The following is a 57,671-nucleotide window of genomic DNA, read 5'->3' as shown; positions in this document are numbered from 1 at the left end:
AGCGAGTGGCGAGTTGTTCGTCGCCACGCACCTGCCCTTCCCTTCGGTCGGTCGCGTGGCGGTCGACGGCGAGGCCTTCCGCTGGATTGCGGCGTTCTGGGACTATTGATCGACCTTGCGTACCAGGCCTGCGCCTCGCCCCTGTTCCGCCGCATTGACCGGCGGGCAGGCGCGAGGCGCAGACTTTTTTTTGCGCGGATATAGACGCCGGGGTCAGCGCGCCACTGTTACCGCGCCGACCGCGTGGAGCGCCGCTTACATGCGGTGATGTTCGAGCAAGAAGTCCACGAACAGGCGCACTCGCGCCGGCATTGCCGGGCCACCGACGAACACCGCATGAATCGGTTCCCGATCGCCGGGGTTCCAGGCTTCCAGCAGCGGTATCAGTTCGCCGCGTTGCAGATCTTCGCTGACAGTGAATTCACCGATCCGCGCAATCCCGGCGCCAACCCGCGCCAGTTGTGCCAGAGCTTCACCACTGCTGCATTCGATGTTGCCGCTGACCTTCAGGGAAAACTCCCTGCCGTCGCGGGTAAACGGCCAGTTGGGTTCGGCACGACGGAAATTGAACCGCAGGCAGTTGTGCCGGAGCAGGTCTTCCGGTTCCTGAGGGCTGCCGTGACGCTGCAGATACGCCGGCGAGGCCACCACCACCTGGCCGGTGTCGCCGATCCGCCGGGCGGTCAGCGGGCTGTCGGGCAAATGGCCGAAGCGTATGGCGATGTCCGCCTGGCCGCCGAGAATGTCGACCACCTCGTCGCCGAGGGTGAGGTCGACGACGATGTTCGGGTAACGCGCGCTGAAGGCGGCGACCAAGGGAACGATGGCCAGCCGCCCATGGCCAAGGGCGGCACTGACCCGCAATCGCCCCCGGGGTACGCCCTGATCGGCGATGGCTTCTTCGACCTCGTCCATGTCCGCCAGGATCCGCCGGGCACCGCGCAGGAACGCTTCGCCCTCGGCGGTGAACGTGATCGCCCGGGTGGTGCGCAACAGCAGGCGGGTGCCAAGACGCTGCTCGGTGCGCGCGATGATCCGGCTGACTGCCGAGGGTGTCAGGCCCAGGGCACGCGCAGCGGCTGACAGGCTGCCTTCCTGCGCCACGGTGACGAACACGCTCATCTCACCCGACCTGCCGTTGAAATCCACTTGTGCCTCCCGCGCAAAGCTGATTACCAAAAATGCTATCTACCGGATCAAAAGCCTGGATCGTAGCATCTGCGGCATAGATAAGGAGCTTTCCATGCGTATCAATCCACCCCTTGTTGCACTCGCCGTCGGTGCCTTTGGCATCGGCGTAACAGAGTTCGCCCCCATGGGCATGTTGCCGGGTATCGCTGCCGACCTCGGTGTTTCCATTCCCGCCGCCGGTTTGCTGGTCAGTGCCTATGCGCTGGGCGTATTGCTCGGCGCGCCGCTGATGACCCTGACTACCGGCCGGATCCCCCGGCGCTACCTGCTGATCGGGCTCATGGCGATTTTCACCCTGGGCAACCTGATGTCGGCGCTGGCCACCGATTACTCCAGCCTCATGGTCGCCCGGGTGGTGACCTCGCTGAACCATGGCGCGTTCTTCGGCGTCGGCTCCATCGTCGCCGCCAGCGTGGTCGCCCCGGAAAAACGTGCCGGAGCGGTAGCCGCGATGTTCATGGGCCTGACCCTGGCGACCATCGGCGGTGTACCGCTGGCCGCCTGGTTTGGCGAACTGTTCGGCTGGCGCACCGCGTTCTGGGGAATTACCGCTCTCGGCTTCATCACCATGGCTGCGTTGTGGTTCGCCCTGCCCAACCTGCCGGCACCGAAAGGTGTGGGTGTGCTGGCGGAAATCCGCGTCCTCGGGCGCGGTCCGGTGCTGGGCGCACTGGCGCTGACCGTCGTCGGCTCGAGTGCGATGTTCACCGTTTTCACCTACATCGCGCCGATCCTCAGCAGCGAAACCCATGCATCCACCGCGTACATCACCGCCATGCTGGTGCTGTACGGCGTCGGGTTGACGCTGGGCAACATGTGGGGCGGCAAGGCTGCTGACCGCTCGATCGATCGCACCCTGATCGCCTCGCTCAGCGTGCTGATCGTGGTCCTGCTGGCGTTCACCGTACTGATGCGTTGGCCGCTGCCGGCCGCCGTGGCCATCCTGATCTGGGGGATCGCCAGCTTCGCCCTGGTGCCGCCGCTGCAGATGCGCGTCATGGAAGCGGCCAAGGACGCGCCCAATCTCGCCTCGGCGGTGAACATCGGCGCATTCAACTTCGGCAACGCGATTGGCGCGGCGCTCGGTGGCGCGGTGATCAACAGCGGCCTGGGTTACCCGGCGATTTCCCTGGCCGGGGCGGCCATGGCCGGCCTCGGGCTGCTGATGGTGCTGGCTTTTGCCTGGCGCTCCAGAACGATTGCCGCGCCAGCGGTGTGACCATCAGCAACCCCCGACCCGGTTATTTCAACGGGTCGGACACCACCAGCGTCTTCGGCTCCAGGTAGGCGCTCATCCCCCACTTACCCATTTCCCGGCCAAGGCCGGATTGCTTGAATCCGCCGAAAGGCGCCCGTGGCTCATGGGCCAGCGTGTTGATCAGCACGCGTCCCGCCTCGATCTGACGGGCGATCTTCACACAGCGCTCGGGGCTTTTGCCCAACACCAGGGCGCTCAGGCCATAGTCCGTATCGTTGGCAATGCTGATCGCGTCGGCGTCATCCTCATACGGAATGATCGTCAGCACGGGGCCGAAAATTTCTTCCCGCGCGATGCGCATGCCGTTGTGCGCATCCGTGAAGAGCGTGGGTTTGACGAACCATCCGCCGTCAAGGCCCGCCGGACGACCTTCACCACCGGCCAGCAACCGCGCGCCCTCTTCCTGACCGATACGAATGTAGCGCTGCACTCGCTCCCATTGTTTCTGGCTGACCATCGGGCCGATGTCGGTTGCCGCGTCATGCGGATCCCCCGATTGAATCTGTGACACATGCGCCTTCGCTACCCTCTCGAATTCCCCCAGTCGCGTGCGCGGCACAAGGATACGTGTACCGGCGATGCACGCCTGGCCACTGTTGAGAAATCCGGCTTGCAACACCATCGGCATCACCGCGTGGAAATCCGCATCGTCGAGCACCACGGTGGGCGACTTGCCGCCCAGTTCCAGCGTCACCCGTTTCAGGGTGGCGGCAGCGGTTCTGACCAGATGCTGGCCGACAGCGGATGAACCGGTGAAGGAGATTTTCGCCACGTCGGGATGACGGGCGATTTCCTCTCCCACCACATCGCCGCGCCCGTTGACCAGATTGAACACCCCTGGCGGCAGATCCGCCTCGTGCAACGCTTGCAACACCACCTGCGTCTGCAACGCGCTCATCTCGCTGGGTTTGATCACCGCTGTGCAGCCTGTCGCCAACGCGGTTGCGAGTTTGTTGCAAATGAAGCCGGCATTGCTGTTCCACGGCGTGATCAGACCGCTGACGCCCACAGGCGTCAGAATGACCCTGGCCATGCCGGCCTGTTCCTCGAAATCGAAGGCCTGCAGCGCATCGATTGCCTGGGCAATCACTTCAGCCGGATAGGTGGCCATCCAGCGTCCACGACTCGAAGGTGCGCCGTATTCAACAAGGACGGCTTGCAGCAGCTCCTCCTCCCGGGCCACCACGGCCCGGTGCATGCGTTGCAGCGCGGCAACGCGTTCCTCCCGTGTGGTACGCGACCAGGCCGGAAACGCCGCCTTCGCCGCTGCGATGGCCCGTCGTGCGTCGAGTGCGTCGCCCAGGCGCACCTGACCGATGACCTCCTCGGTGCTGGGGTTATGCAGGTCGAACCATTCCTGGCCGTGCGGGACGACGAACTCGCCGTTGATGTAGATGTGTTCAATGCGGTGCATGATCATTCCTCGCTCAAGGGGCTCGCCTGAATCGAGCCGCGGTGAAGCGAAGTCTAAGAACGCCGGACTGTTCCGATAAGCTATGCTTCGGCGGATGAAACATCCGTATTTTCAGGACAATCAATGCACAGAACCGGAATGACCGAACTGGAAGTGGTGCTGGCCGTAGCGCGGCGCAGCAGCTTTCGTGGCGCGGCGCAGGAGTTGGGCATGTCCACCACCGCCGTGAGCAGCGCGGTGGCTGGCCTGGAAGCGCGCCTGAAGGTGCGCCTGTTCAACCGCTCCACGCGCAGCGTGGCCCTCACCGACGTCGGCCAACGCTATGTCGAGCGCATTGCCCCGGCTCTGGCGCAAATCATCAGTGCCGGCGAAGAGGCCAGCGTCGGCCCCGACCAACCCAGCGGCACACTGCGCATCAACGCCCCGCATGGCGCGGCCTACCTGCTGCTGGAGCCGCTGTTCGAGCAGTACGCGCAGCGCTATCCCGAGATGCGCATCGACATCGTCAGCGAATCCGGCATGGTCGACATCGTCGCTGCAGGGTTCGACGCCGGGATCCGCCTGGCAGAGTCCGTGCCGCAGGACATGATTGCCGTGGCGCTGTCGGACGACATCCGCATGCTCGTGGTGGCCACGCCCGACTATCTCGAGCGGCATGGCGTGCCCCTGCACCCGTCGGACTTGCTCAACCATCAAAGCATCGGCATGCGCATGGCCCACGGTGGTCTCTACGCCTGGGAGCTGGAGCGCGACGGCGAGAAATTGCAGATGGAGCTACCCGTGCGCTTTGCGTTCAACGAGATGCTGGCGATCAAAAAAGCCATGCTGCTGGGCCTTGGCATCGGCTTCATTTCCGAGTGGTTCATCGAGGCAGAACTGGCCAGCGGCGCCCTCGTGCCAGTGCTGCAGCCCTGGTGCCCGGCGTTTGGCGGCTTGCGGCTCTATTACTCGGGGCACCGCTTCGTGCCGGCGCGATTGCGCGCGTTGATTGAACTGGTGCGTGAGTTGCGACCTCATCAGGTTTGACCCTGTGTCGGCGCTACGCCGTTACCGCGCCAGCGCCGGGCTCAACGTTGGCGTACGCCAGGGGATATCGGCCCAGGCACCGCTGCCGGGCGCCAGCAACTGGCGCAAGTGCTGTTCGTCGAACGCTTCGCCCAGCGAGTCGACGCGAAACGCCGCAACCCACTGCTCGCGCCCCAGCGCGTAGGCGCTGCCGAACGCTTCCCAGCTGTCGAAACAGTCCTGTGCGCGCTGCGCATTGAGCAGCAGCACCCGCCAGGCAAGATCGGGCTCGAGCCAACGCATCAGCCATGCACAGCGCACCAGGAACGCCACGCGCGCGCAGGCAAAGGCCATGGCCGCACGCGGCTCATCCTCGGCCGTCAGTGCCTGCAGGTCGAGACCGAACCATTGCTGTTCGAGCGTGGCGCTGAAGTGCGCCCGCACCGCCTCGTCATTGCTGTGGCTGCGTATGCCGGCCTGATGCAGCAGCGCGGCGCGCAAGATCGTCTGCGCCTCCTCGGTGAAGTGATCGCACGTCGGCGAGTAGAACCCGTCGACTTCCATCGCATCGGCCATGGGCTTGGCCAGCAACAGCGACCAGTGCTTGCGCTGGCTGAATACGGGTGCGGCGCCACGTGGGCGAAATGTGCGCCATAGCAACCAGGCGCAAACCAGTGTCGCGATAAGCAAAAACATACCGTTCTCCTTACCTTGCCCGGGCCTGCCAGGCCTGGATTTCCTCGGCCTGGGGCGAAGACATGTCAGGCCACGGCACGCCTTCGGTCAGGTACAGCGGGTCATTCGGCTGACGTTCGATGCGCTTGTTGAACACATGGCGGGTGGCGTATTTGACCGACACCGCTTGCGGGGCGATGTGCCGAAACTGCTGCGGCTGCCGCCCGGCCACCAGCCATTCGACCATGGCCGACGGCGCCTCGAGGCGCTCGTACAGCTGCGGATAACGGGCGACCAGGCGCGTCTGCGCAGTCGGATCGCTGACCTCTTCGATGCGCAGCCAACCCGCTTCGGTGCGCACGATGCCGATGGCGATGCAGTCGGCAGGCGTCTGCTGATCGGTGCCCAAGGCATTCAGGCATTGCAGCAGGTCCTGGTAATAGCGTTCGACCGGCGGCCGGTTCTGCTTGCCCTTGACCTGTTCGACGGTCAACGTGCCATCGTCCTGGACGATCAGGCTGATGGTGATGTGGGGCTGCCCCTGGCCATCGCGAAAACTGAACACGCGCAGGCTGCCCAGCTCCACCGCCTCGGCGTAGCGCTCGCCATAGCCGCCGGTCAACGCGCGTCGATCGGCGAACTGGCCCAGGCAGTGGCGCATCACATAGCTTTCAAAAGCCATTTCCGCGCGCAGCAAAGGACTCTCCGGGCGCAGCTCCTGCAATACGTGTTCGGCAGTGGTCACCCGCGTGAGCAAGGCCTCGGGCTGGCTCTGGCGCCAGCCCTGCTCGACCCGCGCGGCCATCTGCGCGTGTTCCTTTTGCCACAGTGCCAGCGCCTGCGGGCAGTTGATACGGTCGAGTTTGCCAGCCAGCGCCGTGCCCTGGCGCGACGTCAGGAACTCCACCAGCAACGCCTCCTGGGCCAGCAACGGTGCCTGCTGCGGATCGACCCAGACTAATGGTGCAGGCGCCTGCTGCGGTGCTTTTTCAGCGTCACTCAAATGCCTGGCCACCCACGACGGCGGCTCGGCACCGAGTACCTCGACGGCCTGCTCCAGGGTCAGGATGCGCCGCGCCGGCTCGAAGTTGCCGACCAGATGCCGGTAGAAATGGTTGAGCAACCATTTGTTCACCTCTGGCGCATCGCCGCGGGCCTTGCTGCGCTCGGCGATGCCGCGCTTGAGTTGATCGGCATTGAGTGCATTGCGCGGGGCGTAGCCGCTCTGGCGCAGCGGCGCGGTCACTTCCATATCTGCCACCAGGCCTTGCCGGCCGGTTTCGCCGGCGCCTGCAGCGCGGCGATGCTCTGGCGGAAGAGTTCATTGTTGCCCTGGTCAACGGCGTTGTTCGGATCACTGCGCTCAATGGCACGCTGGTAATAGGCCACGGCCTCTTCATTGCGCCCGAGGCCCTTGAGCACATCGCCGGCGCAGCCGAGCAGCGACGGTTCCTGACGTTCGTCGACGTACGGCGCGTAACGCAACCAGAGGCTGGTGGCCGCCTCCGGCAGGCTGTACGACAGGTACATGGCCACTTTCAGCCGGGCGAACAGCGGCGAGTACTCCAGCTCCTTGTCGCTGACGCCAGACTCTTGCTGCCATTTGAGAATGCGCTCCAGCCAGATCAGGATTTCGCGCTCGCGGTCCAGGCGATACAGGGCGCGGGCGACGTCCTCGAGGTATTCCTCCGGGTCGTGGCGGCCGTAGCCGTAGTCGGCTGCGTAGTGCCACAGCTGTTCGGCGGCTTCGGCGACACCCGGGTTGTCCCCGAGCAGAATGCGGTTGCGCAGAATGCCCTGATAATGTTCGGCGAACGAGCTGGCGGCGATGCCACGGGTGTGCAACTCCAGCGCCTGGGCATACAGACGCTGGTCGTTGTAGCAGCGGTAGTTGATCGCCAGGTTATTGCACAGCATCGAATACAGGTGCGCACAGGCATCGAAACGGTGCCCTCGACCGCTGGCGAAGCATTGCTCAAAACGCGCCTGACCGTGTTCGTAGGCCACCTTCTGCACTTCGCGCAGCAGCGACCAGGCCTGATCGGCTTCCTCCTCCGAGAGATCCTCGACTTTCGCTTCGACCACATCGTCGATGGCGTTGGCGAACTGGTAGTAGTACATGCCACTGGACATTGGCGGCAGGGGTTGGCGCAAGGCATCGATGATCCCGTGGACATCGGCATGGGCGTTGAACAGGCTGTAGAGGCTGCGGTGATCCTGCAGATTGCCGGCCACGATGGCTTCGCGTAGCATCGACAATTCGGTCTTGGCGTCGATGCGTTCGGCCTGACGTTCACGCACCGCCAGCAGGCGGGTGATCCACGGGTGGTTCGGCGCGCGGCGCCGGGCTTCCGCCAGGGCCTGGGCAAAGACGTTGTCGATCTGCTCAAGGTCCCCGCGCGCGGCATGCAGTGCATCGAGCAACGGGCCCAGGGACGGCGTCGATTCGTCACGCCACGGCAGGCCGGAAATGAACCGCTCCAGCACCGTCTGATCGTCACAGGCGCGCATCACGCACAACGGCCACCACGCCGACTGATCCTCGGCTTCGAGCAGGCGATCGTGCACCCAGTAGGCCGTGCCCGGCCACATGTCGCCGCGCGTCTCGTAGATTTCCATGAACGCCCGTTGCCCGGCTTCGTCGATCCGGTCGTGCTCCAGCAGCCAGGGCAAATGGTATTCAACGAAGTTGTCACCGCCGCAGGACTCCAGGCTCATACTCGCCACGTCACAGATGTTCAGGGCGCCGGCCAGGTCGCCCTGGGCCTGCAGCGCACGAGCGGCCAGACGTGCCAGGCGCACTTCCCATTCCCGACGTCGGGGCAGCGACAAATCAGCGATCAAGCGCACCACCGGTTGCTCGAACATCGCCAGGCGCAGCGGCACGATCTCGATCAGCGCATCGCCCAGCCACAGCCAGTCGTTGGCGTCGACATCCTGATCGTCAGCGGCCGTGCGCAACGCGGCAATCGCCGCCAGCGCGGCATCGCGAGCGTCGGCGTCCCGTTCATGGGTGGCCAGCACCCGGGCGCGGCGCCGGTGCTGGTCGGCATCGTCCCAGGCGCGCAAGGCATGCCGGCCGGGGTTGACCAGGGCCAGGGTGTGACGCACCTCGATGGCCTTGAGGGCGACGTCGAGGGTGGCGTGTTGCAGATCGTCAAAAATGCGATGGCGCCGGTGCGGCTCGAGGTCGAACGGCAGCGGCTCGGTGCTCAATTGCTGCAGGGCATCGAGCGCGGTCAGCAGGCCCTGCTCGTCCTTGAGGTAGTTGCTCAAGCGCAGCCGGTAAATCAGCAGGATGACCTTGAGTTCGTTGCGCGCCTGGTCAGGCGTCGCCTCGATCAGCGCCTGACCGTCGGCGGCCAGTACCGCCTTGGCCGCGTCAGCGTCACCGGCGTTGACCCACAGCGTGTGCAGCCGGTCGATCGAGTCCAGCGAGGTTGCCTGCAACGGTTGGGCGCGCAGTTGGCCGAGCAGGTAGTCGGCGCCGTGTTCCTGATGCTCGACCTCGAGACGATCCATGAATTGGTCCAGCTCGATACCGGACAGCACAGTGCTGTTTTGCGTCATTGTGAACTCCCTTTGCGAATGACTGTGCATCGCCCGATGCATCCTGCGTCGGCGCCCCTGAGCGGGCAGCGGCTACCCGCGTGCGTCGGCCCTGGCGGGGCAACGATGACGAATGGGGCCGGGCAATACAGTGAGGTGCGGCACGCTACCAGTTGGCGTTTGAAAAACCAAGCGCACGCTGAACCCGACCTCTCGATAGTTCATCATTGTGCGCTCGGTCTACCTGAAAGCGGCCATGGCGAACTGCCCGCCAGTGCGCCAACCAATCAATCCGGACTGACTGGCCTCTCACCCAACCGCTCGACCAATCGAACGAGATAGCCATCAGGATCCTGCACGATGAATTCGCGCTGCCCTGCTTCGACAAGGCCTGCCCGATACCAGGTGTCCTTGCACGCCCGGTAGAGGTCGACTCCCGCCTCACCGAGCCTTTGCATGATGGGCGCGACAGCCTGCACATCAATTTGCAGGTTGATGCCTCTGCCGAAGGGCTTGTGCAGGGGCGCGGTCAGCCATTGCCCTGCATTCGGATCAACCTGCTCGAGCATGACTTGCGCGCCCTCCAGGTCGAGGTAGGCGAATCCGTCCTCCGGCCGTTGATAGGCGACCTGGAATCCCAGGCAATGCACCCAGAAAGCCAGGCTGCCTGCCAGGTCGGTGACCATCAATTCCGGAACGAGCCTGTTACGTTCGAACATGTGCTGACATCCATTTCCAATGAAGTTGACCGGGCCGGCATCCTGGCATGCATCGCGATCTGCCGGTACCGGTCGAGCGCCGGTGTCACGCCCGGCGATATTTGTCTGATATCGCCCTTGTGTCGGCGATGTTGAGTGGCAGACTGTGGATCGGTATGTTGCTGAGCACGCGCAAGGCCGGCCAAATTAAACGATGAAGCAGGACGCCAGACGATGTCGATTCAGCGCCCCTCAAAACCCGGCAACGCCGACTGGGTCATCCGCAACGCTCAGCCCGGCAGCATCGAGCGTATCGAAGCGTGGTTCGGCAGCCACGGCTACGATCCGCACCGCCACGACACCTACTCGATCGGGCGGACGCTGGCAGGTGTGCAGAGTTTTCACTACAAGGGTTCGCTGCGCCACGGGATACCCGGCAACACGCTGGTGCTGCATCCTGACGAGCTCCATGATGGCATGGCAGGCACCGAGGCGGGATTTCGCTACCGCATGGCTTACGTCGATCCGGCACTGCTGCAGAATGTCCTGGGTGGCGAGCCCCTGCCCTTCATTGCCGGCGGGCTGAGCAACGATCCGCGCCTGTACCAGGCCAGCGAAGCGTTCGTTCAGGCAATCGATCATCCTCTGGACACCCTGGAAGAACAGGACGCCCTGTACGACCTGGCCATGGCGCTCCGAGCCGTCGCCGGCAAGCCGCGCGGGCGCAAGCGCCTGGATTACCGCGCGGCGGAACGCGCCCGGGCGTTCATCCTCGAACATCTGCACCTGGGCATCACCCTGGAGATGCTCGAACAAGCCAGCGGGCGTGAACGCTGGAGCCTGTCGCGCGACTTCCGCACTCTCTACGGCACCAGTCCCTACCGGTTCGTCACCCTGCGCCGGCTGGATCGCTTTCGCGGTCTGATTCTCGACGGATTCACCCTGGTGGATGCCGCCCTGGCTGCGGGTTTTCACGATCAAAGTCACATGACCCGGCACTTCACCCGCTGCTACGGCGTGCCCCCGTTGCGCTGGCTGGAACGCTTGCGCTCTGCACGCTGACTTGCAGGATCGTACAAGAACGTCGATCCACCGCTCGCTAGGCTGACGATTCCAACTTCCGAGGAACTGTCATGCAAAACGCCCATCTCCAACCCGCAGCCTACCCCATCAACCTCACACACAAGGCTTCGCTGATCGACCAGCAATGGAGCCCCCGGGTGGTCGCGGAAATGAACGACTACCAGTTCAAGGTCGTGCGCATCGAAGGCGAGTTCATCTGGCACTCGCACCCGGAAACCGACGAAGCCTTTCTTGTCCTCGAAGGCACCTTGCGCATCGACCTGCCGCAGGGCTGCGTGCACGTCAATCCGGGCGAGCTGTACGTGGTGCCACGCGGCGTGATGCACAGGACGGCGGCACAGGGTGAGGCGAAACTGATGATGATCGAGCCGCGGGGCATCCTGAATACCGGTCATGAAGACGACGCCCGCACGGCACAGAACGACGTGTGGATCTGACTTGATGCCCGCGTGCACATTGTCATTGCTTTGCACCGACTGTCGGTCTGTCTGCCAGCAGCCACGTCGACGCCGCAAAAAATTTGAACCGCGTTTGGCGGTGCTCGCCTAATGATTAGCTTGGGGGTAATCCCACAGGCGATGTGCCAATACCGGCATACTCCTAGAGGTGATCAACGTGGCTAAAGACGAGAAGAAAAGCAAAGGTGAGTCTTCAAAAGCCAGTAAGGAATTGAAAGACAAGAAGTCATCGCCAGAGAAGAAGTCAGCGGCAGCATCGAAGCTTTCGAAATCTTCCGACAAGAAGGAACAGAAGGACAAGAAAAAAGACGCCGAACCCAAGAAAGCTGCAAAAAAGGCCGATAGCAAGCCAGCCAAGGCCAAGAAATCAGATAAAGCAGAAAAGTCGTCGAAGAAAAAAGCGTGACATGTCCCCTCTGCTAGGGCTCCGCGCCCTAGCCTCTTCAATCGTTGTTCCCGAGCCATCGGCGGTACGAAAAGCAGCCGTTGTTCAACGGCTGCCTCCCTGGCCACACAGGCCGTTTGCCGAACTGTTCAGTGCGGGCTGGCAGTCGGGCGAACCACAATCTCACTGACATCGACATCGTCAGGCTGCTCGATGGCATAGGCCAGTGCTCGCGCGATGGCGTCTGGGCCAATCGCCACGCGCCGGAAGTTCCTCATGGCCTCTCGCGCCACTTCATCGGAAATGGAATCGGCCAACTCGGACTCGACCACGCCCGGGCAGACCACGGTGACTCGGATCTTGTCCGTTTCCTGGCGCAGACCATCGGAAATGGCCCTGACCGCGAATTTGGTCGCGCAATACACCGCCGCTGTCGGAGAGACCGCCAGACCGCCGATCGACGAAATATTGATGACCTGACCGTAGCCTTGCGCCTCCATGTCCGGCAGGACGGCGGCAATACCGTGCAGAACCCCGCGAACGTTGACGTCGAGCATTTGGTTCCACTCGTTGACCTTCAGCGAGCTCAGGGGAGACAGCGGCATCACCCCGGCGTTGTTGATGATCACGTCGATCTTGCCATGTTGCGCCTTGGCGAACGCCACGAATGCCTGCATCGACTGCAGATCCGTCACGTCCAGTGCGCAGGCACTGGCCGAGCCACCCTCGGCGTGGATCTCGCTCACGAGTTGTTCCAGGCGTTCGGTCCGCCGGGCGCCGAGTACCACATGGGCACCTCTGGCGGCGATCAGCCTCGCCGCCGCTTCGCCAATACCACTGCTTGCTCCGGTGATCAGTACAACTTTATTGTTGATGTTCGACATATCCGTATCTCCTGCGCCATGCATTGAATGTCAGCTCCGACCGCCGTTGGCGCGGTCGATGCTGCGGGGTACGTCGAAAAGGTTAAGGGCACTGGCCGGGTTGGCGCGTGCCGAAACCTGCGCAACACTTGCCTATTCGTGTCGGCGTGAACAACAGCGGCAGAACCGCGTCAGATGGCGCTGAGCGAGTGCGTCACCCGCGCACGTCGGTGAACAACGCGCTTCATCCGTGGGCAAGCGATCAAAGCTATGAGCCTCAACGAAGGGCCAAAGAGGATCAGGCAAGTCTGCGGCAGTATCGCCCTAACACCGCTGCGTTCAACGACGTAGTCTGAGCACACGCCAGGGAGACAGACACAGGCCATGGCGCTGAGCTGTGACCGCCAACCCCTGTGAGAGCCTTGAAATGGAAAAAACCGACGCTTTCATCCTGCAGAACACCGCCGTCTACCGTGATGAACTGGTCCGCCTGCTGACCCAACGGTTTACGGCCCCCGGCGTCTATGAGACCGCCATCGCCCCGCTGCATGTCATTCGTTTCGACACGCCCTCGGAGCTGATCCATACCGTCCACAAACCGGCACTTTGCCTGATCGTCCAAGGGCAGAAAGAAGTCGGCCTGGCTGAAGAGCATTACCTGTACGACCCGCTCAGTTACCTGGTGGTATCGGTCACCCTGCCGGTGTCGGGTCGTGTATTGATTGCCAGTCCGCAGGCGCCCTACCTGTGCATCCGGCTCGATTTCGAGCCCACGGAGATCGCCCAGGTCATCGCAGAAGCTCCACCAACGGGCGTTCCGGACGAGCCGGAACGCGGGCTGTTCCTCGAACAAGTCGATGTGCCGTTGCTGGAAACCATGCTGCGCCTGGTGCGGCTGCTGGAGACGCCGCGGGACATCGGCATGCTGGCGCCGCTCGTCCTGCGCGAGCTGTATTACCGCCTGCTGCGCGGTGTGCATGGGAGTCGCCTGTATGAGCTGGCCCTCGGTGACTCGCAGACTCGGCGGGTGACGCGGGCGATCGACTGGCTGAACAACCACTACACGCAACCCTTGCGCATCGAAGAACTTGCCCGCGTGGCCAATTTGGGCAGCTCGACCTTGCATCACCGCTTCAAGGCAGTGACGGCCATGAGCCCGCTGCAATATCAGAAGCAGCTGCGCCTGCAGGAAGCCCGCCGCTTGCTGCTCGGCGAAGGCCTGGATGTGGCGAGCGCCTGTTACCGAGTGGGCTACGAAAGCCCGTCGCAATTCAGTCGCGAATACAGCCGCCAGTTCGGCTGTCCGCCCTCCCGGGACACCACACGGGCTCGCCGTCCTGCGTGAGTCGCCTGGCTGTCCTCGCCGATCCCCACAGCGCTGCCGGCAACCCTGAACGACTCAAACGGGTCAATCCGCTCTGCCGAGGGGATAGCCGCTGCCACAACCTCAACGCGGCCCTTTGTTCTCGGAAAGACAATTGCCGCCATCGACCACCAGAAGCTCGCCGGTAATGTAGCTGGACTCCGGCGACGCAAGAAAAGCCACCGCCGCCGCGACCTCGTCAGGCCTGCCGGCACGCCCTACGGGCACATACTGTGCGGCGGTCATTTCCTCGGCGGTGCTGGACGCCGTCGCGATCCACCCGGGAGCCACGGCGTTCACGGTAATGCCGTAGGGCGCGACTTCCAGCGCCAGGCTCATGTTCATGCCCACCATCCCCGCTTTCGCCGCGGCATACGCGGCCTCGCCCGGGTTGCTGACGCGGGTGCCCGTGGTCGAGCTGATCTGCACGATGCGTCCGTAACGGCGCTGCTGCATGCCCGGCAACACCGCCCGGGTCAGCAAAAATGCACTGGTCAGATTACGGGCGATGGCGGTGTTCCACACCTCGACGCTCATATCAGCCAGGTCAGCGAACGATTCGCCTTCACCCTGAATCGCCATGCCGGCGTTGTTCACCAGCACGTCGATCCGCCCCCATAGCGCTTGCGCCCAGGCCACCAGTGCGTCGACCTCATCGGGTCGGGTGAGATCCGCAGCCCGCCCCTGCACCTCATAACCTGCCGCACGCAATTGCGCGACGCGATCAAGGATACGGGGACTGCTGCCGGTGATGACCAACTTTGCGCCCAGATCGCCAAGCTTGCGCGCAATGGCCAGGCCAATCCCCTGTGCGCTGCCCGCCCCACTGACCAATGCCACCTGACCACTCCAGTTCGTGTACATGCCACTGCTCCACGCGATTACCCAGAAAGTTCCGCTTGCGCGTTCAGAGTAGACGCCCAGCAACGATCGCGATAAAACCGACCGACCCCTGACCCCTGCGGTGCAGCTTTCGGCCCGGCAAATTCACCGGTTTGAACCGATACGGTGTGCCGAGCATCCTACCGATGAGCTGCAGCAGGCCTCGAATCAGGTTGTTCAAGCACACCGGGAGATCCATTTGCCTCAACACTCGCGACAGCCAACGCGCCGCACCGCGTTTATCGCGGACACCACCGCGCTGATTGTGTTTTTCACCACCACCGGCATCCTCAATGAACGGTTCATCGCCGGCATGTCCTGGGATCAGGTGCTGCATGCTCGCCTGCTCGGGGCGCTGCTGATGGTGCCCGTCGCGCGGCCCTACGGTGTATGGCGAGACTGGTTGATGCAGCGCGCCAGTGAGCGTCGGCTGTCGAAAATGCTCTGGGACAGCATCGCCCTGGTCAGTTTCCAGGTGCCCATCTATGCGGCGATCATTGCCTTCAGTGGCGCATCGGGTGCCGGCCTGCTGCGCGGCACGCTTGGCGCGGCCGTGATGATGCTCTGCCTCGGACGACCTTACGGTGCGTTTCTCAACGCGGTACGCAAGCTGTTTGGCTTGCCTGCCGGTGGCGCCAAGCCGATGTCGTTGAACAGCTGAAGACATGACACGTTCGGGAGTGAATCTTGATTTATCTGGATTTGATTCAATGGCCTGCAATGCTTGTGACCGTCCTTGCGGCATGGCTGATCGGGTCGCAACGACCAGGGCGCCGCATGATTGGCTTCGTATGCTTCGGCCTGAGCAACGTGCTTTGGGTGATATGGGGAGCCTATGCCGGGGCCAGTGCATTGATCGTTCTGCAGATTTGTCTGTTCCTGATGAACCTTCGTGGGCTCAGAAAAAACTTCGCCGGAAAAAAGAACAACAACATTCAGGACTGACGCTCCCGTCGAAATGGACCTGCCGCCGTCAACCGCCAGTCATCTGCATCTGCATCATTCTGAACTTACCTTCGCCCCTGCTCCTCTCCCACTTACCATCCAGCTGAAGTCAGGTAAGACGTCATGAGAGCACTCACCTATCACGGCGCACACAGCGTCAAAGTCGATACCGTTGCCGATCCGGTCATTGAGGACAGTGACGACATCATTCTGCGGGTCACCGCCACAGCCATTTGCGGATCCGACCTGCACCTGTATCGAGGCAAAATTCCGACGGTCGAACATGGCGATATCTTCGGCCATGAATTCATGGGCATCGTCGAGGAAACCGGTTCGGCGGTCACCGCCGTGCAACCCGGCGACCGCGTGGTGATCCCGTTTGTGATTGCCTGCGGCAGTTGTTTTTTCTGCGCGATGGATCTCTTCGCTGCCTGTGAAACAACCAATACCGGGCGTGGGGCAATCATCAATAAAAAGGCGATCCCACCGGGGGCTGCGCTCTTCGGCTTCAGTCATATGTACGGCGGTGTGCCTGGCGGGCAGGCAGAATACGTGCGTGTGCCGAAAGCCAACACCGGCCCCTTCAAGGTGCCAGGTACGCTGTCGGATGAAAAAGTGCTGTTCCTGTCTGACATTCTGCCAACGGCCTATCAGGCGGTTACCAACACCGGCATTGGCAACGGTTCCAGCATCGCGATCTATGGCGCAGGTCCCGTCGGCTTGTTGAGCGCAGCCTGTGCAAGGATGCTCGGCGCCGAACAGATATTCATGGTCGATCACCACCCTTATCGCCTGGCTTACGCGCAGAAAACCTATGGGGTGATTCCGATCAACTTCGATGAGGACGACGATCCTGCCGATACGATCATCAGGCAGACCAAAGGCATGCGCGGGGTCGATGGCGTCGTCGATGCGGTTGGCTTTGAAGCCAAGGGCAGCACCACGGAAACCGTACTCGCGACGCTCAAGCTCGAAGGCAGCAGTGGCAAGGCCTTGCGTCAGTGCATTGCGGCTGTCAGAAGAGGTGGCACCGTCAGTGTCCCGGGCGTGTACTCCGGGTTCATTCACGGCTTCCTGTTCGGCGACGCTTTCGACAAAGGGCTGACCTTCAAAATGGGCCAGACCCATGTGCACCGCTTTCTTCCCGAACTCCTCGGGCATATCGAGACGGGCCGCCTTGCACCGGAGGTCATCATCAGCCATCGGCTGTCACTGGAGCAGGCCGCGGAAGGCTACAAGATCTTTGACAAGAAAGAAGACGATTGCCGAAAAGTCATTCTGACCCCGGGTGACAGCCATATTGCGCTGCCAGAGAACGAGATTGACGCGCCTCTCCTGACCACATGACCCGCCGATCGGCGAACAGGACGGGAGGACTCGTTGCGCTATCGAGAACTCCCGTGGTTTTTCAGCCGCAAGCGTGAAAATGTAGATCGACTGTCCTGGCCATCAGCCATTCAGGCAACGGCATGAACCATCACGCTTGCCCCCGTCCTCAATCGCAACACCCGCAAATCAGATTTCACGCCTGGCGCAAAACGCTGAGTATCACGCAGCGCCAGGCGGCTGACGCGGCCGGCTATCAACCGCGCTTGGGCAATTTCCAGTTCGGCCGGATGAAGTGACAGGTGTAGCCGTTGGGGATGCGCTCCAGGTAATCCTGGTGCTCCGGTTCCGCCTCCCAGAACGGCCCCGCCGGTTCGATTTCGGTGACCACGCGGCCTGGCCACAGGCCGGAAGCGTCGACGTCCGCCGCGGTGTCCTCGGCGATATCGCGCTGTTCCTCGTTGAGGTAGTAGATCGCCGAACGATAGCTCGGGCCGCGGTCGTTGCCCTGGCGGTTGGGAGTGCTCGGGTCGTGGATCTGGAAGAAGAACTCGAGGATCTGCCGATAGCTGATCAGCGCCGGGTCGAAGACGATCTCGATGGCTTCGGCGTGATTGCCATGGTTGCGATAGGTCGCGTTCGGCACATCGCCGCCGGTGTAGCCGACCCGGGTGTGCAGCACGCCGGGATAGCGTCGCAGCAGGTCCTGCATGCCCCAGAAGCAGCCGCCGGCAAGAATGGCGGTTTCGGTTTGGTTGGTCATGGTCAGTCCTTCCCCTGAGAGTGGTTGGGTGGTGCGCCTGTTATGAGGGCGCGTTGGCCGATTCCAAGGTGGCCGCGGATAAATACCCTCGAACGGCTCGGCGCACAACCAGCCGCGTCGGCTCGAAGACGTGCGCAGCCGCCAGCAAAACCGTCTGGCCACTTTACTCTTTCACCCTTACCATACGCCCAACTCGTCTTGCCGCGGCCGACGCGGCAACTCGGCATGGGCTATCCCGCGCGCACGACTCGCCATCTATTGGATCAATCTCCTGTTCATCTGCAGCCGCAACCCGTGGCGCAGTCCCACGGCGGAAGCGATCCGGCGCCGGCGGCGCTGCCCTTTCAGCGCGCCGACGCACAGCCCACCTCATCAAACCGAGAGACAACATGAACCGTCAGAAAAAACTGCAGCAGCTGTTCAAGGAAAAAGCCAAGAAGGCCAGCGCCAAACTGGCGCCCAAGAAGCCGAAATACATCAGCAAGGCCGAACGCTTGAAGCTGGCTGCCGAGGCCGCTGCAGAAACCAGCGCGTCTTCCGAGAGCGAAGCGAAGTAGTCGGCGCACTTCCCCGCCATCTCAGCCCTCCCTTCACTCGCCGGCAGTGAGGTACGCGGGCTGGGTATCGTGCAACGGCTTGGCGAGCGCCAGTGCATGCCTGACCGCACGCAGCTCATCGCTGCTGAAGTGTCTTCGCCCCAGGCCGTAATCGGCCCCGCCGGGGCTCATGTGCAAAGAAAACAGCCCGGTAAATGAATCACCGTCCGGTTCGATCAGCAGCTCCAGATAGGTCTCGTAGCGCGTCGTGGCCGCCAGGTAGATGAGCCCTTCGACGGTTGCCTGGCCCGCCCAGACAATCTCATCCCAGGCCAGCAAACTGCCGTTCGGCGTTCCGATTGTCTGCAGGCGCCACGTGCCGCTGTCCGGCTGCGTTGCTTGCAGCGCCGGTATCAGGCGTTCGCGCGAGTGAATCTGCAAATCGTACTCAAGCTTCCCCCGATGAACAAAATTCGGGTCTCGGGCGCATGGCTGCGCCGCACGGCCGGCACTGACGACCGTCGCCGACAACAGATAACTCGCGGCAATTTCCGAAGGCTGTTCACTCCAGCCATTCAAATCCGATACGGTCGGGCACCAGAGGACACCGATAGCGTCGCCGACATGCAGTGCGTCCTGCTGGTCGAAAAACGCCAGCGTCGTACTGCCTGCAGCTGGCAACAGCGCGTCGAGCGCCAGCGTGGCTGCGCTGTGGTCGATGCCCGGGGCGTTGGGCCAGAAGCTCGGGGCGTAGATGTTCAAGGATCGTCTTCCCGTCATGGCACTGGTGATTGCGCGTAAGCGTCAGGCCGCAGAGGCTAACGCGCTGCCTGCGCTGCGAGCAACCCGGCGCCGCGTCGACCGCCGGCTCAGGAAAAAAAAGGGCGACCCAAAGGCCGCCCGAACGTACTGCACGAGAGTCCGTCAGAGCGTCAGCTGGCCGCGCTCCTCCTCGGTCAGCTGCTGCTTCGCCTGTTCATCCAGCACCCCTGCCCCCAGCACCTGCACCGGGCTGTCGGGGTTGTACCCCGGTGCCGGCGCACGGCTGGCGCCATCGCGTGTCGGTGCCAGTTGTTCGTTGCCGAAGCTCAGCACCTGCACGGTGAACACCGAAGCCTGGTTTTGCCGCGATGCGGCCTGCTGCTGGCGGGCAACGTCTTCGGCGGCCTGAGTCGCCGAGGATGCGGCGGAACTGGCCGAGGTGATCGCGCCGGTGTTGACCGCCGCCACCACCGGAACACCGGTCGCCTTGCCCTGCACCGAGATGTTGGCGGCGTTGACCACGGTCAGGGCGGCGATGTTGACGTTGCCCGAGACACGAATCCCCGCCTCGCCGGCATCGATGGTGCCCAGCGGCGCGATCAGGTCGATGTCACCCGGGGCCACCTCGGCAATCGGATTGAGCGTGGCGATACCGGCGCCGGTGCTCGGCACCGACGGCGACAGGGTGACGTTGCCCCAGGTGTCGTAGACGCGTTTGGGCGGGGTGTAGACCACGGTGGTTTTCGAACCGCGACCGGCGTTGATGTCGCCTTCGGCAGACCAGCCGAGAATCGAGCCGCCGAACGTGGTCATGATCCGGCTCTGTCCCAGCAGGATGCTGCCCTGCGAGTAGAGCTGAATGTTGCCCTGACCCTGGGTGATGATCCCCGCCGTCGACGGCGGTGCCGCACCCTCGATGCCGAACACCTGGCCACCGCCCGGGGTGAGCATCTGGATGTCGCCGCCGAACAGCGTCTTGACCCCGGCGCCACCGTAGAGCGTGATGTCACCGTCGTAACGGATCGGGTTGCCGGCCACATCGGTACTCGGGAACAGCGCCGCGATGGCGTTGCGACCGCGCAGGTAACTGCCTTTGCGCGGGCCGTCGGCGTCGTTGTATTCCAGGCCCGCGGCGCGCAGTTCGGCGAAGTACACCTGGCGGGCGAAAATCGCCTGCGCGCTGGCCGGCAGCGCGGCGAAGAACGCCGGCGCCTGTTCTTCGCTGCCGCTGAAGCCGTAGCCCAGGGTCAGCCAGCTGCGCAATTCGCCGAGGTAGGTCTTGGCCACTTTGCCCGGCTGCGCGCTCAGCGCCGTGTCGGCACTGGCGAGGTTCTGCGGATTCAGGTAACGGGCAATGAAGCGCGAGTAATCCGGCCCCTGCGCGCCCGCGCCGGCCTGCAGCACGATGCTCGCACCGGGCCGGTTGTCCCCCGCCGTGAGCGGACCCAGGCTGGTGATGGCGGCGCGATCCTCCATGAGCATGTTGCGCCCGGCGTTGATGTCGAGCAGGCCCGGGCCGGCGATGTCGAAGCTGCTGTAGAGGATGTCACGCCCGGCAGCCACACGAGAAACGTCGCGCGGGTCATTGTGAATGAACAGGTTGCCGGTCGAGGCGATCTGTTCGACGTTGCCGGCCATCTCGGTGGGCGCCGCCGTCGCCTGGCCGAGGTTGCTGCCCGACGCCACGATATCGCGCCCGGCCAGCATCCACACCGGCCCGGCCGCTTCGTACCAGGTGCGTTTGGATATGTTGAAGCTCAGGGTCTCGCCGCTGCGTACCCCCACCAGGTCGCCGCTCAAGGCATAGAAGCGCGCCGGCGCCTGCGGCGTGGTCGTGCCGGAGTAGCTGTCGGCGCCGAACGCGAACAACGGGTAGCGCACGTTCTTCGACGCGCCGATGCCATCGCGACCGTAATTGCTCATCACCGGCTGGCTGCTGACAGTGTTGGCAAAGCCGTTGTACGCCGGGGCGAACGGCGTGGCCAGGGCCGACAGGCTGGCACCGGACTGGTTGATCGCGTAACCACCGGCGTAGATCGAATCCCCCGCCAGCAGTTCCAGTTGCCCGGCGTTCGACGGCGCCAGCAGCAACGAGTAACCCTTGGCCGGAAACAACCCGCTGATCGCACCGTAGGCCGCCGATGGGCCGGCGTAGATCGAGCCCTGGGCGGCCACCGCGCGCAGGATCGACGGAAACACGTAACGGCCATCGGTCGGCGAGCTGTTGCTGCCCTCCACGGGCCGCATCGAACCTGTGACCAACTCCGCCATTTGCGTGCTCGGCGTCAGGTTGCCCCCCGCCGAGAACAGGTCGATGGCCGTGTGGTCGGTCCACAGCGAAAACGCGCTCAAGCCACCGCCGGCATATTCGACACCCGCCGCCGTGGTGAACGGTGTCGAGTTCTGCAGGCGCACCCGCCCTGGATCGGCCGCCCCGCCGAGCACCAGGTCACCGCGGGTATTGATGCGCATGCCCGAGTCGCCGGGAATCAGCACCAAGCCACCCGAGGCGCTACCCACGGTCGCGTTGAACAGATCATACGGACGCGTCTCGCGCGCATCCTGGAGGAACGCGGCCGAACCGTATTGCAGGTTGATGCCGCCCATGGCGCCACCGCTGACCTGAGCCGCACCGCGCAGGTTGATCAGCGCGCCTTGCAGGTCGTGGAGCGGCGCCAGCGTGCCGCTGCGCCCGGCCCGCGCGTTCAGCGAAGGGTTGAGCGAACCGCCGATACGGACGTCCATGTCGCCGCCACCGGTCAACTGCAAGCGGCCATCGCTGCCCACGCGTCCGGTGCTACCGACGGCCACCACCAGCCCTTGGCCACGCGGATACAGATTATCCGCGCCGCTGCCGCCCAGAGCCCGGAGCATGCCGCCATCGGCGCCAGCCTGCAGGCTGATGTTGCCACCGCCCAAGGTGCCGAAACCGGTGAAGCCGACCAGATAAGCGCCGGTATCGACGCTCTGATCCGGCAACGGTTGCGTGGCATAGCTGCCGAAGTTGATCCACCACGCGGTCGGCACCTCCGCGTTGCCGGTGCCCTGGCGCCACAGCCAGTTGCCGACGCCCACGCTCGGTACCTGCTCGCGGGTTTCCAAAGTATTCGACAACCCGCGACGACCCAGCACGTCCCCGGACACCGAGCCGCCGGCGCTGACGGTCAGGTTGCCGCCCCATTGCGGGTACCAGGCCTGGTAGAGGCTGTCGCTGCCACCGTTGACCAGTTTCTCGTAGTCCGTGTCGGCACTGCCCAGCACCGAACCGTCGTCGGACAGGCGTCCGCGCGGCTGGTTGAAGCGCGGATCGATGTCCTGCGACTGAGTGCCGGCGGTGTACACGCCGAACGGCGACGCCATGCTCACGTCGCCGGCCGCCAGCACATCGAGATCGGCGCTGCCGGTGCGCAGCACGCTGAACATCTGCGTGCGGGTTTTCACGGTGATGCCGGGCTTGTTCTCGACGCACAGCTCCGGGAACGAACCGCACCAGGCGAGCACATCGTCGTCGGTCATCGGCGAGTTGTCCGGCATGCCCATCCAGTTGCCTGGCGCCCACGTCCAGCGCGGCGCCGACACACAGGAGTTGGGCGCCCAATCGCACCATTCCTTGTATTCGTCGGGCACCGGGTCACCCGGCGTGAAGCCGCCGAGGTTGCCTTCGCCCCAGACCAGCGCCGGGGCTTTTTCGGTGACTTTCATGCCGTAGTGCGTATCGGCGAGCAGCAGATGTCCGTCGCTGGCCACCGGTTTCACCAAACGGGTGTCGGCGGCGTCCAGGTCCGCCCCGGCCACCACGCGCATCGACCACGAGGCACTGCCGGCCGGCAGCATACTGGCCACCGCCCAGTTGCGCCCCTGGCGGTCGCCGTCCAATGGCCGCAGTTCGATGAAAGCCGTACCGTCGGCCAGGACCACGTCGGTCATGGACGGAATCAGCGAACCGCGCAGCAACGCCAGCGCACCACTCAGGCGCACGCCTTTGATCGCCTGGGTATCGGCCTCGTAACTGCCCGGCAACGGCACGCCTTTGGGCCAGAGCAGCGCATTCATGGCGGTGTTGTCATTGAGGCGGATGCCCGCGCCCAGGCGACTGCCCGCCGGCAGGGTCAGGCTGTCGCGCAGCAATGTGCCGGCGGCATACAGCAGGTTGCCCGCCGCATCGTGGACCGCACCGGCCAGCACCGTTCCGGCGCTGAAGGTGTACGGCGCGGCGAGCGTGCCCTCAGTCGGCAGCAGCGTGCCGGCGGCCAGCACGGTCGCCTGTAACGGCACGTCATAGTTCAGCGCCACGCCCGGCGGAAACAGCGTGCCTTCGGCCAGCGTCACGCCAGCGCTTGGCACAATAACATCGCCGCCAAACGGCTGGATGCCCGGCAACAACTTCCAGCCGGCGTCATCCACCGTCGCGGGCGGCGGCGCAAACCCGTCGTTGAGGCTGCCGTAGAAATCGAGGTTGCCCCCGGCACGAATCACCAGGCTGCCGGCCTCGCCCGAGCCGTACACCGCGGTCTTCTGTGTGTGCGGGTTGAGGCTGGCGTAGCGGTAGCCCGACAGGTCGATATCGCCCTGCACAACCAGATCGCCGTCGGCGCTCTTGCTGACGATTTCCACCCCGGGACGCAAATGGAACGCGTCGCTATAGGCGCTGCTGCGCAGTCCGGCGAGTTTGCCTTGCAGCAGATTAGCGTTGCCGAGCGCGGCATCGATGAACGCGCTGCTGTCCCCGTGGAGGCTGTTCAGATAAGCCTGATCGATCACCTGGTACGGGCGACCGCTGGCCGCCGGATCGACACCGTCGGCTGCGTCGCTGTAGCGGCGCACGGCGTTGAGCCCGATCGACCGCGCGCCCTCGATGTCCAGGGCACCGCTCGCGTCGATGGCGATGTCGTCACTACCCAGGCGCGGTGCATTCAACTCGAGGGTGCCGCGCAAGCGCCCGTCATGCTGCCCCGGCAAGCTGCCGACCACCGCGTCAGTGCCATGCCGCAGGTCGATGCGCGTGCCCGCGGCCAGGGTCAACTGACCTTCGCCGGCGTTGAGTTCGACCATCGCCCGGTTCGGCGCATCGATGATTTGCCCGTAGCTGTCGACCCGCAAAACCCGGCCATGAGCGTCGAGCACGGCATTGCCGGCCAGGGTCAGGCCGGTTTTCGCCGCCAGACGGATGTTGCCGACGCGCTCGCCACTGGCGTCGATGCGCCCCGCGACCAGCAGGCTGCCGTTGTCCACGGAAACGTTGACTTCGCCGGCCTTGAGGCCGTCGCCGATCACCAGGTTGCCTTGCTTGAACTGGAAGCTGCGCGCGCCGAACACTTGCCCGTCGTTGAGGCGCTGGTTGAGGGCCGCGAACTGCTCGCTGAGATCGCCGCCCAGCTGCTGGGCGCGGATGTCGACACTGGCTGCCTTGTACGGCACCCACGTACCGCCGGCGTCGTAATGACCGCTGCTGGCGCCGAGAATCCGCCCCTGCAGATCGACCACGCCGGCGTCCGCCCCGAGGGCCACCGCACTGAGGCTGCCGGCCTGATTGTTCTGCGCCAACAGGTCAATCTGCGAACCCACGGCCTGGCGGATCGAGCCCTGGCTGCTGTGCAGCAGCACATCGCCGCCCCAGCTGTATTTGCTGACGTCGTTGAACGGCAGCACGCGTCCGGCCAGGTCGAGCATGGCTGCCGCGCCGAGGCTCAGCTCCTGTTCGGCCTTGACCAGCAGTTTGCCGCTGGCCAGCGCAATGCGGCTGTCGAGGGCGACATCCCGCGCCTCTAGCGTCAGCTGCGCGCCCAGGGCATCGGCCGCTGCCGTAGCGCCCGCACCGCTGAGGGTCAGGCGTTCGCCAGCCTTGAGCAGATTGACCGACGCCGCTTCGCCGGTGAGCAACGGCGTGCGCAGATTGAGGTTGCCGCCGCTGTAGGCGTAGCCGCTGACCGGATCGTAAGCGCCTTGGGCCTGATACACCGCCAGACTGCCCTTGTGGTTGGCGGTCATGCGCTCGCTGGCGCTGAGGTTGACGTTGGCGAACCCCAGGGTCAGCCGATCGTTTTCGCTGGTGCCGCTCGGTTGCGTGTAGGCGCCGTAGCCGAACTCGATGCGCTGCGCCTGAATGTCCAGGGTGCCGCGCCCGGTGCCGGCGCCGCCGGCGATCACTGCACCCGGCGCCTGGACAGCGCCGTTCCAGATCAGATTGGCGGTGCGCAGCGTCGCCACGTCGGTGCTCTCGCCGAGGCCATAAATGGCCGGGGTGGACAGCATGAAGTTCTGCAATTTGCTCTGGCCGCTGACCGGATCCAGCGTGTCGAGGGTCACGCTGCCGTAGAAGTTGAAGGCGTCGCGGGTGGTCAGGCCCAGGGTTTCCAGGGCCGGCGCGCCGAACTGGCTGTCACCGCGCAATAACCGGTCGAGCACCTGTTGGTTGAGAATCAGCCCGGTCGGCACCTTGTCGCCGGCCTGCGCCAGCGCCTCGGCGCTGCCGGCATTCACCGCGCCGACAGACAAGGACAACTGACGGGTACCAAAGCGCACGGTCTCGCCCAACGCGAACTGTTTGTCGGTGGCCGCGGTGATACTGCCCTTGGAATAGAGCAACGCCGGCTCGGCACACGACGGCGTTGCGCAGGTGCCGATGCGAATGCTGCCGGAGGACCGGCTGTTGTCGCCCAGTGCCGGCGCCAGCACGTTGTTCCAGCCGTTGGAGACGACCAGCAGGCTCGCCGCGCCCGGCTGGTAGACGAAGCCCTTGGTCGAGTCGTAGGGCGCGCTGCCGTACCCGAGGGTGTTGATGCCGGCGCCCGCTTCAACGGTGATCGCCCCGCTCGCCGAGTTGCTCCACAGCATGACTTCCGGTGCCGCCAGCAGAGCGCCCGCGCGCAAGGTGATATTGCTGGTCGCGCCCTTGAAGTCGACGATGTTGCCGGCCGACACGTAGTCCACGGTCGGCGTCGCGCCGATGACCAGGCGTCCGGCGCCCAGGCGATTGAGGCTATCGGCATACAGCGACACGCCGCTGAAGCCCTCCGTTCGCGCGCGGCCCGCGCCAAGGATCTCGAAACTCGCTCCGGCGCTGCCGTGCACCGTGGCCGAACCGCTGACGCCGCCAGTGGCGGCGCCGAACAACACCTGGCCATTGAAATCCAGGGCGATGTCACGGCGGCCGCCGTCGCTGAGCTGCAGGTTGAGCGACTTGGCATCCGCCGGCGCCTGTGCGAGGGGAACACCGCGCCGGGCCGCGTCACTGCGGATGAAATCGGCAAAGCTGCTCTCGTTGTATTGCGAGTAACGCCGCAGCACATCGGCCGCGGTCAGGATGACCTGGCTGGCCAGGCTGTCGCGCACTCCAGTGTTGGCCACCGACATCACCCCGGAAGCCGTCCAGGAGCCGTTGCGCAGGCGCAGCGCGGTGTCCACCACGCCGGGGGCGGCCTGACCGTTGACCTCGACGCGGAATGCCCCCGGCAGCAAGGCGAATGTCGACGGCAGCAAGGTGTAGGTGCCCGCCGCCAGGCCCGGCACACCGGCCCCGATAGTGATCTGCTGGCCGATCCGTGGGTCCACCGCGCCCGCCTCGGCGAGCATCGGCGCGTAGAGGCTCTGGCTGCCCGGCACGATGGCGTACACCGGGTTGCTCGCCAGGCCGGGCAGGCTGAACGTGCCGTCGGCGGCATTGCGTACCAGCGGGTTGTAGCGCGCGTCGGTCGAACCGCCGCGACCGGAGACAAACCCGGCACCGCGCAAGTCGCCACCGCCGGACAGGTCGATCAGCGCACCGTCCTGCACATCGACGTAGCGCGACAGCAAGGTCACCCCGGCGGTGTTGCCGCTGACGCCAATGAGCACCACCGATTTGCCGTTGTAGCGGTAGTCGATGCCGTCGGTGGTGCCGCCGTAAGGCATGACCAGCCCGGCGCCGCTGACCGACGTCACACTGCCGGGCAGCAAGTGCACTTCCTCGGTCTTGGTCAACACGTCATCGCCCAGGGTAATCAGGCCGAGTGGCGCGCGCAGCACACCGCCCTGCTCGATGTACCCGGCATACAGGTTCAACTGCCCGAAGACCGAGTACGGCAAGGCGTCCGGCGCACTGCCATGGCCGCTGATGCGCAGGGTCCGCGCAGGCGTGGTGACCAGGTCCGCGCGCCGGAAGCCGACGCGCACATCGGCGGTCACGCCACTGGCGGGGTAAATCTGCCGGGCCGCGAGCGTGAGATCGCCGGGCGTCCACAGTTGGGTTTTCGTACGGCTGTCGGTCGGCGCGAGAAAGCGCAGGTCGCCGCGACTGTCCAGCGTCACCTGATCGAAGCCGCGCCGGCTCGCGGTGGCCGCCGGGCCGCCCAGTTGCAGAATCGCCCCGCTGGCACCGAACGACAGGCTGTTGCCGACATCGAGCAAATCGGCAGTCGCCTGGAACTGGGCGGCAGCCAGCGGCACCGGCAATTGCGAGGCCGCCGTGTTCTGGATCAGCGGCCGGATCAGGCCGACGTTAGTGAAGTACTGGCCGATCCCCGACAAGCGCAGATACGGTGCCGCCAGATTGACACGCGCATTCTCCTGGCCCTGCTCGGCCACCGACAGGACGCCGGCGTACAGGCTCAGGCTCTGATCCACGCGCAGGTCGACATCGCCGTCGAACGACAGGAAGCCGTTGCTCATCAAGGCGAGGCTGCCGAAGCCGCCACTCATCAAACGCTCGGCGCTCAAGCGGCTTTGCCCGTAGGGCAACGGCGCGTTCTCGTCAGCCGGCTGGTACGTCTGGCTGATGATCATTTCCCGCGGCGCGCGCACGTCGTTGCTGGCCGTGTCGCGGTACAACGGCGAATCGAGAATGACCTCGAGTTTGCCGCCCGCCGCCCCGGCCCCGCCGGCTGCCGCGCGCAGGCTGCCGTCGATGTGCAGGCCGTTGTAGGAACTCAGGGTGATGCGCCCACCGTCGCTGGCCACGCGGGTCGGGCCCTGGCCGGCAACGTCCAGCGTCGCGGCGGCGCCGGAGGCTTCCAGCCGTGCGCCGTCACGCACGATCACAAACGCATCGGCTGCGGTCGCGGTGATCTTCTTCGCGTCGATTTCGCCACCGATGATCAGGCTACCGCCACGGGCGACTTGCCCGTAGACGCGCCCCAGCGCATCCACTGCCGTGTTGGCACGGCCGGCCACGTCCAGCACGGCGTGCTCGCCAATCAGGATCGAGCGCTGATGAGCGTTGGGCTCGGCGACCTGATCGGAACTGCTCGGATCAATGCCGGCGAATTGCTGCTGGCGGATGTCGATGGTGCCGCCCCAGGCGTCGAGTTGCCCCTCGAGTGTGATCTGCCCCGGGCCGCGCAGGTTGATGCGCTGCCCCGGATCGACACTGATTCGCGAGCCCTGGCCGAGCACCAGCGCGCTGCTGGCCGGCTCGATCAGATTGCGCAGGCTGGCGCCGGCCTGCAATGTCACGCTGGCGCCGGCGCGCTGGGTCAGGCGCCCCTGGGTCGGGTTCTCCTGGAACAACGTCGGTGTCCACACTTGCAGCGCCGCCTGCGGATCGGCACCGCTGGCCAGGCCCGCCGCCGCATCGGCGAACCGGTAGACCGGCATCGTCACGTCGACCGCCGTGTCCTCGGCCACGCTCAGGCCGTTCAAACCGATCAGGTTATAGGCCGAGAAGCCTTGGCCGAACAGCTGCGGCGACAGTTGCAAGGTGTTGCTCGCAGGTTTTTCCGCGGTCTGGCCGATGACGATCGCCGCGGCCTGTAGCAACAGGTTGCCGCCGCCGGTCACGCCATGTCCGCGCACCGCCCCGTCAAGGATCAATCGCGAATCGCCCGGGGCGGAAATGGCGCTCGATTCCAGCGTCACGTCCCCACCTTTGCCGCCACGGGTCTTGCCGTTGGCCATCAGCGCCGCGCCCGACGAAACATCGAGCAGGCTGCCGGCGGCGACCTGGATATCGCCGCTGCTGCGGATCGAGATCACGCCACCGTTGAGCCAGGCCAGGCTCGCCGTGTCGTCCGGGTTGGTGCGCAGGTTGCTCCACAGGCCGCGGGTGTCCAGGCGCACTCCTGCGTCGATCTGCACGCGCGTGTCCCTGCCGGGCTGCGCGGTGAGACGGGTGTCTTCGGCTTTATCGGTGTTGAGCTGATACAGCACGTTGCCCAGGTGCAGGCTGCCGCCCCGGGCCGTGAGGTCGGCGCCCACTTGCACCTGCGGCCCGTACAGAGTGATGTCACCGCCGGCGTCGACCCTCAGCGCGCTGTTGACGTCGATCTGCTCGCGAGCCGCGACTTTCAGCGCCCCCAGTTGCCAGCCGTTGAGCGTCTCGGCATCCAGCACCAGCGAGCCGCTGCGGGCGCTCGGGACGGCGTCCGTCAGCGCCACGGCATCGCCGGGCGCCACGTTGTGGTCGATCGACACCCGGTCCAGCAGCGGATTGAGGCCGTACAACAACCCCCCGGCCGCCGCCACGTAAGCCGGGTCGTAGCTGCCGACAATCAACTGCGCACGCCGTGCCTGCGCGGTCTGGCTCTGTTGGTAACCGTCGAGCGCGGCACGCGGCGCTTGCGTCTGGCGCTCGCCCTGGTACGCCTCGCCGAGCAACTGACCATCCAGCACGGCACTGCGGGTGCCGATCACCAGTTGCCCGGCATCGCGACCGACGCTGTAGCCCGACTCCTGGCGCGTGGTCGGCGCAATCAGCGGGTTGTAGTAGTAACGGGTCTGGCCCCAACGCTCACTGCTGTCCTCATAGCCCTTGTACAAACCGCTGTAGAGCAAATCCCCCGGCGCCTTCGAGAGCTCGTACAGGCGCCCGTCTGCGCCGCGCAGCCAGCTCTGGCGGATTTCGCCGCTCTGCACATCGAGCGTGCCGCCGGACAGATTGATCAGCGAGCCCTTTTCCGTGACCACGTCGGTGCCGGCAAAACCCACCGTGCCACCCTGGGCCATCCACTCGCCGACGCTGTGCCCCTGGGTGCCGAGATAGCCGCCGACTTCGAGCAACCCGCCCGCGGTGTACCAGCGATCCGTGGCGTAGCCGTTGGTGCCGGCCGGCACATAGACCAGGTCACGCACATCGACCCAGACGTCGTTGCTGTTGAGCGCAGCGTTGTCGCGGTTGCCCGCGGCATCGCGCTGCTCGTTGCCCTGGACGTTGATCTTGATGTTGTTCGACGCCATCGCGACCTTCACGCCGATGGCCCCGGACACGTCGATCAACGCGCCGTCGCGCACCACACTGCGGCGCTGCGCCGCCACCGCGACCTGGCCACCGGTGGCCAGGGTGATCGAACCGTTCTGGAACTCGACGCTGCCGCCACTCTGGATATCGATGCGCGACTGGTCGCTGCGAATCCGGTTGTTGGGGCCGACGCCGGTGAGGGCCGCCTGATGCTGGCTGTCGAGCGCGCTGAGGTCACTGCTGTCGAGCATGACCGCCGTCGCGCTGCCCTGCCCCAGCGTCACGCTGCCCTGGCTGTCGCTGACCGGGTTGAGCAGGTGGATCGTGCCGCGGGTCGCCACCGACGTGCTGGACAGCAACACGCCGTTTTGCACGACTTCGTGGCCGGTCAGGGTGATATCGCCCGTGGCGGCTTGAATCAGCCCGTTGTTGCTGACCTTGCCGGCGGTGCTGGCGGCTTTGAAACCCGGGGTGACTTCGTTGCCGAAAGTGGTGGAAAACGCATTGCCCTCGGTGCCCGCACCTTTGCGAATGTAAAAGCGATCCCCGGCGCCGAGTACGGTCTGGCCCTTGGCCGTGTTGATGCTGCCGTCGTTCTGCACCTCGCTGCCGAGCAACAAGGCATAGCCGCCGGCATCCGTGGAGGTCGCGGGCGCGGCGGTAGCGATGGCGGCGCCGCGCTCGACCAGCACCTTGCCGGCAGCGTCGGTGAAGGTCGGCTGACTGGCGCTGCTGTCGAAGTACAGGCCCCGGTCGCGGAACTGGATATCGGTGATGTTGGCGGCAGCCGCCACCAGGTTGCGCACGTTGACCTGACTGGTGCCACTGAACACGATGCCGTTGCGGTTGATCAGCATCACCGTGCCGTCAGCTTTGATCTGACCCTGGATCTGACTGGCTCGCGCACTCGGATCGTTGACCCGGTTGAGCACCGCCCAGTTCGCCTGCTGGGCGAATTCCACCGTAGTGTTGCGCCCGACGTTGAAGGTTTCCCAATTGAGGATCGCCTTGTCGGCAGTCTGCTCGATCTTCACCGTGGTCTTGCCATCGACCTGGGTCTGTTGCGGCCCCTTGGCGTTCTGCCAGCCCTGGGTGAGGCTGTTGTCGACCTTCAGGCCCCCTTCGCCGAGACCGTCCGGGACGAATTGCACGCTACCCAATGCCGCTGCGCGCCCGGCCGCCTGCGCCGCCTGTTGCGCGGCAATGGCGGCGACGGTGTTGTTCAAGGTCTGGATCGAGCGTTGCAACTGCTGGTTGGCCTTCTGCTGCTGCGCCAGCGGCGGTGTCATCCCCGGCAACCCGCCGACGCCTGGGCGCGTGGCTGCCGCTTGCTGGGCCGCGCCCTTGGCGGCAAACCAGCCCGAACTGAACGCGGTCGCCGCCTCGGCACTGCCCGCCACCAGACACAGGGCAATCGCCTGCGCCAACGGCTTGAGCAGCCAGAGCGCCGGCTCGACGCCCTCATGCTGAGGCTGGACACGGGTACCGCGACGGGATGGGCGAGCGAGCATCACTACGAGATCCTTTTGGTTTGCCACACGAATCCGCAGGTCCGTTTGCCCCTGCCGTTACGACATAGGCGGTTGGCGAAGGCTGCGACCGAACGGATGTCACACAAACTTCATGATTGAGGAGTATCCGCAGCAAAAAAAATGGCAGCAGCCCGAAGGCTGCTGCCATTTGTCTGCGCGTGAAGCCAGGCTTACAACGGACGACCGATGCCGTTGCAGGCGTTGGCGTTGTTGATGTCCAGGTTGTTGCCCGAAGTGTTGGTGATGAAGTTGGCGGTCACAGCGGCTTTCCAGTTGGTTGGCACTGGAGTGAAGCTGTGAGCCACGGTGGCAGCGTTGTTGCCTGGGTTGCTGTAGTGAGTGGTGAGGAAGTTACGCACATCGGTGGCCACGGCTGCATCCTTGTAGCACTGGCCGATGATGAGGTTGGTGTAGGCCACGATCGGGTAGCCGCTGGCTGGCTGGGCCACTACCGGTACCCATTGCGTCGGGTTGGACGGTACGGTTGGCAGCGGCGCAGTGCCCAGTGCCAGCGAAACGTTGGCGGTGGTTGGCTGCACGCCGTTGACGCGGGCAACGACAGCGTTGCTCGCCGCGTTGACACCGTCCGGACCGACGTAGCCGATGGAACCGTCTACAGCGTTGACCGCAGTGGCCACGTCAGCGGTGCCAGCGACGCCGACCCAGGTCGACGGCAGCGCAGAACCGGCTGGCAGGCGAGCGTTGGTGAAAGTCGAGTTGACCGCGAACTTGCTTGGGCAGATCGCGTTCAGGTGGCGGCTGAGAATTTCCGTGGTGCCGCTGGAAACGTTGCGGTAAACCACGCGGATCGGGGTGGCGTCGCTGTTGCCCAGCAGCGGGCCCCAGGTGGTGACGGTGCCCGACAGTGCGTCGCACAGTTGGGCGCTGGTCAGGTTCAGAGCGGTCTGACCGGATTTCTTGTACGGAATGGCAACCGAAGTGGCTACCGATGGCAGTTGGATCAGCGGGCCGTAGGCAGCACCGAAGTTGGTGTTGTAGGTGCTGATTTCCGCAGTGCTGAGGATCGAGTCGCTACCGGCGAAATGCACGGTGCCAGTGGTGCCGAATTGCGACGCGGTGTTGGTCAGGAAAGCGCTTTTGCCGACGCCGCTACCGGTGGCGGCGTAGCTGAAGTTGGCAGGCAGGATGCTGTTGGCAGAGCCTTTGTACAGAGCGGCAGGCAGAGTCGCGCCACCACCGGTTACGTTAGCGGCCATGGCCTGGGCGGAAGCCAGAGCGGCGACGGTCAGGGAAGCTGCGATCAGAGTGCGCTTGAACATGAAGAATCTCCTTTTCAACGTGGGTTGTGAACACGGGTTTCGGATCACTTGCATGACACGGGGAGGACTCACCGGGGCCCTCGCTGGCGTTGGCCTGGTTTAAGTCGCACTGAGAAATTCGCAGTTTCCGGTGACAGATAAAGGAAAAAACCTCGGGAGCTGCGGAGGGTTTTTCAGCGGGTCTTCTCGGGTGCTTGCGGGGAATGGCGAGGGGTCTGGATCGTGTGTTTGGCGGAAATTGGCTGCAGCCGTTGCGGGGTGGTTGCAGATGACAGAAAGGAGAACCCGAGGATGGTTCTTTTCAGGGTCGGGTGATCTGAAGTCCTGGAAAAAAATCTGGAATTTTTGTTGCCCAGACCGGCCCCTTCGCGAGCAGGCTCGCTCCCACAGTTGAAATGCGTTCCCCTGTGGGAGCGAGCCTGCTCGCGAAAGGGCAAGGCCAGACACCATCAAAGCACCGGACACACCACTACTGGACCAGCTGATTGATCTCGATGATCGGCAACAGCACCGCCATGACAATCACCAACACCACCCCACCCATCACCACGATCATCAGCGGCTCGAGCAACGCCGTCATGCCCATGGCGCGGCGCTCGATATCGCGGGACAGGGTTTGCGCCGCGCGTTCGAGCATCGGCGGCAGCGCGCCGGTTTTCTCGCCGCTGGCGATCAGGTGAATCAGCACCGGCGGGAACACATTCTCCACGCGCAACGCCGCCGCCAGGTTGACCCCTTCGCGGACCTTGGCCGTGGCCTCGTTGACACTCTGGCTCAAGCGCTCGTTGGACAAGGTCTGCCGCGCCGCCTCCAGCGCCCGCAACAGCGGCACCCCGGCACCGCCGAGAATCGCCAGCGTCGATGCAAACCGCGCGGTGTTCAGCCCCAGCACAAAGCGCCCGATCAGCGGCAACTTCAACACCCGACGATGCCAACTCAAACGCGCCGCCGGGTTGCGCAGGTACAGCCGCCAGCTCCAGAACGCACCGGCCATGACGCCCGCGCACAACCAGCCCCAGGCACGAATGAAATCACTGGCCGTGAGCATGGCCAGCGTCAGCCCCGGCAGATCCTGGCGCGCCTGGGAAAATGCGCTGACCACCTGCGGCACCACGTAGCTGAGCAGGAAAATCACAATGCCGATCGACACCAGGCCGACCACACCGGGATAGATGAACGCGGTGAGGATCTTGCCGCGCAGGTTGTTGCGCTCCTCGATGTAGTCCGCCAGGCGCTCCATGACCTGCGCCAGATCGCCGGACTCTTCACCCGCAGCAATCAGCGCCCGGTAGATCTCGGGAAAATCCCGCGGCCGCGCCGCCAGCGCCTCGGCCAGACGCATGCCGCTGCGCACATCGGCGCGCACGGCGCTGAGGGTGTGGGCGATGTGCTTTTTCTCGGCCTGCTCGACCGTGGCGCTCAGCGCGGCTTCCAGGGGCAGGCTGGCACCCAGCAGGCTCGCCAGTTGTCGTGTGGCCCAAGCCAGATCGTTGTCCGAAAGCCTGGCGCTGAACAGTCCACCGCCACCGTGCTGGGCGACGTTGCTTTCCTTCTCCACCGCCAACGCCGTCAAGCCCCGACCGCGCAACGCCGCGAACGCCGCGCCCTGGCTGTCCGCCTCCAGGTGCCCGGACTCGATCTTGCCGCTGGCATCGGCGGCTTCAAAACGATAGCGATTCATCAGGCGTCCCGTGTCACACGGAGAATTTCTTCAGGCGCGGTGGCGCCGCTGCGAATCCAGCGCTCGCCGTCCTCGCGCAGGCTGAACATGCCGGCCTTGGCCGCTGCCGCGCGCAGGGCCTGCTCCCCTGCCCCTTGATGAATCAGGGTGCGGATGGCGTCGTCGATACAGAACAGCTCATGGATGCCGGTACGACCGCTGTAGCCGGTGTGACTGCACGCCGCGCAGCCGACCGGGCGCCACGTCCCCGGCGCTGCCGGGTCCTCCTGCTTGCAGTGATTGCACAAGCGTCGCACCAGCCGTTGCGCCAGCACCCCGAGCATCGACGAGGCCAGCAGAAACGGTTCGACGCCCATGTCGATCAGGCGATTGACCGCCGACACCGCGTCGTTGGTGTGCAGCGTCGCCAACACCAAATGCCCGGTCAGCGACGCCTGCACGGCGATCTGCGCGGTTTCCAGGTCGCGGATCTCGCCGATCATGATGATGTCCGGGTCCTGGCGCAGGATCGCTCGCAATGCCAGGGCGAAGGTCATGTCGATCTTGGCGTTGACCTGGATCTGGCTGATCCCCGGCAGATCGTATTCCACCGGGTCTTCGACGGTGAGGATGTTGCTGGTGCTGGCGTCGAGCCGCGCCAGGGCAGCGTAGAGGCTAGTGGTCTTGCCGCTGCCGGTCGGCCCGGTGACCAGCACGATGCCGTGGGGCTGGCGAATCAGTTGATCGAGTTTGGCCAGTACCTGCGCGTCCATGCCCAGGGTTTCCAGGTGCAGGCGCCCGGCCTGTTTGTCGAGCAGACGCATCACCACGCGCTCGCCATGGCCGGTGGGCACCGTGGAAACGCGGATGTCGATCGGGCGCCCGGCCACGCGCAAGGCAATACGCCCGTCCTGCGGCAAGCGTTTTTCGGCAATGTCGAGCTGGGCCATGATCTTGATCCGCGACACCAGCGCGCCGTGCAGCGCTTTGCGCGGCGACACCACGTCACGCAGGGTGCCGTCGACCCGGTAGCGCACCACCGAGTGGGTCTCGAACGGCTCGATGTGGATGTCGCTGGCCTCATCGCGCGCGGCCTGGGTGAGCAAGGCGTTGATCATGCGGATCACTGGCGCGCCGTCCTGGGTGTCGAGCAGGTCAGTGATCTCGGGCATGTCCTGCATCAGACGGTCGAGGTCGACTTCGTTCTCCGCCGCGCCGACCACCGCCGCCGCGCTGCCGGTGTCGGCGTAGGCACTGGCGAGCAGGCCGTCGAGCTCGTCATCGCGCACGCGCTGCACCGGCGTCGCGCCGAACTGCCGGCGCACCTCGCTGATCGACCAGCCTGGCGTCGACGGGCACACCGTCAGCACGCCGTCGCAGAGCAAAATGCGCTGCGCCTTGGCCCAGGCGTACGGCAATGCGCTCATTGCAGCGGCACCGCTTTGATGGTCGCGCGCGGGCCGGACAGCGTGGCCGGCACACCTTGCGCCGCCGTCGGCAGCTGCGGCGCCTGCATGTCCGGCATGGCCCAGCTGCGTTCCGGCTGCAAGCCGCCCTGGGCGCGACGCATGAAGTCGTATCGGTTGAGGGTGATGCTGCGCCCCGCCTCGCTGTCGCGAATGATGTACGGGCGCAGGAACACCATCAGGTTGGTCTTGGTGATCGCCCGGCGCTCGTTGCGAAACAGCGCGCCGATCCCGGGAATGGTCGACAGCCACGGCACCGCGTCGTTGCTCTGGCTGTAGCCGTCCTGCAGCAGGCCACCGAGGACCATGATCTGCCCGTCATCGAGGAGGATGCTGGTGTCGATGGCCCGTTTGTTGGTGACGATGCCCGCCGACGTGGCGCTGGCCGAGGCGCGCTCGTCGATGCTGCTGACTTCCTGGTAGATGTCGAGCTTGACCGTGCCGCCCTCGGAAATCTGCGGGCGCACGTTGAGCTTGAGGCCGACCTCCTCGCGGGTCACGGTCTGGAACGGGTTGTTGCTGGTGCCACCACCGCCGGTGACGTAGCTGCCGCTGACAAAAGGAATGGTCTGGCCGACAAAAATGCTCGCCGCTTCGTTGTCCAGGGTCAGCAGGTTCGGCGTCGACAGCACGTTGGTGCCGCCCTTGCTCTTCAAGGCGCGGGCCAGCACTTTCAGGTCGAGGATCTTGCCGATGCCGGGGATGTCGACGGTGCCGTTGACGTAGCCCAGGTTCAGGCCTTGCGGCAACACATCGAGGCTGGTCTTGCCGTTGAGGTTGATCCCCGAGCCACCGAGGTTGGCACCGCCGATCACGCCTTTGCCGCCGAGATTGCCGGTCTGCCATTGCACGCCGAATTCGCTGGCATCGTCCTCGCCGACCTCGACGATCAGGCTTTCGATCACCACTTGCGCACGACGCTGGTCGAGCAGGTCGATGACTTCGCGCAGGTTGCGATACAGCGGCTCCGGCGCGGAAATCAGCAAGGTGTTGGTGGTGGCGTCGGCCTGGATGGTCACGCCGCCGGCACTGAACGCCACGTTCTGCTCGCTGCTCTGCGCGGTGGCGCTGCCGGTCGTGCCGCTGCTGCCCTGGGCGTAGCTGCCACCGCTGCTGCCGGTTGCAGGGGTCGCCGTGGCGCCGCCGGGCTGGCTGCCACTCTGGTCGGTTTGCCCGCCGCCGCTGCCGGTGCTGCTGCCCATGGCGCTGAGCACCGAACGCGCACTGTCGCTGCTGCCGCTGTCGCTTTCACCGGTGAGCAAACCGCGCAGGGCCTGGGCCAGTTTCGCCGCTTGCGCGTTGCGCAGGTACACCACGTGCAGGTTGCTCGGGTTGCTCTGTGCGTTGTCGAGTTTGTAGATCAGGTTGCGCGCCAGCTCGGTGCGCTCGGGGCTGCCGGCGCGGATGATGATGGTGTTGGAGCGCGGGTCGCCGATCACGGCGATTTTCTGTGTCGGGTCATTGCCTGGCGCGTCGAGCAGATCGGCAACCATCGGCGCGATGTCGGCGGCAATGCCGTTCTGGATCTGCACCACGTCGGTGTCGATGGCGCTCGGGGTGTCGATGCCTTCGATCAGCTGGGCGACGCGCGTGAGGTTTTCCGCGTAATCGGTGACAACGATGGTGTTGTTGCCGGGATAGGCGTTGATCGGGTTGTTCGGCGACACGATCGGGCGCAACACCGGAATCAGGTTGACCGCATTCTCGTATTGCAGGCGAAAGGTGCGCGTGAGCATGCCGTTGCCGGCCGGTTTGTCGGCGCTGTAGATCGGCCCGCCGAGCAATTTGGCGTCGGCCTCCGGCACCACCTGCGCCACGCCACCGACGTCGACCACGCTGAAGCCCTGCATGCGCAGCGCCGCCAGCAGCATGTCGTAGGCCTGGCGCGCCGGCACCTGGCCTTCGGAAACCAGCGTCAGCGTGCCCTTGACGCGCGGGTCGACCAGAAACTGCTGGCCGGTGGAACGCGACAACGCCCGCACCACCGCTTGAATGTCGGCGTCGACGAAATTCAGCGTCACCGGTTGCTCGCCCAGCGGATTGCTCGGCAGCGTGCTGCCGCGTGGCGCCCCGCCACTGCGCCCGCGCTCGCTGATGTTGTGCAGCTGCTTCGGCGCAGGCCGCGCCTGGGCCTGCGCGCGTTCGCGGTCGAGCACCGCGTCACCGCTGCGCTGGGTGTTGGCCAGCGGCCGGCCGAGTTCGCTGTCCACCAGCAAGGGCGGCTGATTCGGTGGCGTGGTGTTGCTGCACGCGCTCAATGCCAGCAACAGCATCGGCAGCGCCATGCGTGTCGCGTTGGATCCTGACCCCTTCATGAAGCTTCCTTAGCGCCCAGCGCCTGATCCATGCGAACGGTGCCCGACAAAGTGCCGGCGGTATCATCGGCCGAGGCGGCGTCTGCGCGTTGCAGACGGGCCTCGACCACTTGCAGTGAAAATTGCCGTGGCGTGCTCAGCAGCCAGTCGAGCACGGCGTCGGCCGGCGCACCCTCGAAGCGCAGCTCCCAGGCACCGCCCTGCCCGGCCTGGAGCTGGCAATGCTCGGCCAGTCCGTTGGCCTGCAGCGTTTGCTGCAACGACAGTTCAAGAGGCTGACCGGCCGGGCGCACGCGGACCTCGCGCAGCAGCACTTCCAGCGCTTCGCTCTGCGCGCGCAACTTCGGCGTTTCCGCCTGCCAATACGTGATTTTCTGCAGCGCCGGCTGAATCAGCGCAACCCACAGCAGCAGCCCCAGCAGGGCCGCGACCATGCCGCCGACCAGGCGTTTTTCCCGCGGTGCCAGTGTCTGCCAGCGCGCCTCCGATTGACGGCGCACGCGTTGCCAACGGCCGCGGTAACTCGCCAACGTGGCCTTATTCATCGTCTGCTCCGCTGTCGTCAGCACTGTCCGCGCTGTCCGCGCTGTCCGCGTCGCTGGCCGGCGCTTCACCGGCAGCACGCAGCGTCCAGCCCGTGGCCTCGGCGCTGGCGCTGATTCCGGCTTGCGCCAGCGTGTCCTGCCAGCCCTTGTCAGTGTTCGCGCGTCGGGCTTCGTCGAGGGGTGTCAGTTGCAACACGCCATCCACGTACGTCAGGCGCTGCAGGCTGCCGGCCATGAACGGCATGCCGCTGCCAGCCTGCAGCACCAGGTGCGTGAAGGGCTGGGCCGGGTCGTCTGCCACACCTTGTTGTCGCGCCGCCAGTTGCTGACGGACCTGTTGCAGCGGGTTGAGGATCACCGGCAATTCCGGAAAGGCCTGCTTGACCCGCGCGCTCATGGCGGTTTTCAGTTGCTGGCCCTGGCTCGCCTCGCGCGCCGCGTACAGGTTGAGGCCGATCACCCACACCGCCAGCGCCACCGCGCAGCAACCCAGCGCCCGCCCCCAGCCGCGCTGTTCGGCACCCCGCAGCGACAAACCGCCATGCAAGCCCCACAGCGGTAGCGGCCCGGCGCAGCGCTGCGCCTCCGGCAGGACCGATGGCACGCCTTGCGGTGGCGCATCACCGATCCAGTGCGCCGGCAGTCCCGCTTGCAGCCAAGGCTCGTCATCGAGCAGCGGCTGCACTTGCGCCGCATCCGGCCCTTCGCGCAGCAACAGGTGATCGTCGACACGACAACCAACCCCCCCGGCCAGCACCGGCAAACCGTAGGCGGCCGGGTACAGGCCTTTGAGCGTCAGCCCGGCTTGCTGCAACCACTGCACCAGCAATTGCTGATCGCGCCGCGCCAGCCAGGCCAGTTGCACTCGCCCGGTTTCGCTGCGCGGGCCATGGGCGATGTGCATCTCGCGGCTGTCACCGAGCACCAGCGCCTGCGCCGCGCACTGCACGGCGGCGTCGATCTTGCTCGCCGGCAACGGAGGCAGGTCGATGCTCGCCAGCAGGCTGTCAGCCGGGTGCAGGAAACAGATCAGCGCCTGCCTGGGCAACTCGCCTAGACGCAGACGCTCGGCGCGCACCACCTGGCCCTGCCGGTCCAGCCACACGCCGCTCAGTTCGCTGTGCAGATTCAATTGCGCCAGGGGCGGCAGGCTCACACGCAACTGACTCATACGCCCACCCGCGACCAGATCACTTGCGGCAGTCGATCCTGGCTGCGATGCAGCAGCGCTTCGAGATTGACCCGTCGCTGCTCGCGCCGCGCCTCGCCGCGCAGGCGAAACCAGTCGCTGGTGATGCCGACCTTGACCGTGGTCATTTCCAGCTGCGGCATGCGCAGGCGATTGACGAAATCGCCACGATTGATGAACCAGCGGCCAGCGTCGCGCTCATTGATCAGCGCTTGTGCGCGCTCCAGCGACAGCCCCGGGACGTATGCCGCCAGCACCGGCGCGGTGGCCGTGTTGCCGTTGAGCCAGGTGGTCGCCGGAATCACCGTCAGGTACGGCGCCAGCTTATTGAGCAGCACCTCACTGACGCCGTCGACACTGCGCAGATCCTCCACACTGCGCAGCATCGGCAAGGTTGGCGGCTGCGGTTTGTGCGAAGCGCCCGGCGATGTGCTGCGGCCACTGTCGAAGCTGCTTTGGCCAGCGCCGCTGGCAGCCGGCGTCGCACTCGACAGACGCGGGTACGAGGCAATCACCCGCGCGGCAATGCGCTGGCTCAACGCGCCGCTGACCCCGAGCAATTCACACAGACGCTGGAACGCGGCGACCTGCGTCTCGTCGACGCGCTCGTTGGCCACCAGATTGCGCAGGTTGAACTTGCCCTGCTCATCTTCCAGACGGCCCTGGAAGCCGTCGTTGTTCAAGGTCTGCGCCCACGGTTGATCGAGGCGCGTCAGCGGATCGCGCTGGCGCGCGTCCCACAACAATTGCCGGCTGATTTCCAGCCCGCCGTGCAGCAGCCACTGGCCCTGCATACGCAGTTGTTCCGCCTCCAGCGCACGGGTGGCGACGCTTTGCCGGGTGAGCATGCCCGCCGCGATCACGGCGACCACGGCGGCAATCAGCAGCGCGCTGATGATCGCCATGCCCTGCTGGTTTGATGGGTTGTTCATGGCCGGCCTTACAGCTGCCAGGAACCGATGTCGGCATTCACGCCCTCGCCGTCGGGCTGGCCATCGGCGCCGAGCGAGAAGATATCGATTTCACCGTTGGCGCCAGGGTTGAGGTACTGATAAGGACGGCCCCACGGATCGTTCGGCAGGCGTTCCAGGTACGAGCGCCAGTTGCTGTTCTTCGCGTCCGCCGGGCGCTCGACCAGCACTTTCAGGCCCTGGTTCTGGCTCGGGTAGTTGCCGTGATCGAGGCGGTACAGCTTCAGGGCCTGCATCAAGCCGCCGATGTCCTGCTTCGCCGCGGTGGCGCGCGCCTGGTCCGGACGATCCAGCACCTTGGGCACCACCATCGCGGCGAGAATCCCGAGGATCACCACCACGACCATGATCTCGATCAGCGTGAAGCCCTGCTGCGCACGCGGCATTCGGGGCGCTTGAACCGGCTGTTTGAACTGCACGATATCCATCTCGTCATTCCCTGGCTTGATTCAATTCGACGCGCAGTGTTGCAAGAAGATATGTCAGGGATGTTGAAATTCCTCGGGAGTTTTCGTCGTCAAGCCGTCAAGGACGGGGGTTACGGTCAAGGGCTGTGTTTTGGTTCCGGGCCTTTTATGCCTACGCGCTCCCGAGAAAGCGGATTCACCCTGATTGAAGTGCTGGTAGCGCTGGCGATCATTGCCGTGGCGATGTCGGCGGCGGTGCGGGTGGCCGGGTTGATGACGCAAAGCAGCGGCCTGCTGCGCGACCGTTCGATTGCGATGATTGCGGCGCAAAGCCGCATGGCCGAGTTGCGGCTGGAGGCGCGCCTGCCGCTGGGCATGAAAGCCATGCAGTGTGACCAGGGGCGGTTGCTGCTGCGGTGCGAGCAGGTCATCGGCGCGGCGCAGAATGGCCGCCTGCTCAGGGTGGGGATTCAAGTGTTCGACCGAAGTCAGGACGCCCCGCCGTTGGCCAGGATTGAGACGTTGCTGTCGCGAACGGAAAGCCCCTAGCCCTCTCCCTCCGCGCGCCCCGACCGCTCGGGAAGGCTGGGATCAGGGCCGCTCTTGCTTGCGACGGCCCCGAACTCACACCCGATCAAGCCTCAGGTGATCGCGTTTCGTACATCAACCCGGCATCTGCAGATTATCCAGCGCCCGATTCACCGCCAGCTCGCCGAGCATGACCAACTGCGCAATCCCCAACAACGCCCGACGCTGCGACGCCGGCACCAGACTGGCGACATCCTGGGCAATGGTCTTCGCCGATGCGAGCGTTTCACTGGCATCCATCAGCAGGTCTTCGTTTTTGCTGTCGGCGGTCACCGCGTACATGCCGCGGTTTTTGCGTGGGGACGGCGTGGCGCCGGGTGGACAGAGGTAATGATCGAGCGCGCGGTCGGCGGCTTCGTGGAGTTTTTTCGAGTCGAGGGATTCGTAGGGGGAAACTGGGTCGATTTCTGGTGGATTAGGTGTCGGTTTGATCATGGTGGAACTCCATTTTTATACCTGGTGGAACCACCCATGCCTGTCGCTAAACAAGTAAGGGTGGCAGCTGTACGCGGGTTAGCGAACCGAGAGGTATAAGACCCGGCAGACCCGAAGGTCTCCCACGCACAGCCACCATATCGTCGTCGCAAACATATGCGACAAACCGGAGCGTCGTTGTACTTATACCTGATCGGGTCGCTAAACCCGGTCGCTGGGTTCCCAGCGACCCGTAGACGATAAAGACCAGGTACAAAGCGCACAAGCCGGCGGATTCTGGCGTAGCTGTAGGCAACGGCGCAAGGATGCGTAGCCCAAGAGAGTGTCTGGAGATGTCCTCTTAAACGGCGTTTATCGAGAGCTGATGCCACCGCACATCCCTCAACAAATCTGCCCCCTTATCTCAACAGATGAAAAAAACAGCCGAGGTTGCCAGACAAAACCAACAACCTCGACCAAATAGAAGAAGCTATTTCTTCGCGCACATCTCGATATCATCCTGCGTTTTCAGCTCAGTATCGATGCCCAACCGATACCGGCAGTAATCAACAATCCATCCCCGCTCCTCTTCCGTCAGCCGCCCCACCCTCCTGACCTCTCCATCGTTGGCGTGAATGTTGAAAAACCTCACCTGAAACGTCGGGTGCTTCTTGATGAAGACAATCGTATCGATGTCACCATCCTCAAGGGCCTCGTAGTAGCCGATGTATAGGACGGCCATTGCGGCGAGGATGGCTGCGATAAAAAACCGTTTCATTCGTGCTGCGCCGAAGGTGGGAGCAAATCATTGCCTCGCTGTATCTGACATTCCTGATGGCGGACACTAGAAAACTCGCAGCCACGTTCTATTTGAGCCTTTTTTCGATGGCTCTTCTGGTCAAACACAGTAGCGCGCGGCTGACTCTTCCGGCCAAGAGCAGACGTTCGATAAAGCGGTCCGATTAGTTAAAGATATTTTGTTCAGTTCAATCTAGAGCTCAGCCTCGAAGTGGAAAGGGTCACTTTCGACCGCTTGTGACTGTCTCACGGTTTCCATCCAGTGGTACTCTAATTGCGTGGCCAATCGGCTTGTCACTCAAAATTGTGCTCGATTGTTGGCATGTTATGACGACCACTCTATGACTTCCCGCAACGTATCGCCATCATGTATGCTCGCCCTCACTGACTATGGAGGCTGTATGGATCTTCACTCTGCGATTAAAGATGATCTAGCTGCGATTAATCGCGAGTTTGACGCTAGAGAAAGATATTTTGAGAAGCGCACGCGCAGACATCGAGTAACTTTGTTAATTGGCTTATTTATTTGCTTTGTGTTCTACGCTTCCGCAAGGGCTAGGAATGATCGGATATTACAACTTATTCCCTTCCCTGATGAATTCTCTGATGCAGCATCGTTTGTAACTCTCCTATCCTGCATCGGATTCATACTTTATTATTATGTCCAAGGCGAGCCATTTTGGGAGTTCTGGAAAAAAATGATAAAATCCTGCACAAAGAAGATTACATAACTCATGATATATCTGATCGTGTAGATTTTATCGAAAGTGAGATTCAGTTGCTCTCAGATAAAATCAAGGGACTTGATTACTCAAATCACGACACATTAATTGAAAAAACCGTTGAGACCATCAAAAAACAAGCTCATGAGGAAATATGGAACGAGCTAACTGACCAATCGCTAAAAATCGCGCAAATTAAACGTGCCTTAGCGCCCATCGAAGAAGCGTATACTAAGGCGAGATCAAGGCTTCTATCTGAAGTCGCAGCGTTAGGACGGCGCGGCACTGCCAACCTCGTGTTTGGTGTGTTAACTACCATTGCGGCATTAGGTGTACTGGCGTCTTTGGCTCTAAATACTATCGGGCCTGAAGCATATAGATTAGTTGTTCCAAATGACCAGCTAGACTTAGGTGTGCTTACACTGATGTTCGTACCGAAACTTTCACTAGCTATCTTTGTTCAGGCTTTCTCTCTGTTTTTTTTGCGGCTTTATAAAGCAGGTTTTTCAGAAATAAAATATTTTCAAAATGAGCTCACAAATTTAGAAGTCAAGTATCTAGGGGTGGTATCAGCAGTACTGGCTGACGACGAAGAGGCAGTTCGTGACGCTAGTAAATCTTTACTTTCCGTGGAGCGAAATCATGTATTGTCAAAAGGGCAAACCACAATCGAACTTGAAAAGTATAAAATTGAGAGCCGTAGCTCATCTGAAGTTATAAAGCTTTTACCCAAATTATTTGGTAAAAAAAATCCTGAATAACAATCCCATTATGGACGCCTCTCGACTTATGCTAGCAGCCGGTTTCTGCCCGTCACCACGGGCGGGAATTCGCCAATAGTGGCCGGTGGATAGTCGAGTAACTAGGAGACAAACTGGTTAAAGCCTGCCCTCAAAATTTCTTCAAGGAACTGTACGTGGTCGATCACCCAGGAAAGATCCTAATTTTTTGTCGTTTCTACCGACAAACTTAAGACGTATCTAGAATTAAATTGACTCAACGTCGGCTCCATTTTCCCATCAGTTCAGCCTGTTTATGGTAGGGGTTAACTGACGTCGCACTTCGACTGCATTTAGCACGGAGTTATCTTGCCAACCCATCTGCGTAAAGGAAAATTTTCATCGCTGACTCGATAGTATCTGAAATTTGTGCTAGGAATAACAAATTGCAGCATAGCACTTTAGCTGGTGTTAATTAATCGTGGGGAGAACCGATGAAATACAGGGAAAGTAATTTAGATAAAAAATTACGAAATTGGTTCTGCAAGGATAATACCAAAGCACTACTTCGAAGCATTCAAATCTCAACGGGCGGGATTCGCGGACTGACGTCATTCAAGGTGAATCTCGACTATCCGATAACTGCATTTGCTGGAGTTAATGGATCCGGAAAGTCCACTATGCTGGCGCTCGCTGCTTGTGCCTATCATAACAAGCTAGATGGCTTCAAACTTCCAAAGCGCAGTAGGAGCTATTACACTTTTTCTGATTTTTTTGTGCAGCACTCGGAGGAAATTATGCCTCCTGGAGTAGAGATCTGGTATAGCTTTGCTCACAATAACTGGAAAAGCTCACCTGAAGGAATCGCGTCGCAAATAAGAAAAAAAAGGCAGGTGGAAAATGGAACGACTATGACACCAGAATAAAACGGACGGTGGTTTTTTTGGGGATTGAACGAATTGTCCCTCACGCGGAACGCAGTCAATCAAGATCTTATTCACGAGCCTTTAAGGATTTGAGAATTCACGGCTGGGAGCAGAAGGTTAAAGATGCTGTTGGTTATATCCTTGGTAAACGTTACGATGATTATCGACAGCTAGAGTACAGAAAATACGGTCTACCGATTGTTAAAGTTGGTGATGTAGTTTACTCTGGCTTCAATATGGGCGCAGGTGAAAACGCGCTGTTTGATATTTTCTCTACCATATATGCTTCCGGCGAGGGAGCTTTGTTGGTTCTCGATGAAATTGAGCTTGGCCTACACGCAAGAGCTCAAAGGTTATTTATGGAGCGCCTTAAAGAAGTATGCATGAGTACGGGGACTCAGGTTATATGCACAACACACTCAAAGCAAATATTTCAATGCTTACCTGACGATGCCAGGTTTTTTATTGAGAGAACTGGATCTAAGACAAAAATAACTCCCGGAGTATCCGCGGAGTTTGCGTTCTCAAAAATGGGGGCTGTTGGAGAGAAGGAACTTGAAATATTTGTTGAGGATCCGGTTGCAAAAATCATCATTGAAACCATTTTAAACGGAGGCATACGTAGTCGAATAAATATCACTCGAATTGGCTCCGCCGCCGCAGTAGCTCGCCAGCTAGCAGCAAATTTCTTGAGAGATGAGCATGCGAATATATTAGCTGTATATGATGCGGATCAGAAAAAATTGCAGGCGAAAAATATCGAGCACGCCAAAAATATGGCAGAGAGGAAAGACGCTGAGATTAATAGCTGGTTACTTGAGCGCACAAGTTATCTGCCAGGCGACACATGGCCAGAAGCCTGGCTTTTGCAAAAGTGCAGCGAAATCCCGCAAGAACTTGGAGTTGAGCTAGGCATTGAACCTCAGCGCGCTACCGAGATCGTCGAATACGCATTACAGGCAGGCAAACACGAAGAATTTGTCGAAGTTGGTGAACAAGTAAATCTAGATCCTGAACGCTGTTTAATACTTGTGTGTGGTGTTGTTTATAAAAATTTCCCTGAAGAATTCGACAATTTAAAAGATACGATATCACGCATGTTGCCTTAAAGCTTTTTAGCGCGGAGCTCGAAAAAATCGATTGGCAACACGTCCGTGAGGGCCGGTAGCAACGTTTGGCAAATCACAAACTCACAGCAGCTACAAGTCTCTACTATATGATTTCATAATCAAAAGCCGACCGCGAACACATTTACCATCATCCAGCGTAGAGGAAGAGGTGTCCGCCAATTTGATGGGATACCATCGTCGTTAGGTACAGCGTTGAAAAAGTAGCTTTGCCGGACGCTAACGGATTGACATTATTCTGCTTCCCGATAAGGCTCAGCGGCCAATTGTCTGTCACGGCTCACCCTGCGCTATCAGCAAAGCCGTGACAAATAGGTTGTTCAGGTCATGCGGGAAAACCTCTTCATGGCAAGCCGCAAGCTCTGTTGACGACCACCACCTCACCTCACATACCGCTTCGCGCTCCCGGTCACTCCACTGGGCGCATGAGTACTGCTCGCCACCCGTGTGCACAGCAAAGAAATGTTCGACAGCAAGCACATGCTCGCCTTCCGGCATCTGCCACAAAAACTCCTTGTGTGCGATGCAACGACCTACGGAGGGCGTCTCAAAGCCGGTCTCCTCGTAAAGCTCACGTACCGCCGCTGCCTCGAAAGACTCTTCCTCCCTGAGCTTTCCGCCAGGTGTCGCCCAATAGGTCGTGCCCGCCAAAACACCCGCCTGAAACTGAACTTTAAAAAGAAGCAGGCGATTACTTGGGCTGATCACCAATAAACGTGCTGCTAAACGCTTTTTTGGCATATTACTTTGCTCCACGGGTGACGACTAACCGATGACGCCCAAGACCTCCCGTCCCTGCATCCTGCGAACTTCCACCACATAGTCAGCGATGTTAGGAACGGCATAATCGACAACTAGCTCGACAACCTTCTTCTTAGGCGTGCCAGTGCGCGTCACTGGGTAGTCCGCGATTTTACAGAAGATCTCCGTGCCTCGACGGTGCGGCATGGGCCAGGTATTGCCCGAGTTCATGTGACACAGCCAGATGGCTTCGGCATAAGCAGGGAGGAAGGCAGACGAGTCTAGCGTGAGTACATCATGCTCAAGCTTGCGATAATCGCGAGCGCCAAGCAGACCGTGGAGGCGTTTCTCCTCGGCCCAGAAGAAGACTTTGCCGTTGATCAACTCATACCATTGACGTGGTGTCGTCCCTCCCGTGAGTGCCCTGATCAACCGGCCTTCAGGCATGGGTTTCTGATCACGAAGCACAATATTGGAGGGGTCGCCTGATTTCACGTCCATCTTCTGACTGCGATGCTCACTCTCATATTGAGCGCGCTCACCTTCTTCCACCGCCAAGTGATCCAGAACTGCCGTAGCACTCATCAGTCCGCGTGTGCGAATGCTCTCCCAAGCTCCCCGTTCGGCCATGTGATAAACGCGAGGGTAAAGCTCTATCAGCTTCTCCAGATCCATCTGTTATCTCCTATCAGAACGTGCAGTCCAGTTGCGCCGATCGATCAGAGAGCGTAGATCGCTAGCGTCGGGGTCTCTGGAAAATCGGGTGTTGATAAGCGAGACAGGCGCCTGAGAAACGCGCTCCAGCTCCTCGACAAATTTGATCGTATCCGGATCGAGTTGCTCGAACCTGCGCGCCTTGCTGTTTGATGACTTCAAGTAATCGGCAAACGTCAGGACGATGTCCGTCGGAGCGTTCAGGGCGCATGCTCTTCGGAATTGATCCCATTCGAACCATCCTACCCGCCGGCTGCGTTTGGTGGTGGATGTTTTCTCTGCAGCGTTCAACGCCTGAGCTTCAAGGCCTGCGAAAGCTGCGATGTCATCAAAGGTCGTAGCATGTTTAAGCGTCCCTGAAGTATGCCCATCCTCACCATCGGGGTCGCCTACACGAATTGGCATCGGGCGAATGACCATCAGAATTTTGCGGATTCTACTCGGCGATATCCCCGCCTCAGCCAAGCATCCCGCAACGTTCGTATCCCTGGAAGTCACATGAGGGTAATCTCCGTGGAAAATACTAAGCCCACTACCCTGAGTTCCCTCCAGCAAAATGGAATGACCGCTACGATAAGCTTCTTCCAGACGGTCTGAAGTGCAGCCGTGGTAGTTGCCAGGATTACCGACGTACGGACGAAGCTCATCAACATCTCTTGCGAGCCGGATCTCTTTGCCCCTGCTCAAAATACGCCGAGCAGCGGCTGCCCCACTTCCGCTTCCTGTAGATGCAATGGTTGAGACCAGGTGCCCATCCCTCTCTGTTCCGACATCTTCCTCCTCAATGATGGTGGCCTGGGGATCAATGAAAAGTCGATCTGCGCCGATACCGCACTCCTTGATTTCTTTCAAAAGCCCTGTCACATGAATCGTCATGCCAGGACCGAGAAGTAGCCGAGCCGTTACGTCCCGGGAACCAGATGGCAAATGGTGGTAAGTGTAAGGGCCAGCAGAACTCGCTACGGTATGTCCGGCATTGGGCCCACCAACACGAATCATCACGTCGTACTCGCGTGCAAGGTAAGCGACTATATTGCCCTTCCCCTCGCTGCCATACTGCCCGCCGATCAACACATCCACACATCTGATTTCAGGCGGTGTGTAAAGATGCAAACGGGCGGCAACCCGCACGAGTGTGTCATTTGAGTCCGATCGTTCGGTGTAAACGCGGACGTCGGCATCATCCTTGAGCGCCTGGATCTCTGTCTGATCCTTGAGCTGATTAACCTCGTCATAAGGCGAAGGATTGGCTTGGCCCTTCATTCGCGCTGCATAACGTCCTTGGAGCGTAGGGTCGCTTGCGTAGAGATGTACATGCACTAGGTTTGCTCCGAAGACCTTTCGAAACTGCAGTACCTGCGCGAGCGTATTCAGATGATCCACGACCAACGGTCGTTCATCATTCTCCTGCCCACATACTGCTTGAGTTTCCCGGAGCATCCATTGATCAACGCCCGTCGATTCATGACGACGATCAAGCATGTCTGGTTGAGCCATGCCTAGGCGCCACTCGGGATCATCAATGGCTCGACGATCGTAAACCACGGCGAAGCCGAATTCCTTCACCAACAAATTGGCCAATCCACTCTTGCCACTGCAGGTCTTGCCACTGATCACTACGATCTGCCGAGTTTCCATGTGCTACATCTCCCAGATTCCCATTATTTGATCCGCAATTTGAGATGCGGTGTACGCGTGAGTGTCGAGAACTTTGTCCGCAAAACCTAAGAGCGAGCGGGCACTCTGCTCGTTGGGATGCAGCACGTTTTTTTTATATTCGTTGAGGTCGGTCGCGCTACGTCGAGCGTACCTCAGTTCCAGGACAGACTCGGGCGCGATGACGTGTACATGCCTCACTGCATTGCCGAAACGGAGTATGAACAATTCAACCTGTCGGGGCTTGCGGACAGCATCCAATAACCAATTTTCGACATCTGGCCGAGCTTGTATGGCCGAGTTTGCTACGGATTCTATGAGCCAGGAGAAATCGGTGGCTTTGTCGAAAGAATCACCGAGTGCTTGGAGGTTATGACGATTAAACGGCTCACCCCGGGAAACTAGGCACCCACGTAGAAAGGAACCGCTACTTATCGGAATAAACCCATGGAGTTCTTGGAGAGCAGCGGAAATCGAAGTCTTGCCACTGGCCATAGGGCCACTTAGGAGCAGTAGTCGCTTCAAGGTTGACGATCCCTGTCTTGCGCATCCGATATAGTGTTAAAGAGTAGCTTAGCTGGTGAGGCGGGCCGAGTTTTCTTAACACGAGGTCTGGGGCCAATGGACCTCACAACGAAGTGGCCGCTCTTTAGCGACTACTCAGTGAGTTAGTGGGGCTTTTTTTAAACTATGTCAGGACGGGTGGCACCAATGAATGACCGAGCTGTAATCGCGATCCGCTTCACCCTCTTCAAGCACAGTAAAGATTCTTTTCTTGCGGAGTTGGACGATGCCTCCATCCACCATTCGAGCGTGATGCAGTTTTCAAGACAGCCGCAGGCTTCGGGTTTCACCGAGATGATCTCAGCGCTGAGCGATGCCATGCCTTGGAACGGCATTGCTAAAGTGATCATCTCTTGGGTCCAGGCTCGGAAAAGCAGACGCGTACTGATCCAAGTGAACAGTGGCTCAGTTGCCATTGAAGCCAATGGATATAGCGCGGAAGATGTGGAGCGACTATTAAAAGCATGCGCGACCGTAACCGTCATCGATACGCTTCCGGGAAATGCAGAAAACAAGGCCCTTAAATCAGATGATGGTGACTGACTCCGCTGTTACGCAGTGGCTGTGAGCCCACTAACTGCAATAGTGACTACCACCGTCGGTAGCGATGAGTCATTGCTCCAATCTCCACTGATCCTATGCCACCAAATGCACCACAGACAGCTATTGGCCGATTCTGTTGAAAAAGTCGATTTTTAGATCGCCTGAAACTCAGGCATGAACATCAGTGTAGAACCTACTCGCCACATTCAGTGGTTTCTCGGACCTTCGTTGACCTTTGCTGCTCGGTTATTGGGTTGGTTCGAGGTTTTTTGCTTAGTGCACGCGCACCTATCCCGGGCCCGGTGGCCCTTGAGAGGTAAATTTGGCCAGCCGTCGCAGGTTCTTTACCGCAGCGGCAAGCGTTCTGGCTTGATGTCGAACTGCGCTTCGACCCGTTCGATCATTGTCTTGGTGCTCTCAACCTCGGCCGTTCGATGAGCCGGTGTAGGTTCCACATCCACAATCACGCCGTGCTCGGTATCGATCAGATAATTCGTGGAGTAAGCGTAGAAATCTTGGCCGCCTGAGTCAGCGGTTCAGCGGGCTTGAGGATCCGTCAGCGACAGGCAATTCGGTAGCGATTCGGCCAAAGTCTCTTCATCGAGGTCTTCAAGGTACTCACGCACGGCGCGGGTGCTCAGGGCCGGATCGCTCGAGTTGACCTGTTCATCACCCGGTACGCCACGCTCCCGACTGGCATCCCCTTTAATGATGTTGGCGTCCACGGCAAAGCCTTCGCCTTTGACCAGGCCGACGTCCATGCAGCGACGCAGCACTTCATTGAACAACCAGCGAAACAGATCACTGTCGCGAAAACGGCCGCGTCGATTTTTTGGAAAAATTCGATTGGTTGGGGACTTCATCTTCAAGCCTCAACCGGCAGGACCAGCGATACGCCAGGTTCAAATGCGCCTCTTCGCACAACCGCCGTTCGGAGCGAATGCCGTCGCAGTAGCCGACGGTCAGCATGCGAATCATCAGTTCTGGATCAATCGACGGACGCCCAATTGAGCTATAAAATCGGCGAGGTAATGGCGCAGGTCGCTCAGATCGAGACATTGATCAATGCTGCGCAGAAGGTAATTGGCTGGGATGGGATCTTCAAGGTTGAACGAGTAACACAGTCGATCCTGCCCACTCGATAACTGTCCCATGATGCTTCGTACTCTTTCGCAGGCCGATGGAGTGCTTTTGCCGTAGACGACACAGGGGCGCCATTCTTAGCAAAGTCGACCCAAACCAGACCATGGCAAGTGGTTACCAGATAGAAAGGGTTCCGCAGTTTCATCCGACTCTTAACTGGTCATTCCCAGCCCAGTTTCCTGTAGGAAGCCTTGTCTTGTTCGGGAAAGTCCGTCTGATACTCGCTCCACTGCATGTGCGCATAATATTTAGTCATCGCTTCGAAATGACTTTCAGCCTTAACCTCCCAAACAAGCTTCGCTTCCGAATGCATAAGCGCACGCGCACCATCACCTTCAGCACCAGCTAGACAAAAGGTCTGACAGCCATCAGGTTCCTGCCAAAGTTCATGATTCATATTCAAGGTTCTGTTTTTAAAGTCGTTATGGTGCCCGAAACTCTGATGGAACGACCGTTATGGATCGGCGCTGTAGAAGAGACTGAATCCGAACGCCGATTTTTTCAACAGAGTCGGCCGACAGAGGACATTCACACAAACCCGTTTCAAACCAGCTGGTGAAACAACCCACTAAAAATCAAGGCCCCCTCAACCGCGGCAACCCCGGCCCCTCCGGCAACTTCTCCACCCCCAACCGCACCTCTTCCCCACCCTGCTCTATCACCACCGCATCCCCCTCCACCGCCAGCAACTTCACGCCAGCACTGATGCGTTCGCCCTGCAGAAAGCTTTGTGGTGGGCCGTCGTTGAGGCTGAGGATTGCCACGGCGCCGCGGCTGCCGGTCATGACGCCGCTGACTTTGATGTCCACCGGTGCCGTCTGGTTGGAAAACCACTGCAACGCCGGATTGTCGCTGCGCGCGGCCAGCGCTTGCGGGGCCACCGTGGGGGTGTGCGATTCGGCGGGCGTCAGCAGCAGTGACGACCAGATGGCGACGCCCGCCAGCGCCGCCAGCAAGGTGACGGCCTGGACCATCTGTGGCGGGGAAAACCGTGCACTGAACAGCATGGGCTGAATCTCCTTTTAGTCCCGCTGACCAGCCTACGCGGCAATTCTCACGGTTTTATTTCACACGCCTTACATGTTGGCCGTGCAGGATGTTTTTTTGGGACAGCGCTGGACGCCAAGGAGTGCGCAATCGATGAACCGCTGCCGGCAGCAAGGCTTCACCCTGATCGAGTTGATGGTGGTGCTGGTGATCATCGGCATCGCCAGTGCCGCGATCAGTTTGAGCATCAAGCCCGATCCGTTGCAGTTGCTGCGCAAGGACGCTGATCGCCTGGCGCAAGTGCTGCAAATCGCCCAGGCCGAGGCGCGCGCCGATGGGCGGCCGATTGCCTGGTTGAGCGACGCCAAGGGCTTTCGCTTCAGCCGCCGCAGTGACAGCGGCAAGGGTTTCGACCACTTCGCTCAGGACCCGCAATTGCGCCCGCGCCCCTGGCACAGCCCGAAACTCGAAGTGCGCGTGGAGCCCAAGCAGAAAGTCCTACTCAGCCCCGAATGGATCAACCCGCCGCTGCAACTGACGCTGTCCGACGGCAGTAATCGCCTCAGCGTTCTGCGCGACGCCGGTGGCCGGATCAGCGTGCAATGAACAGGCAGACCGGTTTCACCCTGATCGAAGTGATGGTGGCGATCCTGCTGATGGCGGTGGTCAGCCTGATCGCCTGGCGCGGCCTCGACAGCGTGACGCGCGCCGACAGCCACCTGCAGGCCAGCGCCGAGCAGAGCGACAGCCTGCTGCGCACCCTCAATCAGTTGCAGCGCGACGTCGACCTGCGCGCCGGCATCGAGCTCAGCGAACCGAAAAAAGTCGGCGTCGACGACGAACCACCCAGCGCCCCACCCGCCCTCACCGTGCGCAGCAGCGACAGCCGCGGTTTTCGCCTGGACATCATCCGCAGCGCCGCCGAGCCACCCGGCGCGCTGCAACGCGTGCGCTGGTGGCTCAAGGGCGACACCCTGTACCGCGCCGTCGCCCCGGCGCGCAGCCGCTATCCCCTGCCGGCACCGGGTGCGGGCGTGGCGGTGTTGACTCAGGTGAGTGACGCGCAGGTGCGGGTCTGGGACATCGACAAGGGCTGGCGCCAGTTGAGCGGCAACCGCCGGGAAGATCCGGCCGGGCTGGAGATTCGCCTGACCCGGCAGACGCCGCAGGGGCCGGAGAGTTATCGCCAGGTGATGGGGCCGCTGAACTGAGCGCAGGTACGTCTTGGTGTAGGCGCTGCCGCAGGCTGCGACCTTTGCCCGTTCCGTTGGAGATCACAGGATCGCTACCGTCGGCAGTTGCTGCGTTGGCGTGGTGTGGTCAGTTGGAGATGTGTTTGCTGTCTGGTCGTCTTCGCTGGCAAGCCAGCTCCCACATGGGATGGGGGGCTGGGGATTTGGGGTTGGCAGCGAGCTGAAAAGGCTCAGCTGAGGACGACCACGCCGCCCGGCAATTTCGTGCATTTGACGCCGTAGGCATCGCGAATCAGCAGCGCCACGCCCGCCAGTTGGTTGAGGTTGAATCGCGCCTGCACCCGGCGCTGGCCCAGCTCGCGGTTGAGCAACAGCAGCATGCCCGGTCGGTAGCGGTTGATCTCGTCGATCATCTGGCTCAGGGTCGCGCCGTTGAACACCAGCACCTGTTGGCGCCAGTTCATCACCGCGGCAGTGTCGACGCTTTGCACGGTGCCGACCTGCTGTGCGTCGTAGCTCAGTTGCTGGCCCGGCTCCAGGCGCAAGCTGCGACCCTCGACATCCACCTCGACCGCGCCATCAAGGCAGGTCACGCAGACTTGCTGATCGATGTTGCGCAGGTTGAACCGCGCCCGGCTGGCCCGCAGCCAACCGCCGCCCGCCTGCATCGCCAAGGGCAGGCGCGAGGTCTGCACTTCGACTTCGCCGCTGAGCAGTTCGAACCCTTGCAAGCCGTCATCAACAGCGCGCTGATTGATTCGCGTCTGGGTATTGAGCTCCAGGCTCAGGCCTTCGGCCGGTTCGATGCGGCGCTGCTGGCCAACTTCGGTGATGTAGTCGGCGCCAAGCCCGGAGAAACCGCCGGGAATCGTGCCGCGCACCAGCAGGAACGCCGCCGATGCCGCAATCGCACCGCCGAGAAAGGCACGCCGGCCAAAGCCGCGTGGGGCCTGCACGGCTTCGGCCGCCGGGCGCAATTGCTGCCACAGGCGCTTGCATTCTTCAAAGGCGCGGGCATGTTCGGGGCTCTGTGCGCACCACTGGCGCAAGGCCCGGGCGTCGGCCACGGTGGCGCGCCCCGAGGTCAGCAAGATCAGCCAGTCGCGGGCTTCGCTGTGCAGGCGTTCGGCGGCCGTCGGCTCGGCCGGTGTCAGACGGAAGATGTTCAAACGCGCAAATACTCAACGGATTAATCGGGACTCTTCTCTCAAGACGGTTTTCCGGCCCCGCGACCGAACCGCTGAAACACTTTTCTTTCCAGTTTCGCCGCACAGTGGCCCAGCGCTGCCTTGATTTCCTTCTCGACCATGCGCGTGGAAATGCCGAAACGCTGGGAAATTTCCAGGTGCGGTGCCTCCTCCAGCCGGGCAGCGATGAAGATTCGTCGACGTCGCGCGGGCAACTCGTACAAGGCGTTGAGCAGTGACTGGATTTCCTTCTGCCCGCCGACCACCCGCGCCGGGTCCAGCGCTTCGTCGCCGATCTGCAACAGCTCCTCGACCTCGCTGCCGGTGAGCAGGCGCGCATCGGCCTGGCGGCGGTCGGCGGCGATGTTCAGGGCCATGCGATACAGGTAGGCGTTGGGCCGCGCGATGTTCGCCGGGGTCTCCATGCGGTCGACCCGCAGGTAGGTTTCGTGCAGCACGTCGTTGGCCAGGTCCTCGGAGCCGAGACGGCGCCGCAGGCGTACCCGAAAGTCCTCGTAGGACGTCAGGAACAGCTGGACCAGCGAACTTTGTCCGGCGTCTTTCATCCCCCGGAAACTCCTTCCCTTTGTGTGCATTCCATGCGCTTTCCTGACGATTCGGGTAACAACAGCAAGGTGACCGGTTGGCGCAGCGCGCCGGGTGTCGGCCGGTCGATCTTCAACGTGCGAAAACTGTCGATCAGCGCCGCATCGCGCCGGGTATCACCGGTGGAGGTGAGCAGCCGATTGTGCTGCACCACGCCATCGCGGCCGATCCACACCTGCAACACCGCGCGAAAACTGCCGGGCCGGGTCAGCGGCGAACGGCACAGGTTGCGCTCGAGCGCGGCCTGCACCGCCGTGGCGTAATTGCGGTTGAGCGCCGCGCTGGCGGGCGCGGGTTTGTCCACGGGTAGCGCAACATCCTCGACCTGCGCCACCTGCAGGGTGAACGCATCGTCGCGGGCATACTTGGCCATCAGGCCACTGCCGCCGAGCAAGCGGCGCAAGGCATCGGCGGCGGTGTATTCGCCATCCACGGCTAACGACCGCCGACCGCGACTCAACTGGCTGTCGACCAGCACCGCCATACCCGTGGCGCGGCTGTACTGGTCCAGGGCGTGGGCCAGTTCCTGGGCCGGAATGTGCAGCGTCATGCGCAGCGTCGCCGGCACCGGTTCGGCCGCCGCACTGCGCAATGACAGGACGAGCAGCAGCCCCAGGCTCACCCGGCGCGCAAGCGTTGAACGCGGAAAAACCTCCCTGGCCTGGCCTCGCTGCACGGCTGACGCACCCCTGAAAACCGTCATCCTGAGGGCTGTTTATGAATCTGGTGTGACGGACGCTGCAAAAAAACCATCACGGGATCGGCGCGCCCGTTGCACTAGACTCCTGAGTCAGAGCGGCCCCTTCGGGCCGGCCAGGAGGCCAGCATGAAATCACTGTGGACATTGGCGCTGAGCGGGTTGTTGTTGACGCTGTCGGGCGGCGTGCATGCCGAGCAGGCAGTGGGTTGCGTCGAGGTGACCGTGGGCGGTTACAAGGCGCCGAATTACGACTGCCTGAGCCAGCAGATGGGCAACAACCCCGACGGCGCGGCGGCTGCGCAGAAGAATCAGGAAGCGATGAATGTGCCGGTCAACAAGCGCCCGCCGAATCAAGTGGGACTGGCGACGCCGGCGGCCACCGGTACGCGGATGGGCAATACGTTTGGCACGTCGGTGAAGCCGCAGCGGCCGCCGAACTAGTTTTGATCTGATCGTTCCCACGCTCCTGCGTGGGAATGCAGCCGTGACGCTCTGCGTCACTGGACGCGGAGCGTCCCTAGAGGCATTCCCACGCGGAGCGTGGGAACGATCAAAGCCACAGCCACCGAACTGATTTATCTCGATCGTTCCCACGCTCCTGCGTGGGAATGCAGCCCTTGACGCTCCGCGTCACTGGACGCGGAGCGTCCCCAGAGGCATTCCCACGCGGAGC

Annotated in this window: 48 protein-coding genes and 1 pseudogene (1 of these 49 running past the window's edge); 19 read left to right on the top strand and 30 right to left on the bottom strand. The window is 62.3% G+C overall.

Annotated elements, in window-relative coordinates; genetic code table 11:
- Positions 1 to 109 carry the end of an MBL fold metallo-hydrolase gene (locus QRN70_RS00245; protein ID WP_285415155.1) on the top strand. Its footprint begins 824 nt before the window's first position, so 109 of the gene's 933 nt are visible here — the last part of the coding sequence; the start codon falls outside the window, past its left edge; its stop codon occupies positions 107 to 109.
- A gap of 146 nt (positions 110 to 255) precedes the next feature.
- Here the strand turns inward: QRN70_RS00245 and QRN70_RS00240 are convergent, their stop codons facing one another.
- The gene (locus QRN70_RS00240; protein WP_285415154.1) at positions 256 to 1,149 is read right to left on the bottom strand and encodes a LysR family transcriptional regulator; all 894 of its coding nucleotides are present in this window, start codon (positions 1,147 to 1,149) and stop codon (positions 256 to 258) included.
- Positions 1,150 to 1,243: 94 nt separating this feature from the next.
- On the opposite strand from QRN70_RS00240, the gene QRN70_RS00235 reads away from it, so the two are divergent.
- Positions 1,244 to 2,410: an MFS transporter gene (locus tag QRN70_RS00235; RefSeq protein WP_285415153.1), complete on the top strand. Its 1,167-nt coding sequence runs from the start codon at positions 1,244 to 1,246 to the stop codon at positions 2,408 to 2,410.
- Positions 2,411 to 2,432: 22 nt separating this feature from the next.
- On the opposite strand, the gene QRN70_RS00230 is transcribed toward QRN70_RS00235, so the two are convergent.
- On the bottom strand, positions 2,433 to 3,863 hold the full coding sequence (locus QRN70_RS00230; protein ID WP_285415150.1) for an aldehyde dehydrogenase family protein: 1,431 nt from the start codon (positions 3,861 to 3,863) through the stop codon (positions 2,433 to 2,435).
- A gap of 123 nt (positions 3,864 to 3,986) precedes the next feature.
- Between QRN70_RS00230 and QRN70_RS00225 the strand changes: the two genes are divergently transcribed.
- On the top strand, positions 3,987 to 4,889 hold the full coding sequence (locus QRN70_RS00225; protein WP_285415148.1) for a LysR family transcriptional regulator: 903 nt from the start codon (positions 3,987 to 3,989) through the stop codon (positions 4,887 to 4,889).
- A gap of 21 nt (positions 4,890 to 4,910) precedes the next feature.
- On the opposite strand, the gene QRN70_RS00220 is transcribed toward QRN70_RS00225, so the two are convergent.
- From QRN70_RS00220 to QRN70_RS00205, 4 genes are all read right to left on the bottom strand, one after another.
- Positions 4,911 to 5,564, bottom strand: a complete 654-nt coding sequence (locus QRN70_RS00220; protein WP_285415147.1) for a DUF1266 domain-containing protein — start codon at positions 5,562 to 5,564, stop codon at positions 4,911 to 4,913.
- A 10-nt stretch (positions 5,565 to 5,574) separates the two neighbouring features.
- A complete protein-coding gene (locus QRN70_RS00215; protein WP_285415145.1) occupies positions 5,575 to 6,795 on the bottom strand; it encodes a hypothetical protein in 1,221 nt (406 codons plus the stop codon).
- Positions 6,786 to 9,113 (bottom strand): tetratricopeptide repeat protein, encoded by a 2,328-nt coding sequence (locus tag QRN70_RS00210; RefSeq protein WP_285415143.1) that lies wholly within the window; start codon positions 9,111 to 9,113, stop codon positions 6,786 to 6,788. Before QRN70_RS00210 ends, QRN70_RS00215 begins: the two co-directional genes overlap by 10 nt.
- 266 nt (positions 9,114 to 9,379) lie before the next feature.
- Positions 9,380 to 9,811 carry a bleomycin resistance protein gene (locus QRN70_RS00205; RefSeq protein WP_285415141.1) on the bottom strand — a complete coding sequence of 144 codons (432 nt, stop codon included), beginning with the start codon at positions 9,809 to 9,811 and terminating at the stop codon, positions 9,380 to 9,382.
- A 213-nt stretch (positions 9,812 to 10,024) separates the two neighbouring features.
- Between QRN70_RS00205 and QRN70_RS00200 the strand changes: the two genes are divergently transcribed.
- From QRN70_RS00200 to QRN70_RS00190, 3 genes are all read left to right on the top strand, one after another.
- The gene (locus QRN70_RS00200; protein WP_502941482.1) at positions 10,025 to 10,852 is read left to right on the top strand and encodes an AraC family transcriptional regulator; all 828 of its coding nucleotides are present in this window, start codon (positions 10,025 to 10,027) and stop codon (positions 10,850 to 10,852) included.
- 71 nt (positions 10,853 to 10,923) lie between these two features.
- A complete protein-coding gene (locus QRN70_RS00195; protein ID WP_285415139.1) occupies positions 10,924 to 11,310 on the top strand; it encodes a cupin domain-containing protein in 387 nt (128 codons plus the stop codon).
- Between the two features lie 169 nt (positions 11,311 to 11,479).
- A complete protein-coding gene (locus QRN70_RS00190; protein ID WP_285415137.1) occupies positions 11,480 to 11,737 on the top strand; it encodes a hypothetical protein in 258 nt (85 codons plus the stop codon).
- 128 nt (positions 11,738 to 11,865) lie between these two features.
- Here QRN70_RS00190 and QRN70_RS00185 read toward each other — a convergent pair whose 3' ends face one another.
- The gene (locus QRN70_RS00185; RefSeq protein WP_285415135.1) at positions 11,866 to 12,600 is read right to left on the bottom strand and encodes an SDR family oxidoreductase; all 735 of its coding nucleotides are present in this window, start codon (positions 12,598 to 12,600) and stop codon (positions 11,866 to 11,868) included.
- Between the two features lie 406 nt (positions 12,601 to 13,006).
- Here QRN70_RS00185 and QRN70_RS00180 point away from each other — a divergent pair, with 406 nt between their 5' ends.
- Positions 13,007 to 13,924, top strand: coding sequence for an AraC family transcriptional regulator (locus tag QRN70_RS00180; protein WP_285415133.1), 918 nt, complete (start codon positions 13,007 to 13,009; stop codon positions 13,922 to 13,924).
- A gap of 102 nt (positions 13,925 to 14,026) precedes the next feature.
- Here QRN70_RS00180 and QRN70_RS00175 read toward each other — a convergent pair whose 3' ends face one another.
- Positions 14,027 to 14,806, bottom strand: a complete 780-nt coding sequence (locus QRN70_RS00175) for an SDR family NAD(P)-dependent oxidoreductase (RefSeq protein ID WP_285415131.1) — start codon at positions 14,804 to 14,806, stop codon at positions 14,027 to 14,029.
- A gap of 217 nt (positions 14,807 to 15,023) precedes the next feature.
- Here QRN70_RS00175 and alaE point away from each other — a divergent pair, with 217 nt between their 5' ends.
- From alaE to QRN70_RS00160, 3 genes are all read left to right on the top strand, one after another.
- Positions 15,024 to 15,485, top strand: a complete 462-nt coding sequence (alaE, locus tag QRN70_RS00170; protein WP_285415128.1) for an L-alanine exporter AlaE — start codon at positions 15,024 to 15,026, stop codon at positions 15,483 to 15,485.
- Positions 15,486 to 15,544: 59 nt separating this feature from the next.
- Positions 15,545 to 15,769, top strand: coding sequence for a hypothetical protein (locus QRN70_RS00165; RefSeq protein ID WP_502941565.1), 225 nt, complete (start codon positions 15,545 to 15,547; stop codon positions 15,767 to 15,769).
- A gap of 123 nt (positions 15,770 to 15,892) precedes the next feature.
- A complete protein-coding gene (locus QRN70_RS00160) occupies positions 15,893 to 17,116 on the top strand; it encodes a zinc-dependent alcohol dehydrogenase (RefSeq protein WP_285415126.1) in 1,224 nt (407 codons plus the stop codon).
- Positions 17,117 to 17,351: 235 nt separating this feature from the next.
- Here QRN70_RS00160 and msrA read toward each other — a convergent pair whose 3' ends face one another.
- Complete coding sequence (gene msrA, locus QRN70_RS00155; protein WP_285415125.1) at positions 17,352 to 17,858, bottom strand: peptide-methionine (S)-S-oxide reductase MsrA; 507 nt, start codon at positions 17,856 to 17,858, stop codon at positions 17,352 to 17,354.
- A 389-nt stretch (positions 17,859 to 18,247) separates the two neighbouring features.
- Here msrA and QRN70_RS00150 point away from each other — a divergent pair, with 389 nt between their 5' ends.
- Positions 18,248 to 18,415 (top strand): DUF2986 domain-containing protein, encoded by a 168-nt coding sequence (locus QRN70_RS00150; RefSeq protein WP_285415123.1) that lies wholly within the window; start codon positions 18,248 to 18,250, stop codon positions 18,413 to 18,415.
- Between the two features lie 33 nt (positions 18,416 to 18,448).
- On the opposite strand, the gene QRN70_RS00145 is transcribed toward QRN70_RS00150, so the two are convergent.
- From QRN70_RS00145 to gspG, 10 genes are all read right to left on the bottom strand, one after another.
- Entirely contained in the window at positions 18,449 to 19,156 is a 708-nt protein-coding gene (locus QRN70_RS00145) for a hypothetical protein (protein WP_285415121.1), read from the bottom strand.
- A gap of 162 nt (positions 19,157 to 19,318) precedes the next feature.
- Positions 19,319 to 31,816, bottom strand: a complete 12,498-nt coding sequence (locus QRN70_RS00140; RefSeq protein WP_285415120.1) for a filamentous hemagglutinin family protein — start codon at positions 31,814 to 31,816, stop codon at positions 19,319 to 19,321.
- 191 nt (positions 31,817 to 32,007) lie between these two features.
- Complete coding sequence (locus QRN70_RS00135; RefSeq protein ID WP_285415119.1) at positions 32,008 to 33,117, bottom strand: substrate-binding domain-containing protein; 1,110 nt, start codon at positions 33,115 to 33,117, stop codon at positions 32,008 to 32,010.
- Positions 33,118 to 33,586: 469 nt separating this feature from the next.
- Positions 33,587 to 34,798 carry a type II secretion system inner membrane protein GspF gene (gspF, locus tag QRN70_RS00130; protein ID WP_285415118.1) on the bottom strand — a complete coding sequence of 404 codons (1,212 nt, stop codon included), beginning with the start codon at positions 34,796 to 34,798 and terminating at the stop codon, positions 33,587 to 33,589.
- Entirely contained in the window at positions 34,798 to 36,204 is a 1,407-nt protein-coding gene (gene gspE / locus QRN70_RS00125; RefSeq protein WP_285415117.1) for a type II secretion system ATPase GspE, read from the bottom strand. The genes gspF and gspE overlap by 1 nt, the downstream gene beginning before the upstream one ends.
- A complete protein-coding gene (gene gspD, locus QRN70_RS00120; RefSeq protein WP_285415116.1) occupies positions 36,201 to 38,558 on the bottom strand; it encodes a type II secretion system secretin GspD in 2,358 nt (785 codons plus the stop codon). The genes gspE and gspD overlap by 4 nt, the downstream gene beginning before the upstream one ends.
- On the bottom strand, positions 38,555 to 39,103 hold the full coding sequence (gene gspM / locus QRN70_RS00115) for a type II secretion system protein GspM (protein ID WP_285415115.1): 549 nt from the start codon (positions 39,101 to 39,103) through the stop codon (positions 38,555 to 38,557). The genes gspD and gspM overlap by 4 nt, the downstream gene beginning before the upstream one ends.
- Complete coding sequence (gene gspL / locus QRN70_RS00110) at positions 39,096 to 40,274, bottom strand: type II secretion system protein GspL (protein WP_285415114.1); 1,179 nt, start codon at positions 40,272 to 40,274, stop codon at positions 39,096 to 39,098. The genes gspM and gspL overlap by 8 nt, the downstream gene beginning before the upstream one ends.
- Positions 40,271 to 41,224 (bottom strand): type II secretion system minor pseudopilin GspK, encoded by a 954-nt coding sequence (gene gspK, locus QRN70_RS00105; RefSeq protein WP_285415113.1) that lies wholly within the window; start codon positions 41,222 to 41,224, stop codon positions 40,271 to 40,273. Before gspK ends, gspL begins: the two co-directional genes overlap by 4 nt.
- Positions 41,225 to 41,232: 8 nt before the next feature.
- Complete coding sequence (gene gspG, locus QRN70_RS00100; protein WP_285415112.1) at positions 41,233 to 41,691, bottom strand: type II secretion system major pseudopilin GspG; 459 nt, start codon at positions 41,689 to 41,691, stop codon at positions 41,233 to 41,235.
- Between the two features lie 147 nt (positions 41,692 to 41,838).
- Between gspG and gspI the strand changes: the two genes are divergently transcribed.
- Entirely contained in the window at positions 41,839 to 42,219 is a 381-nt protein-coding gene (gene gspI / locus QRN70_RS00095; RefSeq protein ID WP_285417960.1) for a type II secretion system minor pseudopilin GspI, read from the top strand.
- A 114-nt stretch (positions 42,220 to 42,333) separates the two neighbouring features.
- On the opposite strand, the gene QRN70_RS00090 is transcribed toward gspI, so the two are convergent.
- Complete coding sequence (locus tag QRN70_RS00090) at positions 42,334 to 42,693, bottom strand: DUF6124 family protein (protein WP_285415111.1); 360 nt, start codon at positions 42,691 to 42,693, stop codon at positions 42,334 to 42,336.
- 469 nt (positions 42,694 to 43,162) lie between these two features.
- A complete protein-coding gene (locus tag QRN70_RS00085; RefSeq protein ID WP_285415110.1) occupies positions 43,163 to 43,450 on the bottom strand; it encodes a hypothetical protein in 288 nt (95 codons plus the stop codon).
- Positions 43,451 to 44,149: 699 nt separating this feature from the next.
- Between QRN70_RS00085 and QRN70_RS00080 the strand changes: the two genes are divergently transcribed.
- The 3 genes from QRN70_RS00080 (at position 44,150) to QRN70_RS00070 (ending at position 46,946) form a co-directional block, all read left to right on the top strand.
- On the top strand, positions 44,150 to 44,953 hold the full coding sequence (locus tag QRN70_RS00080; protein ID WP_285415109.1) for a hypothetical protein: 804 nt from the start codon (positions 44,150 to 44,152) through the stop codon (positions 44,951 to 44,953).
- Positions 44,954 to 45,405: 452 nt separating this feature from the next.
- Positions 45,406 to 45,837 carry an OLD family protein gene (locus QRN70_RS00075; RefSeq protein WP_285415107.1) on the top strand — a complete coding sequence of 144 codons (432 nt, stop codon included), beginning with the start codon at positions 45,406 to 45,408 and terminating at the stop codon, positions 45,835 to 45,837.
- 17 nt (positions 45,838 to 45,854) lie between these two features.
- The gene (locus QRN70_RS00070) at positions 45,855 to 46,946 is read left to right on the top strand and encodes an AAA family ATPase (protein WP_285415105.1); all 1,092 of its coding nucleotides are present in this window, start codon (positions 45,855 to 45,857) and stop codon (positions 46,944 to 46,946) included.
- 291 nt (positions 46,947 to 47,237) lie between these two features.
- Here the strand turns inward: QRN70_RS00070 and QRN70_RS00065 are convergent, their stop codons facing one another.
- Genes QRN70_RS00065 through QRN70_RS00055 form a run of 3 tightly spaced genes read right to left on the bottom strand, consistent with a single transcriptional unit; the run spans position 47,238 to position 50,057 of the window.
- Entirely contained in the window at positions 47,238 to 47,705 is a 468-nt protein-coding gene (locus tag QRN70_RS00065; protein WP_285415104.1) for an NUDIX hydrolase, read from the bottom strand.
- A gap of 24 nt (positions 47,706 to 47,729) precedes the next feature.
- Positions 47,730 to 48,380 carry a DUF7002 family protein gene (locus QRN70_RS00060; protein ID WP_285415102.1) on the bottom strand — a complete coding sequence of 217 codons (651 nt, stop codon included), beginning with the start codon at positions 48,378 to 48,380 and terminating at the stop codon, positions 47,730 to 47,732.
- A gap of 3 nt (positions 48,381 to 48,383) precedes the next feature.
- Complete coding sequence (locus QRN70_RS00055; protein WP_285415101.1) at positions 48,384 to 50,057, bottom strand: adenylosuccinate synthetase; 1,674 nt, start codon at positions 50,055 to 50,057, stop codon at positions 48,384 to 48,386.
- 729 nt (positions 50,058 to 50,786) lie between these two features.
- Between QRN70_RS00055 and QRN70_RS00050 the strand changes: the two genes are divergently transcribed.
- Entirely contained in the window at positions 50,787 to 51,182 is a 396-nt protein-coding gene (locus tag QRN70_RS00050) for a hypothetical protein (RefSeq protein WP_285415099.1), read from the top strand.
- Between the two features lie 356 nt (positions 51,183 to 51,538).
- On the opposite strand, the pseudogene QRN70_RS00045 reads toward QRN70_RS00050, so the two are convergent.
- The 3 genes and pseudogenes from QRN70_RS00045 to QRN70_RS00035 all read right to left on the bottom strand — a co-directional run.
- A pseudogene (locus QRN70_RS00045) lies at positions 51,539 to 52,339 on the bottom strand (transposase); the annotation flags it as partial.
- 146 nt (positions 52,340 to 52,485) lie between these two features.
- Complete coding sequence (locus tag QRN70_RS00040; RefSeq protein ID WP_285415097.1) at positions 52,486 to 52,722, bottom strand: hypothetical protein; 237 nt, start codon at positions 52,720 to 52,722, stop codon at positions 52,486 to 52,488.
- A 178-nt stretch (positions 52,723 to 52,900) separates the two neighbouring features.
- Entirely contained in the window at positions 52,901 to 53,332 is a 432-nt protein-coding gene (locus tag QRN70_RS00035) for a type II secretion system protein N (protein ID WP_285415096.1), read from the bottom strand.
- Positions 53,333 to 53,465: 133 nt separating this feature from the next.
- Here QRN70_RS00035 and gspH point away from each other — a divergent pair, with 133 nt between their 5' ends.
- Both gspH and QRN70_RS00025 read left to right on the top strand, forming a co-directional pair.
- Positions 53,466 to 53,918, top strand: a complete 453-nt coding sequence (gene gspH, locus QRN70_RS00030) for a type II secretion system minor pseudopilin GspH (protein ID WP_285415094.1) — start codon at positions 53,466 to 53,468, stop codon at positions 53,916 to 53,918.
- The gene (locus QRN70_RS00025) at positions 53,915 to 54,523 is read left to right on the top strand and encodes a type II secretion system protein GspJ (protein ID WP_285415093.1); all 609 of its coding nucleotides are present in this window, start codon (positions 53,915 to 53,917) and stop codon (positions 54,521 to 54,523) included. Before gspH ends, QRN70_RS00025 begins: the two co-directional genes overlap by 4 nt.
- 212 nt (positions 54,524 to 54,735) lie before the next feature.
- Here QRN70_RS00025 and QRN70_RS00020 read toward each other — a convergent pair whose 3' ends face one another.
- Genes QRN70_RS00020 through QRN70_RS00010 form a run of 3 tightly spaced genes read right to left on the bottom strand, consistent with a single transcriptional unit; the run spans position 54,736 to position 56,920 of the window.
- Entirely contained in the window at positions 54,736 to 55,674 is a 939-nt protein-coding gene (locus QRN70_RS00020) for a FecR family protein (RefSeq protein WP_285415091.1), read from the bottom strand.
- 38 nt (positions 55,675 to 55,712) lie between these two features.
- Positions 55,713 to 56,258 (bottom strand): RNA polymerase sigma factor, encoded by a 546-nt coding sequence (locus tag QRN70_RS00015; protein WP_285415089.1) that lies wholly within the window; start codon positions 56,256 to 56,258, stop codon positions 55,713 to 55,715.
- The gene (locus QRN70_RS00010; protein WP_502941481.1) at positions 56,255 to 56,920 is read right to left on the bottom strand and encodes a secretin and TonB N-terminal domain-containing protein; all 666 of its coding nucleotides are present in this window, start codon (positions 56,918 to 56,920) and stop codon (positions 56,255 to 56,257) included. Before QRN70_RS00010 ends, QRN70_RS00015 begins: the two co-directional genes overlap by 4 nt.
- A gap of 204 nt (positions 56,921 to 57,124) precedes the next feature.
- On the opposite strand from QRN70_RS00010, the gene QRN70_RS00005 reads away from it, so the two are divergent.
- On the top strand, positions 57,125 to 57,439 hold the full coding sequence (locus tag QRN70_RS00005) for a hypothetical protein (RefSeq protein ID WP_285415085.1): 315 nt from the start codon (positions 57,125 to 57,127) through the stop codon (positions 57,437 to 57,439).
- Positions 57,440 to 57,671: the final 232 nt, after the last annotated feature.

It is taken from the genome of Pseudomonas sp. efr-133-TYG-5, assembly GCF_030209175.1.
Lineage (GTDB): Bacteria > Pseudomonadota > Gammaproteobacteria > Pseudomonadales > Pseudomonadaceae > Aquipseudomonas.
Note: the sequence above shows the minus strand (reverse complement) of the source record. Positions and strands in the feature narration are given on the sequence as shown.

Coding starts and splice junctions, on each gene's coding strand:
- QRN70_RS00235 (WP_285415153.1), top strand. CDS start 1,244: ATGCGTATCAATCCACCCCTTGTTGCACTCGCCGTCGGTGCCTTTGGC.
- QRN70_RS00230 (WP_285415150.1), bottom strand. CDS start 3,863: ATGCACCGCATTGAACACATCTACATCAACGGCGAGTTCGTCGTCCCG.
- QRN70_RS00225 (WP_285415148.1), top strand. CDS start 3,987: ATGCACAGAACCGGAATGACCGAACTGGAAGTGGTGCTGGCCGTAGCG.
- QRN70_RS00220 (WP_285415147.1), bottom strand. CDS start 5,564: ATGTTTTTGCTTATCGCGACACTGGTTTGCGCCTGGTTGCTATGGCGC.
- QRN70_RS00215 (WP_285415145.1), bottom strand. CDS start 6,795: ATGGAAGTGACCGCGCCGCTGCGCCAGAGCGGCTACGCCCCGCGCAAT.
- QRN70_RS00210 (WP_285415143.1), bottom strand. CDS start 9,113: ATGACGCAAAACAGCACTGTGCTGTCCGGTATCGAGCTGGACCAATTC.
- QRN70_RS00205 (WP_285415141.1), bottom strand. CDS start 9,811: ATGTTCGAACGTAACAGGCTCGTTCCGGAATTGATGGTCACCGACCTG.
- QRN70_RS00200 (WP_502941482.1), top strand. CDS start 10,025: ATGTCGATTCAGCGCCCCTCAAAACCCGGCAACGCCGACTGGGTCATC.
- QRN70_RS00195 (WP_285415139.1), top strand. CDS start 10,924: ATGCAAAACGCCCATCTCCAACCCGCAGCCTACCCCATCAACCTCACA.
- QRN70_RS00185 (WP_285415135.1), bottom strand. CDS start 12,600: ATGTCGAACATCAACAATAAAGTTGTACTGATCACCGGAGCAAGCAGT.
- QRN70_RS00180 (WP_285415133.1), top strand. CDS start 13,007: ATGGAAAAAACCGACGCTTTCATCCTGCAGAACACCGCCGTCTACCGT.
- QRN70_RS00175 (WP_285415131.1), bottom strand. CDS start 14,806: ATGTACACGAACTGGAGTGGTCAGGTGGCATTGGTCAGTGGGGCGGGC.
- QRN70_RS00165 (WP_502941565.1), top strand. CDS start 15,545: ATGCTTGTGACCGTCCTTGCGGCATGGCTGATCGGGTCGCAACGACCA.
- QRN70_RS00160 (WP_285415126.1), top strand. CDS start 15,893: ATGAGAGCACTCACCTATCACGGCGCACACAGCGTCAAAGTCGATACC.
- msrA (WP_285415125.1), bottom strand. CDS start 17,858: ATGACCAACCAAACCGAAACCGCCATTCTTGCCGGCGGCTGCTTCTGG.
- QRN70_RS00150 (WP_285415123.1), top strand. CDS start 18,248: ATGAACCGTCAGAAAAAACTGCAGCAGCTGTTCAAGGAAAAAGCCAAG.
- QRN70_RS00140 (WP_285415120.1), bottom strand. CDS start 31,816: ATGCTCGCTCGCCCATCCCGTCGCGGTACCCGTGTCCAGCCTCAGCAT.
- QRN70_RS00135 (WP_285415119.1), bottom strand. CDS start 33,117: ATGTTCAAGCGCACTCTGATCGCAGCTTCCCTGACCGTCGCCGCTCTG.
- gspF (WP_285415118.1), bottom strand. CDS start 34,798: ATGAATCGCTATCGTTTTGAAGCCGCCGATGCCAGCGGCAAGATCGAG.
- gspE (WP_285415117.1), bottom strand. CDS start 36,204: ATGAGCGCATTGCCGTACGCCTGGGCCAAGGCGCAGCGCATTTTGCTC.
- gspD (WP_285415116.1), bottom strand. CDS start 38,558: ATGAAGGGGTCAGGATCCAACGCGACACGCATGGCGCTGCCGATGCTG.
- gspM (WP_285415115.1), bottom strand. CDS start 39,103: ATGAATAAGGCCACGTTGGCGAGTTACCGCGGCCGTTGGCAACGCGTG.
- gspL (WP_285415114.1), bottom strand. CDS start 40,274: ATGAGTCAGTTGCGTGTGAGCCTGCCGCCCCTGGCGCAATTGAATCTG.
- gspK (WP_285415113.1), bottom strand. CDS start 41,224: ATGAACAACCCATCAAACCAGCAGGGCATGGCGATCATCAGCGCGCTG.
- gspG (WP_285415112.1), bottom strand. CDS start 41,691: ATGGATATCGTGCAGTTCAAACAGCCGGTTCAAGCGCCCCGAATGCCG.
- gspI (WP_285417960.1), top strand. CDS start 41,839: ATGCCTACGCGCTCCCGAGAAAGCGGATTCACCCTGATTGAAGTGCTG.
- QRN70_RS00090 (WP_285415111.1), bottom strand. CDS start 42,693: ATGATCAAACCGACACCTAATCCACCAGAAATCGACCCAGTTTCCCCC.
- QRN70_RS00085 (WP_285415110.1), bottom strand. CDS start 43,450: ATGAAACGGTTTTTTATCGCAGCCATCCTCGCCGCAATGGCCGTCCTA.
- QRN70_RS00075 (WP_285415107.1), top strand. CDS start 45,406: ATGAAATACAGGGAAAGTAATTTAGATAAAAAATTACGAAATTGGTTC.
- QRN70_RS00065 (WP_285415104.1), bottom strand. CDS start 47,705: ATGCCAAAAAAGCGTTTAGCAGCACGTTTATTGGTGATCAGCCCAAGT.
- QRN70_RS00060 (WP_285415102.1), bottom strand. CDS start 48,380: ATGGATCTGGAGAAGCTGATAGAGCTTTACCCTCGCGTTTATCACATG.
- QRN70_RS00055 (WP_285415101.1), bottom strand. CDS start 50,057: ATGGAAACTCGGCAGATCGTAGTGATCAGTGGCAAGACCTGCAGTGGC.
- QRN70_RS00050 (WP_285415099.1), top strand. CDS start 50,787: ATGAATGACCGAGCTGTAATCGCGATCCGCTTCACCCTCTTCAAGCAC.
- QRN70_RS00040 (WP_285415097.1), bottom strand. CDS start 52,722: ATGAATCATGAACTTTGGCAGGAACCTGATGGCTGTCAGACCTTTTGT.
- QRN70_RS00035 (WP_285415096.1), bottom strand. CDS start 53,332: ATGCTGTTCAGTGCACGGTTTTCCCCGCCACAGATGGTCCAGGCCGTC.
- gspH (WP_285415094.1), top strand. CDS start 53,466: ATGAACCGCTGCCGGCAGCAAGGCTTCACCCTGATCGAGTTGATGGTG.
- QRN70_RS00025 (WP_285415093.1), top strand. CDS start 53,915: ATGAACAGGCAGACCGGTTTCACCCTGATCGAAGTGATGGTGGCGATC.
- QRN70_RS00015 (WP_285415089.1), bottom strand. CDS start 56,258: ATGAAAGACGCCGGACAAAGTTCGCTGGTCCAGCTGTTCCTGACGTCC.
- QRN70_RS00005 (WP_285415085.1), top strand. CDS start 57,125: ATGAAATCACTGTGGACATTGGCGCTGAGCGGGTTGTTGTTGACGCTG.